We start from the raw sequence: 43,717 nt of genomic DNA on the forward strand, positions 1-43,717 counted from the left end.
GATCGCCACCTCCTTGCCGAGGGGTATTCGGCGTTTGCGGTCCGCCCGCCGGGCGAGCGGCCGGAGTATCTGGTGATCGAGTTCATCGAGCCGGCCCAGGGTAACGAAGCCGCGATGGGTCTTGATCTACTCAGCGAAAACGCGCGTCGAGACGCGCATCGAGCGTGCGCGCGCGACTGGCGCAGCGGCGGCCACGGCGCCAATAACCCTGGTTCAGGAAACCGGACGGCAGACCAGCTTTCTGTTGATCGTGCCGATTTATCGCAATGCGGCGTCGATAGCGACCACGGAAGAGGGACAGGATGCCTTCCTGGGCGTCGTTTACGCGGCCTTTCGCATGGAGGATCTGGCCCGCGGCGTTTTCGGAGACGATCCGCAGCGTTTCGACCTGTCGGTCGACGATGTCGGTCTCGTTGGCACGCGCCGCTGGCGGTGTTGCCGACGCGCAGCCCCTGCTGCGCCTGACGGTCGTCGAGAGCAAGTCCCAGCGCGTCTTACAGTCAGCGAACGAGGCTGCTCGACTTCGCCGGTCGACAGTGGCGCCTGCGCATCGATGCCAGCGACGCGCAGGCGCGTAGTCAAGCGTACCGCCACGGTGGTTCTGGCTGGCGGTACGCTGATCAGCATGCTGATGTTCGCCCTCCTGCAGTCCTTCGCCGGATCGCGCGCGCGCGCCCTCGAACTGGCCGACGGCATGACCCACGAACTGCGCGAATCGGAGGCCCGTACGCGTGCCGTGCTCGACAACACTCTCGATGCGATCATCACCATTGACGAGCAGGGGCTGATCGAAAGCTTCAATCTGGCCGCCGAGAGGCTGTTCCGCTACACCACCACGGAGGTACTCGGGCGCAATGTCAAGATGCTGATGCCCGCGCCTTACGCCGACGCCCATGACGGCTATCTCCGTGCTTATCGGCAAACCCGGGTGCGCAAGATCATTGGTATCGATCGCGAAGTCCTTGGCCAGCGTGCCGACGGCAGTTGTTTTGCGATGGAGTTGGCGGTGACCGAGGTGATCGTGAACGACCGCCGTCGTTTCATCGGGCTGGCGCGCGACATTACCGAACGCAAGAAAATGGAGCAACTCAAGACCGAGTTCGTGTCCACGGTCAGCCATGAGCTGCGCACGCCGCTGACGTCGATTCGTGGTTCGCTGGGTCTGCTCGAAGGCGGCATCGGCGGGCAACTGCCGGCGCCGGCGAAAGCGCTGATCGGTATCGCCGCCAACAACTGCGATCGCCTGGTCGACCTGATCAACGATATTCTCGATATTGAAAGAATTGCCTCGGGCAGGATGAACTTCCAGTTCGCCACGCAGCCGCTGCTGCCCTTGATCGAGCAGGCGCTGGAGGCGAACCAGGGTTTTGCCGTACAGCATGAGGTGCGCCTCGAACTCGTCGCCCGCCCGGCCCAGGGCAGGGCGCGCATCGACGCCGACCGTTTTCTGCAGGTGCTTGCCAATCTGCTGTCGAACGCCGCCAAGTTTTCGCCGCCTGGCGAGGCGGTCGAGGTCTCCTTGCTGCGCCGCGGCGATCGCCTGCGCATAGAAGTTGCCGATCATGGCCCAGGCATCCCGGAGGAGTTTCGGGCGCGGATTTTCGAGAAGTTTTCGCAGGCCGACGGGTCGACGACGCGCGCCAGGGGCGGTTCGGGTCTTGGCCTGTCGATCTCGAAGGCGCTGGTCGAGCGCATGGGCGGTGCCATCGGCTTCAGCAGCGAGCCGGGTCAGGGCGCCCGCTTCTGGTGCGAGTTGCCCGAGGTCATGGCCGAGAGCGCGTCAATGATCGTGCCGCTGGCGAGCGCCGACGCGCCACGGGTACTCGTTTGCGCAGACGATGCTGACGTCGCGCAGCTCCTGGCGACGGTGTTGAAGCGCGCCGGATACGAGGTCGATCTGGCAGCAAGTGCGGCGCAGGCCAGAGAGTATCTCGGCAGCCGGCAGTACGCGGCGATGACGCTCGATATGGGCCTGCCCGACGAGACCGGCAGTCGACCTGCTGAGCAGCCTGCGTGCCGCCAAGGGCGGTTTCGAGGTGCCGGTAGTGGTTATCTCGGGATCGCACGATCTGGCGACGCCAGCGCTCGGTGGCGCCCTGGCGGTGGTCGACTGGCTCGACAAGCCGGTCGATGTACAGCGACTCACCGCCGCGCTGAAGCGGGCGATTCACGGGCCGGCGTCGCGGTGCGCGCGCATCCTGCATGTCGAGGACGACGCCGATCTGGTGCACATCGTTGCCGCCCAGTTCGGCAGCCTGGCAGAAATCATTGCGGCGCGTACGCTGTCCACAGCCAAGGACGAGCTGGCGACGCGGACTTTCGATGTGGTCATTCTCGACCTTGGCTTGCCGGACGGCTCGGGGCTGGAACTTCTGCCAGTGATCCAGGGACTGGAGCATCCGCCACCGGTGGTCGTCTTTTCTGCCAGCGACACCGCGACCCGAGTCGATGTGCAGCAGGCAGTCGCTGCCAGCCTCGTCAAGTCGCGTACCTCCAACGAGCGGCTGTTGCAGATTGTCCGTGAGTTGACGCAGCCGACGCAAGCGGCTGAAGCAGCCGGAGCCCGGCGGCAGCTGGTGACGGCCGGCAGGGAAGAGCAGGAGATCGCATGACAATAAGGAGAACGACGATGAGCGCTAGCTTGCAACGGATTCTTTACGTCGAGGACGAAGTCGATATTCGCACGGTCGCCAAGTTGGCGCTCGAAGCCGTCGGCGGTTTCGAGGTCGAGGTCGCCGCTTCCGGCGATGAGGCGCTGCTGCGCGTGCGCGACTTCGCGCCCGATCTGCTGCTGCTCGACGTCATGATGCCGGGCATGGACGGGCCGGCGACCTTGCGCGCCTTGCGTGCGCAGTCGCAAACGGAGTTCGTGCCGGCGATCTTCATGACCGCGCGCGCGTTGCCCGGCGAGGTCGCGGCGCTCAAGGCAGAGGGCGCCTTGGGCGTGATTACCAAGCCTTTCGATCCGTTGGCGCTGGCCGATCAGCTGCGCATGTTCTGGGAGGCTCGCGATGCCTGAATTGCCCGCCGCTGCTGCCGCCCAACTGGCGGCGCAACTGGCCGAGCTGGGCGAGGAATTCCAGCGCTCGCTGCCGGCGCGAGTGGGCCAGATCGAGGCTGCAGTGATGGCTCTCGGCGCGAGCTGGGGGGAGTGTGCGGATGGGGAGGGTTGGCGGTGCGGCGAGAGTTGCGAAGCGGCGCTGCGCGAACTGTCTGCCGCCGCGCATCGCCTCGCCGGCGCCGCCGGAACTTTCGGCTATCCCGCGCTCGGCGCCACGGCTCTCCAGATGGAGGCACTGGCACGCCAGCTGCAGGCCGATCCGGCAGCACGAGTGGTGGGCAGTGCCAGTGCCAGGGAGACTTTCGCGCGGCTTCTGGCGACGCTGAAGGCGGCGGTGGACGACGGCGCCGTTGCTGATCAGCGCGGCAGTGAGCGCCGCAAGCGTCGGCGGTTTGGCGACTGCTCCGGCGCCGCGGCCGGCGCCTGTGCTGGTCGTCGGGGACGACGAATGAGCGCCAGCGCCTTGCTCGCGATGCTCGCCAAGCGCCTGGGCCGCAATCGCGTCGACTTTGGCGGCGCACTCCTCGGAGACAAGACATGAACGACAGCATGCCGGCGGGCAAACGCATCCTGGTCGTCGAGGACGATGCACTCGTTGCCCGGGCCCTGGCGCTGCGCCTGGCCGCGCTCGGTTACGCTGTCGCCGGGCCGGTGGCCTCTGGCGAAGAGGCGGTGGCTGCGGCGGCGCGTGAGCGGCCCGACCTGGTGTTGATGGACATCGTTCTACCTGGCGCCGTAGACGGCATCGACGCGGCGCGGGTGATTATCGACGAGCAACGTGTGCCACTGCTCTATCTGACCGCCTACGCCGACGAGGAGCGCTTCGCGCGTGCGCGCATCACCGCGCCGCATGCTTATCTCATCAAACCCTATAGCGACCGCGAGCTGCAATTGGCGATTGAGCTGGCGCTGCAGCGGCACCAGCACGAGGCCTTGTTGCTTCTCGAAGCCGAGCACCAGGAGCGCCGTATCGACGAATTGGCGACAACGCTGGCGGCGCTCGTCGAAGGTTCGACCGACTGCATCTCCGCCAAGGATTCCGACGGCCGCTACATCCTCTGCAACCGTGCCGTGGAAAGTTTGCTCGGCCGGCAGCGCCAGGACATTCTCGGCCATCGTGACGAGGAGTTCTTCCCGGCCGGGATGGCTGCACGCCTGCGCGCCGACGACCAACGCCTGATGTCGGCGGCGGCGACCGAGACCTGCGAGGAAGAAATCAGCGGCGCCGCAGGCGGCGAGCGCACCTATCTGACGACCAAGGGCTGTCTGCGCATTGCCGGCGAGACGGTGGGCGTCTTCGCCATTGCCCGCGACATCAGCGGACGCAAGGAAGCCGAGCGGCGTCTGCGCCGGCTGAGTGGTTTTTTCAACGCCGTTGCGCAGATCAACCAGGCGATCATGCACGCCGAATCGGCCGCGGCCTTGCTGGTCAGCGCCTGCAAAATCGTCGTCCGCCACGGCGAAGTCGACGGTGCCTGGGTCGGCCTGCTCGACGCCGACGGCTGGATCGAGGTCGTCGCCGATTCCGGCATGGCCGGCGAATACCTGCGCGGGCTGCGCATTTCGATCGACGCGCAGCGGGCGGAGGGGCACGGCCCTAACGGCGCTGCCATGCGCGATGGCCGCCCGGCGATCTGCAACGACTTCCTGAACGACCCGCGTACGGGCCCCTGGCAGGAACGTGCCAGGGCGGCGGGCATCGCCGCTGCGGCGGTGTTTCCGATCCGCCGCGCTGGCGCCGTGGTCGGCGTCTTCAGCCTCTACGCTGGCGAAGTCGCTTATTTCGACGAGGAATTGATCGAACTGCTCGGCGAGTTGGCCAGCGACATCTCCTTCGCGCTCGATAAATTCAGCGCCGATGAGCGTCGGCAGCGTGCCGAGGCCGAGTTGCACAGCGCTCTCGATCGCCTGCACGAGGTCTCGGCACGGCTGATCGGCGTGCAGGAAGAGGAGCGGCGGCGCCTGGCCCGCGATCTGCACGACGACATCGGGCAGAACCTGACGATGATAAAAATCGTGCTGCTAGGCATGCGACCCTGGCCTGCGGGCGGCGACCGCGACGAAGTTCAGGAAGCCGCCGACATCGCCGATCGCACCCTGCAGCGTGTACGCGCCCTGTCGGTCGAGCTACGCCCGCCGCAGCTCGACGACCTGGGTCTGCTGGCGGCACTGCGCGCGCATCTCGACAACACCTGCCGCCAGGCCGGAATCGAGGCCCGCTTTATTGCCGACGAAGGCATGCCGCAGCCGCCGGAGGAGATTGCCATCGCCTGCTTCCGCATCGCCCAGGAGGCGCTGAACAATGCCGTCCGCCACGCCGGCGCGAGTGCGCTGGTGCTCGAACTGCGGCTTGCAAAAGGCTCGCTGGTGCTGTCCGTGCGCGACGATGGCCGTGGCTTTGATGCCGCAGCGGCTCTTGCCGGTGCGGCGCGCGGCAAGAGCCTCGGTCTGCTCTCGATGCAGGAACGCGCGGCGCTCGTCGGCGGGCAGCTGGAGCTGCTTTCGGAGCCGGCGCGGCGCGCCGGCAGCGAGCTGCGGGTGACGCTGCCGCTGCCACTGTCCGGAGCGCGTCAATGAGTGAGTGCATCCGCGTCCTTCTCGCCGACGATCACGGCCTGGTGCGCGCCGGCATTCGTTCGCTGCTGGGCGGGGTCAACGGCGTCGAAGTCGTCGGCGAAGCCGACGACGGCGCTGGCGCCATCGCGCGCGTCGGCGAGTGCCTGCCGGATGTGCTGCTGATCGACATCGCCATGAAGGACATGAACGGGCTGCTGGCGACCGCCGAAATCCGTCGCCACTATCCGGCGGTACGGGTGATCGTGTTGTCGATGCACAGCGATGCCGAGTACGTGCTGCAGGCGCTACAGGCCGGTGCCACCGGCTACCTGATCAAGGACGCGGCGCCGATCGAACTGGAACTCGCGCTGCGCGCGGTAATGCGCGGCGAAAGCTGGCTATCGCCAAGCATTTCGCGGCAGGTGGTCGACGGCTATCTTGCCCGTCTCAACGGTGACCCTCCGGCCGCCGATGCCCTGACGCCGCGCCAACGCGAGATCCTTTGCCGTATCGCCGCCGGCAACGGGGTCAAGGAGATCGCCTTCGATCTCGGTATCAGCACCAAGACCGTCGAGTCGCACCGCGCCCAGATCATGGAGCGGCTGGGAATACACGAGGTCGCTGGCCTGACCCGCTACGCCATTCGCAACGGACTGGTTTCCGCCTCCGCTTAGGCTTGTCCGCGCCTGAGGCGATTGCCGACCGGGATTTTTCTGGTCGAGTCTGGGGGATTGCCCGATGGCGCCGGGCCGTCGCAGCCGCCAGACTGACAGCCATCTTCAATGCAGTGGATGGCTGTCATGCGTGTGATCAAGGTGTTGTTGGTCGATGATTCTCCCGACTTTCGCAAGCTGCTGGGCCGCCTGCTGCGCGGGCTGGGTTTCGAGATAGCCGCGAGCGTCGGCTCCGGGGAAGAAGCGCTGCAGCTTCTCGCCAGCGAGCACCCCGATGTCGTCATTCTCGATATCGCGATGCCAGGCTTGAGTGGCCTTGAAACCGCGCAGCGCATCCGCGCGCTATCTGCGGACGTCAAGTTGCTGATTCTTTCCCTGCACGCGACCCCGGAGTATCAGGAAGCGGCGGCGGCGATCGGCGTCGACGCCTACGTCTGCAAGTCCAATCTGGTGCCTGAATTGCCGCGCGTGCTGGCTGAGCTGAGCGCATGAAAGCCGACCTCGCGCCTGGCTCACCGGCGTGTCTCGCCCAGCCGCCGGACGCTGCTGAGGAAACGCGCAGCCTGCTTGCGCTGACGGCCGCCGAGGCGCGCTACCGTGGCGTACTCGAAGCGGCCGCCGACGCCATTTTTCTGGTCGATGCGGGCGGCAGCATCCTGCTCGCCAACAGCAGCGCCGAACGGATGTTCGGCTATCGTCCGGGTTCCCTGAGCGGACTATGCATCGACCTGCTGGTTCCCGAGGCCAAGCGTGCGGCGCATGGTGAGCACCGCGCCCGCTTTGACGCGCAGCCGCGCCACGGCAGCAGGCGCCTCACGCATCTCGCCGGACAGCGTCGCGATGGCAGCGTCTTCCCCGCCGAGATCAGCCTGAGCTACATCAACGAAGCTTCCGGAACGATCGTCACCTGCGCCGTTCGTGACGTCAGCGAACGCGACCGCCAGGCGCTGGCACTGCGGCGGCTGAATGCCTCGCTGCGTCTGATCCACGATTGCAACGCGGCGCTGGTGCGCGCCGGCAGCGAGAGCGAGATGATCGCCGGGCATCGTTGACCGCCTGCATCGACAAGGCGGCTATTCGGCGGTGTGGGTCGAGCTTGTCGATCGCGAGCATGGCGAGGCTCGCCTGGCGGTCGAAGCCGCGGCCCTGGTCGCGGCGTCTTCTCTGGACTCGCTGGATGGCGATCTCTGGCGTAGCGGCTTTCGCCGCCAGTTGACGCTGCCTGCCCTGGAGCAGGGGCAGGCGCGAAGCTGCCTGTTTGCAGCGGCCGACGGCCTTGCCGAATGGAGCGCCGACCTTGCCGCTTGCGGGCAGTGCGCGGGATGGCCCTGCCGCTGGTCGGGCGTGGCGTGCCGATCGGCATCCTCAACCTGCTGACGGCCGCTCCACAATGGCTTCGATGAAGACGCCTGCAAGGTGCTCGAAGAGCTCGCCGACGACCTTGCCTACGGGATTTTCGCGCAGCGCGCCGAAGCCGGCATGCGGCTCCTCAAGCGTGCTGTCGAAGCGTCGGCCAACGGCGTCATGATCACCGATGCGCTCCAGCACGATCACCCGATCACCTACGTCAATCCTGGCTTTGAAGCGATCACCGGTTATAGCGCCAGCGAAGTGCTCGGCAACAGCGGCCGTTTTCTGCTCGCTGGCGACCGCGATCAGTTGGCGCTCAACGAGTTGCGTCAGGCGCTGCGCGAGCGCCGCGGTACGCAGGTGACGCTGCGTTGTTTGCGCAAGGACGGGTCGCCGCTGTGGGCCGAACTGAACGTCTCGCCGGTGTGCTCGGCCGATGGCACGCTCGGCCACTTCGTCAGTGTCTTCCACGATATCAGTGAGCGTCGGCGTTACGAAGAGGAGCTCGAACACCAGGCCAACCATGACTCGCTGACCGGATTGCCCAACCGCAACCTGCTGCGCGACCGTCAGCAGCAGGCGATTGCCTATGCCGAACGGCACGATTCGAGCCTGGCTCTGCTGGCTGTCGATATCGACCAGTTCAAACGGGTCAATAACAGCCATGGGCACGGCTATGGCGACCAGTTGCTGCGTATCGTCGCCGAGCGGCTCGCCGACAGCGTGCGCGACGGTGATACGGTTGCCCGTCTGGGCGGTGACGAGTTCGTGATCATTCTCGCCGAGCCGCTCGGCGATGATGAAGTGGCGCGCGTCATCGCGCGCATCCTGGAAAAAGTGGCGCAGCCGGTCGATCTCGATGGGCATGCGCTGGCGATCAGTTGCAGCATCGGCGCCAGTCTTTTCCCGCGTGACGGTCGCGATCCGGAGACCCTGTTGAAGAACGCCGACGCGGCCATGCATCGCGCCAAGGCCAGAGGCCGCGGCTCCTTCCACTTCTACCAGGCCGAGATGAACGAGCGGGTCGCCGGGCAATTGGCCATCGAAGCGGATCTCGGGCGCGCGCTCGAGCGTGGCGAGCTCGAGCTCCACTACCAGCCGCAGCTCGATCTGCTCAGCGGCAAAATCGTCGGCGCGGAAGCGCTGTTGCGCTGGCGGCATCCCGTGCGCGGGATGATTGCCCCCAAGGATTTCATCACCCTTGCCGAAGACACAGGCCTGATCGTGCCGATTGGTCAATGGGTCATCGAAACCGCCTGCCAGCAAGTGCGCGCCTGGCGGGACGCTGGCCTGGCGACGCCACGGCTGGCGATCAATCTGTCGGCGCGACAGTTCGAGAGTGACGATCTGGCCGAACAGCTGGCCGCCGCGGTCGCCCGCGCCGGGCTGGACGGCGGGGCCCTCGAAGTCGAACTGACGGAAAGCCTCGCTCTGCAGGACATCGACCGGGTGACCGCGATCCTGAAGAAGATTCGCCAGGCCGGGGTGACGATGGCCATGGATGATTTCGGGACCGGCTTCTCGTCGCTCGCCCATCTGCTGCGCATCACCGTCGACCGGATCAAGATCGACCGCTGCTTCGTGCGTGACATTCTCAGCGACCGCACCGCGGCGGCCGTCGCGCTGGCGGTGATCGCCATGGCCAAGAGCCTGGGGGTGACGGTCATTGCCGAAGGCGTCGAGACCGAGGCGCAGCTGGAGTTCCTGCGCGACAGCGCTTGCGATGAAATGCAGGGCTTTTACTTCAGCCGACCCTTGCCTAGCCAGGAATTCGAGGTCCTGCTGCGCGAGGCGCGTGGCCTGAGCTTTGCCGGGAGCAGCGCGGCCGAAGACAAGGATGACGGCGCGCCGACGCTCCTGCTGCGGGGAGTCTGAGCGAAGCCAGCGCCAGACCCTGTTATCATGCCGCCCTTTCCACGCATTCTTGAAGAAAAGACATGAGAAAACAGACCTCGCTAGTGATCGTCGCCCTTCTGGCCGTAACACTGCTCGCCGCCTGTGGCAAGAAGGAAGCCACTCCGCAAAGCACCGCAGCAGCAGCGGCACCGGCACCGGCGGCAATGATCGTCGTCGGACTGGACGACAATTTTCCGCCGATGGGCTTTCGTGACGAAAGCAATACCCTGGTCGGTTTCGACATCGATCTGGCCAGCGAAGCCGGCAAGCGCCTGGGCGCCGAGGTGAGCTTCAAACCGATCGACTGGAATGCCAAGGAAGCCGAGTTGAGCAGCAAGCGGGTGGACGTCCTGTGGAACGGCCTGACGATCACCGACGCGCGCAAGGAAAAGATCCTGTTCACCACGCCGTATCTCGAAAACCGCCAGATCATCATTGTCACCGAAGGGTCGCCGGTGAACAGCAAAGCCGACCTGGCCGGCAAGGTGGTCGGCGTTCAGGACGGCAGCAGCGCCATCGAAGCGGTCGAGAAGGATGCTGCGACGGCCAAGTCGCTGCAGGAACTGAAGAAGTTTGGTGACAACGTGACGGCGCTGATGGATCTCAGCGTTGGCCGACTCGATGCGCTGGTGGTCGACGAGGTGGTCGGGCGCTACTACACCACCAAGAAGCCCGGTGAGTACCGCGTGCTCGAGGAGAACTTCGGGACCGAAGACTACGGCGTCGGTACTCGCAAGGACGACACCGAGCTGATGGCCAGGCTGCAGAAGGCGATGGACGAAATGAAGAATGACGGTTCCGCCGCCGCCATTTCGACGAAATGGTTCGGCAAGGACATCATCAAGAAATAGCCCGGACGGTTGGCGGGGGCGGCTTGCACGCTAGCCGCCCCACACCGGCTGTTGAGAAATAGCGCATGGATTATGTGATGCAAATAATGGGTCCCCTGCTCGAAGGCACAGGGGTCACCCTGCAGGTGTTCGTCATTACCTTCGTTCTGGCGGTACCGTTCGGCTTGTGCCTGGCGCTGCTGCGCGTTTCGCGTTTTGCTGCCGTCAGCGGCCTGGTCAACGGCTACATCTGGCTGATGCGCGGCACGCCCTTGATGCTGCAGATGCTGTTCATCTATTTCGCCCTGCCTTTCGTGCCGGTGATCGGCATTCGCCTGCCGGACTTCACGGCGGCGATCGTCGCCTTCGTTCTCAACTATGCGGCCTACTATCGCCGAGATTTTTCGCGCCGGCATCCAGTCGATCGACCGCGGTCAGTACGAGGGCGCGCGCGTGCTTGGCTTGAGCTACACGCAAACGATGCGCCGCATCGTGCTGCCGCAGGTCTTCAAGCGCATCCTGCCGCCGCTGAGCAACGAGACCATCACCCTGGTCAAGGACACTTCGCTGATTTACGTGCTGGCCATGAACGACCTGCTGCGCGCCGCGCGCGGCATCGTCCAGCGCGATTTCACAACCACGCCTTTCATCGTCGCCGCGGCTTTCTATCTGGTGATGACGCTGGTGCTGACGCTCGCTTTCCAGCATCTGGAAAAGAAGTACGCGGTGTACGATGAATAGCCCGATGATTCACGCGCTCGACGTGCACAAGCGCTTTGCTGCGGTGGAAGTACTCAAGGGCGTCTCGCTGGACGTCGGTAAGGGCGAAGTCGTGGCGATCATTGGTCCCTCCGGATCGGGCAAGAGCACTTTCCTGCGTTGCCTCAATCATCTCGAAACCATCGACCGTGGGCGCATCGACATCGAAGGCGAAACCCTCGTCGGCACGGACGAGACGGCGCTCTGCCGCTACGTCGCCGACATCGAACTGCGGCGCATCTGCCGCAAGATGGGCATGGTCTTTCAGCACTTCAACCTCTTTCCGCACTTGACCGTGCTGCAGAACCTCATCGAAGCACCGCTGACGGTCAAGGGATTGCGTCGCCAGGACGTTCTTCCCAAGGCTGACGAGCTGTTGCGTAAAGTTGGCTTGCTCGACAAGCGCGATAGCTACCCGGCGCGGCTCTCGGGTGGCCAGAAGCAGCGCGTGGCGATTGCCCGGGCGCTGGCCATGGAGCCGGACATCATGCTTTTCGACGAGCCGACCTCGGCGCTCGATCCGGAACTCACCGGCGAAGTCTTGCGCACCATCCGCGAGTTGGCCGAAGAACGGATGACGATGCTGGTGGTGACGCACGAGATGGCTTTTGCACGCGAGGTGGCCAGCCGCGTGGTGTTCATGGACGGCGGCGAAATTGTCGAAGCGCGTCCGGCGAAGGAGCTGTTTGCCGCCCCCGAACATCCGCGTACGCGGGCGTTTCTGGAGAACATGCTCTAAGACCGAGGACTGCCTGCGCCGAGCGCGCAGGGCGCAAGCACGAAAGCGCTTTGCCCGGCAGTCTTCCCCCTTCCTTGCACCTCGACCGTCAGAGAGCGCCAGCGGCCGCTCCGCGGAACGGTTGCGTGCTTTTGCCCATTCAGTAATTCAGTATTCGGAGACACGATGAATCAATCTTCCCGCGACGGTTTCACCAGCTCATTCGGCGTCCTGGTGGCGACGCTCGGCTCGGCCGTCGGACTCGGCAACATCTGGAAATTCCCTTCACTGACCGGCGCCAATGGCGGCGCCGGTTTCCTGCTCGTCTATCTGCTGGCAACCCTGCTGGTCGGTCTGCCGGTGATGATCGCCGAGACCATGCTCGGGCGTGCGGCGCGGGCCAACGCGGTGAGCGCTTTCGACCGGGTCGCGCCGCGCGGCCAGTGGTGGTGGAAGAGTATCGGCTGGATGGGCTTCGCGGCGGCAGTGCTGATTCTCGCCTTCTACTCGGAAGTGGCCGGCTGGGTCTATGCCTACGTCTTCAAAGCCATGGCCGGGCAGATCGCCACCACCGATCCGCAGCTGGCCGGCGCCATATTTGCCGAGTTGGTGGCGAATCCGCTTAGCTCGCTGTTCTGGCAGTGGGTGGTGTTGGCGGTGACCGGCAGCATCATCATGTTCGGCGTCGCCAAGGGCATTGAAGCGGTGACCCGCAAACTGATGCCGCTGCTCTTCATCCTGCTGCTGGTGCTCTGCGCGCGCAGCCTGACCCTGCCCGGAGCGAGCGCCGGCCTGAGCTTCCTGTTCAGCCCGGATCTGGCGAAAATCACCCCGGCCGTCCTGCTTACGGCGCTCGGCCTGGCCTTCTTCAAGCTCTCCATCGGCATGGGCTGCATGCTCACCTACGGCAGTTATTTCCGCGACAACCAGAACATCCCGGTGACCGCCACGCGGGTCATGTTTGCCGATTTGTCGGTATCCTTGCTGGCCGGTATGGCCATCTTTCCGGCCGTGTTTGCCTTCGGCTTTGAACCCGCGGCCGGCCCATCGCTGGTCTTCATGACCATTCCCGCCGTGTTTACGGCCATGCCCGGCGGCACGCTGTTCATGACTTTGTTCTTCATCCTGACGGCGATCGCCAGCGTTGGCGCGATGCTCTCGTTGCTCGAGGTGCCGGTGGCGATTCTCTCCGAACGCTATGGCCTGGGCCGCAAGCGCGCCTCCTTGTGCACCATCGGTGTGGTTGCCGCCCTGGGAGTGCCGGCAGCGCTGTCGGCAAGTCTGACCAGTGAGCTCAAGGTCTTCGGCATGAATCCCTTCGACCTCTTCGACTTCCTCAGTTCCAATGTGCTCCTGCCGCTCGGCGGGATTCTGATCTGTCTCTTCGTCGGCTGGGTCTATGGATTGCCGGAAATGGCCCGGCAGTTGAGCAACGCTGGAGCGCTGCGCAACAAGCGGCTGGTGAGCCTGGTTTTCTTCCTGGTTCGCTTCGTGGCGCCGCTGTCGATCGCCGCGGTGCTGCTGCATGGGCTGAAGGTGTTTTGAGGCCGGTAGCGCGCGACGGGTCGGTTTCCAGGCGGAACTGCAGCCTGGTGTAGTGGGCTGCATTCCTGATGAGATTTGCGGCAAGCATCGCCGACCTACCGTCATTGCGAGGAGGCGCAGCCGACGCGGCAATGACGGTGAGCGGGGGGCGGGTGCCGGCTGTGGCGACGAGGGCAGCGGGGTGGAAGATGCGACTGCCAGTCAGCAAAAGTCTTTCATGCTGCCTTCAGGCTCGCCGAAAGTCTCATCAACAACGCCGCACTACACTAGACTCCATTCTTTTGTGAACCGCCGTCCGCTTGCCAACCGCGCGACTTGCACGCCATGAATCTGCCGATCAAACCGCTGCGCGAGGATTCGACGTGCGTGCTCTCAACGACGCCGCATTGCTGCATCATTGCTCCGCTCGAGGGGTGGCTTGAACGCTGAGTCAGGCGCAAACTCAGCCGCGCTCGCCGCCCGAGCCGCCGCGTCGGGGCGACCGCTCTGGCTGTGGCTGGCTTCGCGCTTTGTTCTGGCCGGCGTACTGCCGCTGCTGGTGGTTGCTGCGCTGTTGCTGGCGGTGCCCCTACCACAGGCACGTGATGAGATTGACAGTCAGCAGCGAGCACTTGCCCGTGTCATCGCCAGCCAGGTGGAGGTACAGCTGCTCGGCGCCGAGCGCGAATTGTCGGCGACCGCCGCGCATCTTCGCCAGGGAGTTGGGCAGCCGCCGTCGTTCGCGTTAGACGCCCTGGACGCACACGCCGGCGTCGGTGATGTCTTCGCGGCGATTTACATCGTCGGCGCCGACGATGCCGTGTACGCCGTCGGGCTTCCCGCCGGACAGCGCGGCCAGCGGCAAGAGCCGTTGTCAATGGAGCTCTCCGACGGGGCGCTCCTGGGTCAGGCGCGTACGCGCGGCGGGCCGGTGTGGTCGGAGGTCTTCCTGTCGGAGGTCAGTGCACGCCTGGCGGTGAGCCTGGCGATTCCGGTCGGTGAAGACGTCCTGCTTGGCGAAGTATCGATCGATCGGCTCGGCGAGTTTCTTGAGCGCCTGCCAGGCGAAGCCGGGATGTCGACAATGATTCTCGACCGCCGTGGCGAGGTCATTGTCAGTTCACAAAGCCGTTCTGACGCTCGGCAACTCGAGCTCGCTCAGTTGCCGCTGCTTGGCGACGGCCTGCATGGGCGGTTCAGCAGCCGGAATTTCATCTGGGGCGGCGAGCGCTTTATTGGCACGCTGACCAGCATTCCGCAACTCGGCTGGATGGTTCTCGTCGCGCAGCCGCGAAGTGAGGCTTATGAACCTTTTCTGGCCACTTTCCGGGCTCTGGCTGCGGGCTTGTTGGCGGCACTGTTGTTGGCCATCAGCGCGACCTGGATCGTGGCGCGAGGTTTCGCCCGGCGCATCGGTGCCTACGCAGCACAAGCGCAGGCGTTTGCCGACGGCGACTACGAACGGCCCTGGCCGAATGCGCACGTCAAGGAACTGGATAGCCTGGCGGAGCATCTCGATCGCATGTCGCTGGCCATTCGCCAGCGCGAGCGCGAGCTGGCGATCAGCGAGGCCCGCTATCGCTCGCTGATCAGCAATCTGCCCCTGGTGATTTTCCAGTTCGACGCCCAGGGCGTGTTTACGCTCAGCGAAGGCAAGGGGCTGCTGAACGCCGGCTGGCAAGCTGGCAGGGCGGTCGGGCAGTCGATCTTTTCTCTTTATCGCCACGACCCCGAGGTTTGCGCGAACGCTCGCCGCGCGCTTGCCGGTGAGACCCTGCACTTCACCCTGCGCGTCCACAACACGGTTTTCGAGACCTATTTCAATCCCGTCCGGGAGGGGGACGGCGCGCTGGAAGTGATCGGAGTGGCCGTTGATATCAGCGATCGCGTACGCGCCGAGGAGCAATTGCGGCAAGCGAACATGGTGCTGGAAACCAGCCCGGCGATGCTTTTCCGCTGGCGCGCCGAAAAAGGTTGGCCGGCGGTATTTGTTTCCGACAACGTCAGCCAGCTGGGTTATTCGTCAGCGGAGTTGTTGGATGGATCGATTCGTTTCGACGCTCTGATTCACCCGGACGACCGGCAAAGGGTTGCTGCCGAGGTGCAAGCCTACACCGAACACGACGACGACCATTTTCAGCAGGAATATCGCGTCGTCTGCCGGGACGGCACGATTCTCTGGCTTGACGACAGGACTGCCGTCGAGCGCAACGCGGCCGGGCAGGTGACCGACTATCTGGGTATCGTCATCGACATCAGCGAGCGCAAACACGCGGAACAGGTGCTGCAGCGAGTCAACCGGCAGCTGGCCATGATCAGCGAGTGCAATCAGGCGCTGATTCGTGCCAGCGACGAGAGCGAATTGCTGAACACCGTCTGCGAGATCGTCGTGCAGGTCGGTGCTTACCGAATGGCCTGGGTCGGTTACGCGGAAAATGACGCCGCGCAGAGCGTGCGACCGGTGGCGCACGCTGGCCATGCATCCGGCCACCTCGAGCAGATGAATTGCTCCTGGGCCGAAAGCGAGCGCGGGCGCTGCGCCAGCGGTATCGCCATTCGTAGCGGCCACCCGTGCGTGCTGGCAAACCTCGCCAATGAGCCCGGCTTCAGACCCTGGCGCGCTGGCGCCATGGAGCGGGGTTATGTTGCCCTGTGCGCCTTGCCGCTGCGGCATGGCGAGCGGATCCTGGGCGCCTTGAGCATTTACTCGGCGGTCCTGGGGGCCTTCGACGCCGAGGAAGTGGATCTGTTGAGCGAGCTGGCGGACGATCTGAGCTTCGGCATCAGCGTCTTGCGTACGCGGATCGAGCGTCAACAGTCCGAACGGGCGCTGCGCGAGAGCGAGGCGCGCTACCGGCTTCTCTTCGACGGCAATCCGCACCCGATGTGGGTCTACGACCGGGACTCGCTTGCCTTCCTGACCGTCAATGATGCAGCACTGCGCAAGTATGGATATTCGCGCGCTGAATTCCTGAGCATGCCGGTGAGCGACATACGCCGCAGCGACGACACACCGCTTCTCCTCGAGGATGTCGTCGCGGTTGAAGAGACCGGCGACTGCCCCGGGGTCTGGCAACATGTCACCAAAGACGGAACGATCATCGACGTCGAAATCGTGGCCCACGCCATCTCCTACCAGGGGCGTGCGGCGGAACTGGTTCTGGCCGAAGACATCACCGAGCGCAGGCGCGCCGAGCAGGCGCTGCTGGAGAGCGAGTTGCAATATCGCGAACTCGTCGAAAACGCCAACAGCATCATTTTGCGCTGGAGTCGAGAGGGCAGGATCAACTTCATCAACGACTTCGGTCTGAAGTTTTTTGGCTACTCGGAAGACGAATTGCTTGGCCAGCATGTGATTGGCAGCATCGTTCCGCCCTATGAAACGAGTGGCAAGGATCTGCGCCCGCTGATGCAGGATATCTGTCGTGATCCGGAGAGCTTCGAGCGCAATATCAACGAGAACATGCGCCGCGGCGGTGAGCGCGTCTGGGTCTCGTGGACCAATCGGGCGATCAGCAACGGCCGCGGAGAGGTGGTGGAGGTCTTCAGTGTCGGCTCCGACATCACCGAGCGTCGTCAGGTCGAGGAGGAGCTACGACGCTATCGCGAACACCTCGAGGAACTGGTCGCCGAGCGCACCGACGAGTTGCGCCAGGCGATGGCGCAACTGCTGCAGGCGGAAAAGCTCGCCGCGCTCGGCAACCTGGTTGCCGGCGTGGCGCACGAACTGAACACACCGCTCGGCAACGCGCGCGTCGTCGCCAGCGTCCTCGGCGAACAGTTTCGCGAGTTCGCGGAGGCCGTTGCCAGCGGCCGCCTGAACCGTGCCCAGGTCGACACCCTGCTCAGCCGAGGTCGCGAAGCGCTTGACCTGCTCGAACGCAATACCGCCCGCGCCGCCGAACTGATCGGCCACTTCAAGCAGGTGGCTGTCGATCAGAGCAGCGCCCGCCGACGCGTGTTCAACCTGCGGCAGACCGTCGAGGAGATGCTCGTCACCCTGCGTCCCGGTTTCAAACACAGCCGGCACCACATCGAGCTGGCCATCCCCGCCGACCTGGCGATGGACAGCTACCCCGGTCCGCTCGAACAGGTCATCGCCAACCTCGTCGGCAACTCGCTGGCGCATGGCTTCGAGGGCTTCGAGGGCAGCGCCGGGGGCCGCATCGAGATCATGGCGCACACCGTTGCTCCCGATCAGGTCGTTCTGCGCTACCGCGACAATGGCAAAGGCATCCCCGCCGACACCCTCAACCGCATCTTCGAACCTTTCTTCACCACTCGCCTCGGCCAGGGCGGCAGCGGCCTCGGGCTGTACATCGTCTACAACCTGGTGACCGCAGTACTGGGCGGCAGCATCGAGGTCGATAGTCCGCCAGGGCAGGGTGCGAGTTTTACGCTGACTTTGCCGCGCTTCGCGCCGGAGCGTGTGGTGGGTGCTTGAGGGGGGGGTGTGGGGTGCGGCGTGTGGCGCTGGGCGATTGACGATCGCGGGCCGGGGGGCGTGTTTGGTTTCGGTACCTCTGTTGAGTGAGATTGTGACAATTTGCGTCACTTGAGTGACGGAATTTGGCGCCGTTGATCGGCGCTGCGTGCGGAAAGTCACGCTTTTGCGTGCTTTAAGGCCCCTGGCACGGAACTTGATACTGCTTAAATCAACGGATTGTCCGTTGCGCTCACTGGAAGGAGTCAAAAACATGAAGAAGCTGCAAAAAGGCTTTACCTTGATCGAGCTGATGATCGTCGTCGCGATCATCGGTATTCTGGCCGCCATCGCCATCCCGCAGTTCTCCGAGTACACCAAGAAGAGCGAGGATAAGGCCGCCCAATCGGATGCGCGCAATTTCTTGACTGAAGCTGTAGCCCGTTCTACTTGACTAAACTAGGAGTGACCAAATGAAAAAAGAACTAATTCTGGCCTTTGGCGGCCTGGTTCTCGGCGCTGGGGCATTTGTGCCCGCACACGCGGCCGCAGTCGCAGCCTGTACCGGCACTGCTGGCCCGGCTGTTGCGGCCTTAGCGGCGGCGACCGACGGCTCCCAGTTTCTCCGCGAAACGATGCAGTTTAAGTGCTCAAGTAACGTTTTTCTAAATGCGGACGAGGATACAGCCAAGGCTTGGGTGGCTGCTGCCTCTCGAAAAGGAAGGTACTACTGGGGTGGGAATACCGATGGTGGTTCCGCTGCCAGGCTCGGGACCGCTGAGGTTTCGTCCGGCACTGATCCGACGCCGGGCGGTCAGCTTGATGCGGCGAAAGTAGCTGGAGCGGCAGCGTCGTCCACTTGATCGATTGCGACTAAGCCTGCGTAGTTGAAAAAGGCGCGCTAATTGCGCGCTTTTACTTTTTTGAGTCTTGTCATGTGGCAATTCTTTTTTTCATCGTGGCGATGTGGCTTCCGTAATCGATCCTTTCTGGCGATTCTTGCTTTGGCTGTTGCGTTGATCGGCGTGGCATATTTGTCAGCTGCATTTTCACCTCGGCAGCCTTTGACTGTGTCGCTTGACGTCGGTCTCTCCGGCCTGAGAATTAGCTTGGTTCTTTTCGCAATTATGCTGGTTCAGGACCTGGTTGGCCGGGACATTGACCAGCGCTCGGTAGTCCTAACTTTGAGTTATCCGACGAACCGCTCAGCATATCTGATCGGGCGATATCTCGGCGTCCTGGCCCTGACCGCCGTGGCTGCTTCGATTCTGGGGATGCTGCTATGGATTGCGGTCATGATGTCCGGACTGCACTATGAACAGCAGTTCCCCGTCGAACTGGGCGCGCCCTTTTGGCTGACGGTATTAGGCGTGTGGGTTGATGTGGCTGTGGTCGCTGCTTTCACTCTGTGGATTGCGACGCTATCGACGGTGACGATGCTGCCGCTGGCACTCGGCGCCGTGTTTGCCATCGGCGGCCGAGCGCTGGGGGCTGTTTTCGACTATGTGTCAAAAGGCGCAGACGGGCAGGTCGATATTGCCGCGCGCTACGGTCCCTTACTGGATATTACCCGGTGGCTGTTGCCGGATCTTTCGCGGCTCGATTGGCGGGCATGGCCAATGTACGGGCTGGTTCCAGATATCCAGACAACGGCGATGGCGTTGTCAATGGCCTTTGCTTACGCAATACTCATGATAGGGCTGGCCATCCATGCCTTTTCTCAGCGTGAATTTTCTTGACATGATGCGCGTTCGTGTTCATTCCGGGTTGCCGCTGGTGCTACTCGGCGTTGTGGTCTACGCGCTGGTGCTTCCAGCGCTCTACGCGCGTCCGCGACAGCCCGTTTCGCCGGAAATGGAGGTGGCCATGCCGCGCTTCGTGCAGGTTTTGACGGCTGCAGGCGATCGCTTTCTCGCGGCTAATCTGGCCACGTTTCGTGCGCTGGTGGTTTCCACGGAAACCATGAGCGCAGAGAACTACCGCATTCTTGGCATTGTCGAGTCCGACGCCGCCTGGCTCAATCCCGCGCAGGAAGACAACTACTACATCGCCGCAGGCATTCTGCCTTGGGTTGGCGAAGTGGCTGCCACTCAGTACATCCTGCGGCAGGCGACAGACGCTCGTCTCTTCGATAGCCGGCCGCCATTCTTCTACGCTTTTAACGAACTACACTTCCTGAAGAACCCCGTTGAAGGGGCCAAGTGGCTGTTGACTGCCGCTCGACACACCGAGGACCAGATGGAGCAGATCCAACTGCAACAGATGGCTGCACTATGGGTGAGCAAGGGAGAGGACGTGGAGTTCGCGATTCGGCTTCATCGGGCGATGGCCAAGGAAACGCGGCATAAAGCTTTCGCACTGTTCCTCGATAAGCGAGCCGTGAGGCTCGAGAATTTGCTACTGCTTGATCGTGCGATCATTAGTTATACAGAGCTCACCGGCCAATTGCCAACCCGCCTCGAGCAACTCGTCGACAAGTCAATTCTGCCCGCTATTCCGTCTGACCCATTTTCCATCCCGTATTTCATTGACAGCAAAGGCAAGGCGCAGCCTGTTCAAGGGAGCGCGGTCGCGTCGGGGAGGGCGCCATGAGCCAAGGCATTTCAGTCCAGGCAATTCGCAAAGCCTATGCGCAAGGTTGGCGGAAGCCTTTCCGGGAAGCGTTGAAGGGGATCTCGCTGAGCATCGCGTCAGGTGAAACCTTCGGTTTCATCGGCCCCAATGGCGCAGGCAAGAGCACGCTGATAAAGATCCTGGTTGGTGCACTAAGGCCGACGGCTGGCAGTGCCAGCCTTTTCGGGCGAGATGTACGCGAGCCGGAGGCACGCCGCGGGTTGGGCTTCGTTCCCGAGAACCCCAGCCTGCAGGATTTTCTGAGTCCTTACGAGGTCCTCTTGATGGGCTTGCGCTTGCACGGGCTCCATCTTGCCAACGAACGGAAACATTGCATGCAGTGGTTGGAGCGCTTCGATCTGGAAGCGGTTGCCGACAACCGCTTGCGAGGCTTTTCCAAAGGCATGCTGCAGCGAACCGCTCTGGCGCACGCCCTGGTCATTCAACCGCGGCTGTTGATCCTGGATGAGCCGCTTTCTGGGCTCGATCCCGCGGGCAGGAAGGATGTGGTCGACATACTCGACGAGTACAGTCGGCAGGGCGGCACGCTTTTCTTCTCCTCACATGTGCTGCACGATGTCGAGCGTATCGCGGATCGCTTCGGAGTAATCCGCCAGGGTGAAGTGGTGACCGTGCAAACGCCCGGGGAGTTGCTCCACGGGGAGCAACGTGTGACCGTGCGATCAGCAGGGAGTGTTCCTGTGCTCGGATTCGTTCCGGAAACCAATGGGCGGTGGCGTGCCGAGGTTCGCCGTGACCAGTTATGGCAAGCGCTCGACGCACTCCGCGTGGCGCAGCATACGGTTCTCGAGATTCGTGCCGGCCTGACGCTTGAGGAGGCGTTCTTCCGCTATCTGGAATCCACGCCCAAGCCCGCTGCCGGTGACCGGCCAGCTGTGGCGCAGCCAAACTAGGCGCGCCAGATTTTCATTCGAGGCAAGCGGGACCGATCGCCTGCAATCACTGTGGTTTTCGGGAGGGAGTTCTCAAGAAATGCTGCAGTGGAGTGGAGCCCAGCCTTCCTACGTAGTGCGTCGCAGGCTGGCCGCCTTGCCGGTCCGCCAGAGTCCGCTGGTAGTCCGGCGGAGATCGATTGAACGTGGCGGCGCGCCAGAGTTCGTTGAAGGCCGTGTGAGCGCCAACGGCGAGAAAGAGGCAGGCCATCCACAGGCTTGACCGCGAAGAGAGGCGGCCTTTCTCAAGCAGGGCTGCTAGGCATGCGGCCAGCATGATAAGGAGCGCCGGGGCACTCAGCCGCAGGCCGAAATCGTTCGAGGGGCCGAAACGGATCAGTGGTAGTCCTAGTAGGACGAGCACTGCAACCCAGAATTCCGCTCGTGCATGCCGAAGATGCGGCGCGAGTACCAGTGCCAGAAACAGGAACTCGCAGCTGACGAAGAGCAAATAGGCCCTTAGCGACAGCGGCTGCCAGGCCACGTTAGCCATGGGCGGAGATGCCACCGTTACTAGGGCCGACGCGATCTGCCCCGCGTCGATCAGTAGAAAGAGAACGACTGGCAGAGAAAAAGCAGCTGCTGCAACGATCGTATTCCAGGGCACGCTCGGCCAGCCAAACCTCTGCAGGTAGTTGGCGGTACCGATCATGGCAAACGGAAGCAGACCGATGGCAGCGAAAGGAGTCCAGATCAGCGTCAACGGCAGGGCTGCGGTAGCGACAGGCAGAAGTTCGCTGCCCTTACGATGGCGGAAATAGAGCAGAGTGGCGATCCAGATGGGCAGGCAGTGATTTGGCGCCCACAGCAGTTGTCCGGTAAGAGAGGAGTAACTGAGGGGCACCCACCACTCAAGGCGCAAAGGGAAAATCGGCATTGATCCTGTCGTGATCACCTGCCCGAGAAAGTCCATACCCCCGAAGGAAACGACCAGCAGCAGCCCCAGCGCGAGTCGCCAGCCGGCTCTTCTGGGCAGCGGCAGCATCAGCAGGAAGATCAGCACGCCGAGAGTGGTCCAGGCGTAGACCGCGAGATCCATATGAGCAAGGCCGAAGATTTTGCCAAACAGCGCAGGCGGAAGAAAGTAGCCGATTGCCGAGCGCAGGATCAGTGGTGCGCCGTCGGCCGACAGGTAGTGCACTGGCCACTCTGCGTTTACCAGGTCACCGAGAACGGCGTCGCGAATTTTCCAGTCGGCATTGGCGTACATGAAGTGGCTGCCGCCGCCGAAAGCGGCCCAGGCGCAACTGGTCACGATGAGCAGTACCACCGCCGACCAGGCGTGTTGCGAGCGCCACACGGCGGGCCACGGGCGGAACACCCGGGCGATGAAATAGATCATCGCGCTGCACAGCAGCAGGGCGATTGGCAGGCGAAACCAGCCAAACAAGAAAATCAGGTTCGGGAAGGCCAGATAGGCCAGAGCGAGGGCGGTCAGGCCGTCGACGCCGGCAGGCGCGCCGACCAGGGCATCCGCCTGTTTGCGCTGCGTTTGCCGAGCACTTGGCGCTAGCGCTGCGTCGTTCGCCGTGCCGATTTCAAGCGGCGTCATTCATCACCGGGCGAAAAATTGACGCGCTCCTTCTCCACCACCAGGGGTCGCTTCAGGACCTGCGTGTGGATCGCCGCAATGTATTCGCCGAGGATGCCGATGAAGAAGAGTTGCACCGAAGCAAAGAAGAAGAAGCCGATGACAACTGGCGCGATGCCGACCGAGAACTGTTCCCAGCTGACCAGTTTGTAGATCAGGTAGGCGATTGCCACCAGCAGGCTGAGCGCCGAAAGTGCGAATCCGGCCATCGTGGCCAGGCGGATCGGCACTTTCGAATGACTGGTGATGCCGAGGATTGCCATGTCGTACAGCGTGTAGAAGTTGTTCTTGCTGATCCCGCGGCTTCGCCGTGGCTGCACGAACGGGACTTCTGCGTGTTCAAAGCCGATGTCGGCGATCAGCCCGCGGAAATACGGGTAGGGGTCGTCCATCTGGCGAATGATCTCGACGACCTCCCGGTCATACAGGCCGAAGCCGGTGAAGTTGGGGATCAGTCGGGTATCCGAAATGCGCCCGATGGTGGCGTAGAAAAAGCGGCGAACGAAGGTCATCGCGGTGGTGTGGGCGCTGCTCGGCTTCACCCCGGCGACGACGCGATAACCCTGCTCCCAGCGGGCGATGAATTCCGGAATCAGTTCGGGCGGTTCCTGCAGGTCCGAGGCCATGGCGATGACCGCATCGCCGCGCGCCTGCAGCAGCGCGTGGATCGGCGACCGGATGTGCCCGAAGTTGCGGGTGTTGACGATCAGCTTGACGCGCTTGTCGCCTGCGGCGATGGCCTTGATGCGGGCGACGGTGGCGTCGGTCGACGCGTTGTCGATAAAGATGTGCTCGTAGTCGTAAGCGGGGAGGCGCTCGAACTGCTCGCGGATGCGCGCGTAGAGCGCGTCGACGTTGTCCTCTTCGTTGAAGCAGCCGGTGACGACGCTGATCAGCTTCATGGCGTCAGATGCGTCGTGACAAAAGCGTGCGGGATCGCGGCGCGCGAGTCGATCCGCGTGCCGTTGAGCGCGAAGCTGATGGCGCAAAACATGAGGCTATCCGATCACAGGCCGCGTCGATAAATGAGTGCCTTGAGTTGCTCGTTCTCGGCGTAAGGGCTGTCGATCATGTCGATCATGATCGGGCCGTCAGCGGCGACGTCACAGAGCAGCAACTCGCCGCGCATCAGCTCGCGGCAGGAAATCTGGCCTTTTTGCAGCGGGATGGCCAGGTAGATGTCGGCGTCGCAGAGCGCGTGCCCCTTGCCGAGGTCGTGGCGAGCGTAGACGCCGCGCACCAGCGCATCGAGATACTGATTTTCCCGGCTCGGCGAGATGCGCTTCTGGGTGCCCGGTGCGCCGCACATTTCTGCGGCCTTTTTGTGCGCCTTGAACCACTGGTCAATCTGATGTGGCAGGCTGCAATACTCCGCGACCGGCAGGCCGTCAGCGGCGATGTCGATGTGTCGTTCAAATGTGCGCGCGCCTTTGGCGTAGGCGATGGCGATCGATGTCTGCCAGTCGCGCTGTTCGTGCGTCGAGAAACCGATGACATTGTGCGGATAGCGTCGGCGCAGGAAATCGATCTGGTTGAGCTCGATTTCGTGGTCTTCGGACGGGTAGAGCGAGACGCAGTGGTTGATGGCCAGCGGAATGCCGCGTCGATTGAAAAACTTCACCAGGTCGTCGATATCCTTCAGGGACGACCCGCCGGTGGAGACGATGACCGGCTTTTTGGTGGTCGCAATCTTCTCGATCAGGATCCAGTCGTTGATGTCCGAACTGGCGATCTTGATGAGCTCGACGCCAAGCTCGACGCAAAGCTCCACCGAGACCTCGTCGAACGGCGTGGCCATGGTGATGCAGCCCGCTTGTCGGATGGCGTTGATCAGCGTCGCGTATTCGAGCTTCGAGAGCCGGGTGTCAAGGGTGCGCTTGATGTAGCGGATGTCTGCGCGCTCACGAAAGTCGCGATGAATGAAAGCATCAACGTCGCGAAACTGCAGCTTGATCGCCGCCTTGACATTGTTGAAGCGCACGATCCGCGAGAAGTCCCGGACGATCCGCAGTCCGCGCTCCATACGTCCCTGGTGATTGTTCGCCAGTTCGAGGACGAACAGATGTTCAAAAATCTCTGCGCCGGGCGACGTTTGCGAATGGTTCATGGGCTTGGCGGTTTGGTGGTCTAGCCACCAGGGTGGCACAGGTGGATGTCGGAGTGCTGATCTTGAGTCAGGTGAATTCTATACGGATTGAACCCGCAGCGTCGCGCCTGGCCGTCTGACCGCCGGCTTTGCGGACGGATCATTGACGAGATGTCGTCCGACATCGTCTCCCTCGCCAAGCGGATCGTCGTTCGTGGTCGTTTTCCGGGCGAGCGCAAAGATCTGCCCGGTACTGTTGATGCCTGAAGCGTCGATGACGAAGCCGCTATTGCACAGCAGGGCTTGGACCGATTCGGTGGTGAAGTAGTTGAGATGCTCGCGCATGGCGACGAAGCCCAGCGGCGGGAGCCGCCCGAGCTTGATGCGGCTGGCCGTGCACAGCACATCGGCGGCAATCAGCAACGGCCGATTGCGCAGCAGCAGACGCAGGCAGGCAGCGCGCAGTTTTCTGGAACCAGGCGCTGGCCGCCAAGCCTCTGCCGGAACTTCGACGTACAGCAGACTGCCAACAGTAGTCGACGATTTCAGGCAGGCGGGTCGGCATCGTTCGGCGGCCACAGGTTGCGCGCGAGTTCCTCTCTGTCGAGGAAGGGGTACATGTCCTCCAATGGCGCCGAGACGATGCGGCCGTCGTCGAGCTGGCGCGAACTCGTGCGGGGTTCGAATGACTGCTTCTCGTCAAGCATCACCTGACACAGCTGCGGACCAGGGGCGTCGAGAATGTCCTGAAGGCGTTCGGCGAAGTCGGCAGCATCGAGGCGCGACGCCGGAATGCCGAAGGCCTTGGCAATGGCGACGAAATCGGGCAGCGCTACGCCGGACTCGGGACCGGCGCCAGCCAGGCGGCCGAAGAAGTTGCTTTGCGAGCTGCGGATCGACAGGTAGCCGCAGTTGTCGAGCACGAAGATCTTCAGTGGCAGCCGGTGCTGGGCAACGGTCTGCAACTCCTGAATGTTCATCATGATGCTGCCGTCTCCGGCCAGGCAAACGACGCGCCGCTGCTGATTACGGCCAGCGAGCGCACCGAAATACGCACCAATCGCAGCGGGCAGGTCGTAGCCCATCGACGCACTGCCCGAGTTCGAAAACATGCGCATGCCGCGCTTGATCGCTGCCGCCTGAAAGGGAACGATGGTCGCCGTGGCGTTGCCGCAGGCGACGATGTCGTCGCTTGCTAGTTGCTCGAAGAGTGTTTCGATGAAGTGGTAGGGGTTGATCGTAGCGCCGGCCGTTACGCGCTGTTCGGGGCGCACGTTCGGATAGTCGAGCAGGCGCTGTTTGCACCACGCCAGCCAGGCCTGGTGAGTCGCGGTTGGACGCCAGTCGTCCAAGGTCTTCGCGAACGCCGTGAGAAAGTGTTTGAGATCGGCAACAATTGGCAGATCGGGCTTCACGGTGGGCTTGTTCAGCTCGGCCTGGTCGATATCGACCTGAATCTTGAATGCCTGCGGCGCGAAGGCCTGCCAGTTGTAACTGACCTGCCGGACGTTGAGCCGACTCCCGAGAATCAGCAAGAGATCCGCGTTCTGGACGGTGAAGTTGCCGGCGCGCGTACCTATCGTTCCGGGCCGACCACAGAACAGCGGGTCGTCCGAAGCGATCAAGTCGTGCGTCCAGGCGGTGGTGACCGGAATTCCGAGGCGCTGAATTACGGCATCGAACTCGGCAGTGGCGTGGGCCGCGCGCACGCCACTGCCGGCGAGAATCACCGGTCGGTGGGCGCTCGCAGGCGCTCGACAATGCGCGCGATGTCCGGCATGGATGTCGTGTCGCCCGTTGCGCACGCAGGCACGAAGCGGCGAAGTTCCCGTGGGTCGACGGTCGCGCTTTGCACGTCGATGGGGATGTCCAGCCACACCGGCCCGGGTCGACCGGAAGTCGCCAACAGCACGGCCTGGTCGAGATGCCAGGCGATGTCCTCGGGTCGTTCGACAAGGGCCGCATACTTGGTAATGCCGCGGACCATGGGAACGATCTCGCACTCCTGGTCGCCCAGTTGCCGCAGCCCGGCAACCGGTGTCGTCGCCAGGCAGGTGGCGCGCTTGACCTGGCCCGAGATGACGATCATCGGCACCGAGTCGGTCCAGGCGCCGAAAACGCCGTTCAGGGCATTGATGCCGCCGGGGCCGGTGGTGACGTTCAGGATCGGCGGCCGCTCGGCGATGCGCGCGTAGGCTTCGGCAGCCATGGCGGCGGCCTGCTCGTGATGGAAGAACACTGGCGCGATGTCGGGGTGATGACACAGGGCGTCGTTGAGGAACATGGCGCCGCCGCCGGTGACCAGGAAGACGTGGCGATGGCCATGTTGGCGGCGAGGCGGCTGGCGAGGTAGCTGGCGACGGTGATCATTGCGAAGGCTGCGGCGGCGAGCCGTCCGCGAGCGCGAGGTCACGCCAGCCGATGACTCGTACCCCGCTGCGCTCATAGGAATCGCTACCGCCATAAATGAGCCATGGTGGTAGCGCTTCGCTGCCGGCAAAGCGTCCCGAAGCCTGGCCGGCGTGCAGGTAATCGCGGGTGAGCGTCTGCCCGGACTTGATCTCTACTGGCTGAATGTGCGTACCGACTTCAAAAACCAGGTCGGCTTCGAGCCCGTTGTTGTCGCGCCAGAAGTACAGGTCGGCAGGCAGGCCAAGGTTGAAGCGGCCCTTGACGAACTCGCCAACGACCCAGGTTTCGAACAAGGCGCCACGACTCGGATGCAGGGCCAGCACTTCTGGCGAGCGAATGCCGAGTAGCCAGCAGGCAAGCCCGCTGTCAAGGAAATACACCTTGGGCATCTTGACGAGCCTCTTCCCGAAGTTGCGGTGGTAGGGAGGCAGCAGGAAGATCAGGTCGCTCGATTCGAGGACCGAAAGCCAGGCACGTGCCGTGCTGTGCGAAATCCCGGCCTCGCCCGCCAGCGCACTCAGATTCAGCAATTGCCCGCTGCGGCCCGCGCACAAACGCAGGAAGCGCTGAAACGTGCCCATGTCCTGCACGTTGAGTACCTGGCGTACGTCGCGCTCTATATAGGTGGCGACGTAGCTGGAGAACCAGTCCGTTGCCATGCTCGGTTGAGTGTGGAGAAGGGGGTAGCCGCCCAGCAGCAGCATCGCGTCCACGCTCAGCTGGCGCGAAGTGGCCGGCATTTCCGCAAATGCGAGCGGCAGTAGCCGTGTCAGTCCAACGCGACCGGCCAGGGACTGGGTCACGCCAGCGAGAAGCCCGAACTGTTGCGAACCGGTGAGCACGAAGCGGCCCGGCGTGCGCTCGGCATCGACCATCCCCTGCAGGTGGGAAAACAGATCCGGCCAGCGCTGCGCCTCGTCAAACACTGCGCCCTGTGCGAAGCGGGCGAGAAAGCCGCGCGGGTCGTCCATGGCAAAAGCGCGCTCGATCGGATCTTCCAGCGATACATAAGCCTTGTCGGCGAAAACTGCGCGCGCCAGCGTCGTCTTGCCCGATTGCCGTGGCCCGGTGATGGCGATGACGGGGAAGCTTTGGCAAAGGCGATGCAGGGTTGCGGCGAGCGTGCGAGGGATCATGCAGGGTTTATACAGAATGAAGATCTAATCGTCAATTTGTATGAATTTGGCGTGCTGCTCACGGGTGTCAAGAACAAGAGAATCAGTCTTGGCCGGCCTGTCGGGTGGATTGACAGTCGTCGGAGGGCGCGAACTCGCCGCGCGAGCCAAACCGCACGGCACGGCGGATGAGAGTCAGGCGGCGTCTCGTGGTGCCAATGTCGGCGGAGCGAAACAGCGCAAGGTAGGCGATGCCCAGCCAGAATCCGACAGCGTTGAGCCAGTAGAGAGGGCGGTTGGTGATTCGCGAGCGATAAAAGATGAAAGCGTTGCGCAGGTCGAGATAGATGCGCTCTTCTTCGGTGTGCGGTGAGAAGGTCGGATGCACCCGCTCGTTAGGGGCGTGCCACGAGGTCTCTATGTCGTCAATCACCGCATCGGCGCAGAGATGAATCGTCATGCCGCGGTGTACCAGGCGGTCGGTGAAGTCGAAGTCGTCGTAATAACAGAAGTAACGCGGATCGGGCCGTTCGGACAGTTGCAGGGCTTCGCGACGGAGGAACAGGCCGCCATAGGCAGCTACGTCAATTCGCGGGCAGGCATTCTCCGGCACACGGTCGACATCGCACCCCGCTTCGCCCGCACCAAGCTGCCGTCGTAGCAAGTGCCGTTCGTTGGCGAAATGGAACCAGCCGTAGCTGTTTGGCCGACCGACAGGTACCACGCCTTCGCGGACGACGACACGTTGCCAAGGCTGCGACGGTCGGAAGGCCTGCAGCGCCAACAGGGATCCGCCGCCAAGTTTGGCGTGCGCCTGGAACAGCCGGTCCACGCAGGTCGGCTCGGGTAGGTTATCGTCATCGAGCAGCAGGAAATGGGTCGCGTCGAGCAGTAGCGCTGCCTCTATGCCGGCAAGGTAGCCGCCGGCGCTGCCGAGGTTAATGGGCAGGAGCACGGGCACGACCGTCGACCGGAGGCTGATATGTTCTGGTGCATGATTGCCGTTGAAGACCACGACAATGGATGTGACCCGCGCATCTTCCAGGCGTTGGATCACCTGATTGAGAAGAGTGTAGCGCTGACCGTAAGTGACTATCACGGCACAAAGGCGTGGCGACATCGCTTGCCTGCCTATCGGCGCAGGAGGCGTCGGATAGCCCGCCTGGCGCGTGGCATCCGGTCAAGCAGTAGATGCACGCTCCGTTTGTAGCGGTACAGGTGGTGCTTGACCAGGATCGCCAGGTCCAGAAGGAAGGACGGGTGTTTGCTGGCATTGTCATCAGGCATGGTCACGTCAAGGAAACTCGTCAGACGCGACTGGCCGGAAATCGCACGTCGAGTGGCCTCGAGAAATCCCAGGGCATGCTTTCTGTCCGGTTCCAGGTGGCAGCCTTCTGCCCACTCGTTCCAAGCGTTGATAAACACTAGGCGCTTCTCTCCCGGAAAATCGCCGGTCGTGCGGCGGATTGCCTCGCTCAACCAGTACTCATAGTTCTTGGGTGTGCCGTTCAGGACGATCAGCGCGCGATTTTCGGTACGGGCCGTGTTGTCCCACGAGGGAAAAACACAGCGAAAAACGTTGGCGGATTGATAGTTCTTGTTCAGATAGGCATCGGCAATCTCGTGGAAGAGGAATGTGTGCCCCTGGAATGGCTTGTAGAAAGCCACTCCATCATCGTGGCTTCCGACGGTGAGGTTGTGGGGCGGGAATTCTACGCCGCTATCGAATCCAAACTGCGCATAATCTGTGTTGCCATGTGTCAGCGCAGCACAAAGATGGATTTCTCCGATGCCGATGGCGTGGCAATAGTCACGCCAGATGCGCACGGTTGTTTTGGCATCTCGCAGATGCTGAGGTCGGTAGACGATCAGGATCGGGGCTCCGTCGATTCGTAGGTAGCGTGAATCCATTAGAAAGGGGCTCAGATCCCGGATGAAATTCAGGTCGTCCTCAGGCAAGTAGCGTTGCGCGATGAGAATCTCGTGTTCGGCTGCATCCCAGCGCCGTGTCCAGTTTTCATTTGCCCAGCAAAGGCAGAACGGCATGTGACTGTCTGAATCCGCGAGCATTTCATCTACCGGACGATTCAACAGTCGCTTTCCTGAAAACCAATAGTAGTGGTAACAAAAACCCCCAATGCCATATTTGCGTGCCAGCGCTATCTGCTGGTGCCGCGTTTCCTTCAGGCGCAAATCATAGTAGCCCAGGTCGGACGGTAGGTGCGGCTGGTAATGGCCGGCAAAAAGGGCAGTTGCCTTGGTGACGTTGGTCCACTCGGTGAAGCCCTTGCCCCACCATGCATCGTTTTCCGGGATCGGGTGAAACTGTGGCAGGAAGAAAGCAATTACCCGGATACTGTGCGCCGTGTCGCTACGCTCCGCGGAAATACCGCCTTGGTCAGAGATGTGCATAATAGAAAATATGGCGACCGGTGCTTGTCTATGACGAAGGTTTGTTGATTGCAGTCAAACGCGTAAGGTCCAGACCTGAGTCGATACCATCTGCTGCGACGACCTTGACCACTACCTGATAGATATTGCCATAGGGATTACGCGCAAGAATGGTTCGCAGATCGTCAGAAAGCATGTTCCACTGTGCGGCAAGTTCGGTCCGCTCTGGAGTACGAATAACGAAGCGCGCCTCGACGATCTTGAGATTGGCATCTTGGAACAAGCGCTGAATATTCTTAATCCCAAAGAAACGGATGTGGGTGCGGTCGAGCAGACCAAAGTCACGATACTCGAAATCCGCATTGAGTAGGCACGCGACAATCGCGTTGTGGCCGACGTGGGGCAGCGAGACGATCAGTTCTCCATCCCGCGCCAACAGGCTTCTTGCCGCGGCAAGGGCCTGCCACGGATCAACGAGATGTTCCAGAACGTCAGCGATGACAATTGACTCGAATGGTCCGTCGTCGGATAGTGCGTCACGCCAGTCCGCCGTGTTTAGATCAATCTTGATGACACGTTTGCAGAATTCTCCGAGTTTTTCGATCGCGCTATCGTCCAGTTCTATCGCCGTCACCTCGCACTGATTCTGCCGGCTGAGCAAGCGAGTAATGGATCCCGGCCCTGCGCCGATTTCCAGGACTTTGCGTCCTGTGCCGACCATCCGCACAACATTGGCGGCCGCTGTGTCGCTGCTCATTTCCACCGCGTACTCGTAGCGGTGCACAGACCCGTTTCTCAGAAACATCCGCAGTTGGAAAGCTAGGGCATGAATTTTTGTGAATAGTCTATTCATAGTCTTTTTTCAAGATATTTTTTTCGGGGCTCTGAGAATAGCAACGCTGGCATCTTCCATTCAGTGCCTCATGAACACGCGGGCGAGAAAGCGCAATGGTTTTGTAATGTGCCAGGACATCGAGTTTTCGATGCAAGATAAGGCTTTTTTGTATGATCTGTTTTCTGCCAACAGATCTTCGATCTCAGAGATTCTTTCGACTGCTGGCAAGCGAGGTACGCAATTTTCCAGTGCCGTTAGGAAGGTCGGTTTAGGCGCTCGGCCATCATGGCAGGCGTCCTGGAAGATGTTTTCCAGAACCGATATCTCTTCGTACAAGGAAGCCGATACTGTGGTGCCCATCAACGCGAGTAGTTCGGAAATTACTGCGCTGCAGGTCCTTTGGCCGAAGTCATGAGGGAACTTGCATTGATATAGAGTGTTGACCAGACCTCGCAATATGACCCAGGCCATAGGGATTGGCTCACGTAACTGCCACTCCTTATCAATCATTATCAACTCGCCGGTTTCGGCGGAAATCAGGTTTGCAGGAATGCAGTCAATAAAAGACCCGGGCACCTGCTGATTTGCGAGTCCGAACGTGGTCGGGGGCGGGCCCTGGAAAAGAAGGCCTAGCCATTGACGACCGAGCTCGGCCATTTCGACAAGCTTGCTTTCCCGTGCCAGTCGTTGGAGTTTGTGGAGTAGCAGGTCTCCTGCAATGTACGCTTCGTCAGGCGACGGTTGATGCAGCAAGGTGAACGGGCCGATCCGAACCTCTTCCTCCTCGTCCGCTTTCCTAGGGGAGAGCTTGCTAACGCGCAGGCCCGAGGGTTCTAGGCGGATGGTCGTCTCAGTTACCCAGGTGGGTCTCCTAGACATCGAATATATTTTTGCCAGCCAAGGCGTTGTCAGTTGTGGGGGCGCAGACGAACTTTCGGCTTCGGCAATAACGAGAAAGGAATTCGCAAGATCGCCGAGCAGACCATTGCGTGCAAGGGGGCGCCACGCAAGGTGTTCATCAAAGATGCGCAAGCGGCGGCCAGAGTAGTCCCGGTCTTGGCTCCGGGCAAGCAGGTTATGCAGGGCAAGGTCCGGAACGGCGCTGGCATCTTCTGCAATCAGGATCTCCGGAAGCTTGTAATCCGGAAACGGCAGCAGGAACCGCGTCGCAGAAAATCCTGCTTTGTTCAGCAGGCGCTGCAGTTCCGCGCGCCCGAAGGTGACAGGCGTGGCGGCACCGTACTGATCCTGAAGACCGAAAAATAGCTCGCCGACGTGGTCCTCGGTGCAGCCGTTGAAGTATTTAAGCCCAAGCTGATTTTCGATGGCCAGCAGGAGGGTTCCACCAGGGGCCAGGAATCGACGCGCGATGGCAAGACATTGCAGGGCGGGATTCTCACCGCCGATGAAAATAGGGGCGTATTCCAGGACACCAATCAGGGTGACGATGTCGAACTGCATGCACGGCTTGAACAATTGGATGCTGTCCGCCACGATGTGTACGTTCGGAAGATCTCGGCAGCGCGCTGCGGTGATGCTTGCACGTACAAGGCTGCCCTCGACAGCGGTGACCGTGGCGCCGGATTCTCCCAGGTAGCGGGTGAGGGCTCCGCACCCACAACCCAATTCCAGGACGTGTTTGTCCTTGTCGATACAAAAAGGGCGCAGCAGGTTTGCCCTGGTCGCGCTGAAGTGATACTCTGTCGGCCAATCGCAAATATGCCGTGCGAGTTCCTTGGAGCCAACGCTAAGGTCCGAACAGGAGCGAACAATATCGAGAATTGCCGACTCCGCTGCTAGGCCGTCGGAGTAGCGTATGCCGGCAAAGTTTTTGCGGCGCCACACCCCGTGATCGGGGTCTTTGAAATAGGCGGCATCCATAACCGAGCGGCGCAGGGTCACTTGGCGCTTGGTTGGTGGTGGAACGTACCTTGCCGCGGCACGTCCACGACCCAGGCCGCTCAGCCTGTACAAGCGTGTGCGCTGTCCAATAGCCGTGCTGCTTTTGGCACGGGACTAGCAACGTGTCTGTACGTACGATGTCCTGCCGGGCGTAGGCGCTCCAGTCAATCATGCCTAGCGAACCCAACATCCGCGAACAATTGGCTTGAATCACGTCAGCGGCCGCGCGCGTAACGCTGGTGTCTCTGCCGCTCACATCGGTGTCTCGCGGTCTGCCGGCAGTCCAACGCTCGGCATCTAGGTCGTACGCGCGATCACTACTCTCATCGACCGTGATCGCCTGGAGAACGTCAGATACATCGGATGGGGCTAGTAGCGAGGTTGCACTGGCGCGCTGGGGGGTACGGTGTCGCGGTGCTCGCACCTCGCCCCGTGATCTGACTGTTCGCACGCTATCTGCCAGGCGATAGCGTCGAGAGAACAAGTGCTGCTTGCACAGCGACGCGACGTTTGCTGAAGTGTGTGAAGGTAGATTCTTAATAAAAACCATGTCCGTTCGCCTTGTGATTACTCGATGATGTGCATCAGACGCAGCTCGCCGGCTTCCTCGGCAATCTGTACGCAGCGCGAGCAATCGTCGATTTCTCCCAAAAAAAGACGGTCATCCGGGACGTCCATGAAGTAGGGAACTCCTTTGACCAGATGCGAGTGGTCAACATAGTGCCCACGTTCCCATTCGTCCAGGGAAGAAAAGGAAATGAGTCGGTTGCGGGTACCGCGATAGAAATAGTTGGTCAGAAAAAATCTTTCCCGATACCTGATGATCTCATTCGGAACCATCCTGGTCGGATGCTGCTTTTGCTGTTTGCGGTCCAGCGAGCCGATGGTCGCGCCGGGCTCTCTGGAGCCATAGCTGGCCAGTGTTTCCAGAGTGCGCGCATCTAGCAAGAACACTCGCCCACCTCCTGAATCGCAAACGTAGAGCGTGCTCCCAATCAGCTTGAAGCTGCGGCAATAAGCTGCGGCAATATGCGTTTCACGAATGAGCGGGTAGCCGGGCTCGAGCGCCAGTGAAAGTACCCTGGCACCGCATTGCTGGCTGTCGGTAACCAGTAGCGTTTGGTTGTGAATCAGCAGGTCGTGCGGACGATTAAAGCGCACGGAGGTGTCCAGGGCGTTAGCATGGCTGAGCTCTGGAGAAAGGCAAACGATACGGTGATTGTCGGTGTCGGCAACGAAGTAGCTCGCTCCGGAGTATACGATACGGTGGGGATGGTGGAAACCTGCGAGCACCCGCCATTCTCCTACGTTGGAATTGGTGCTCGAATTCACGAGAATACGATTGTTCCAGCAGTCGACGATCACGTAGAGCCCGTTGACGTACCCGTACTGGGTCGGCGTGTGAAGCCGGGACGCTCGCCGTCGCAGCACCGGGAAGTCCAGGAGCCCGCTTCTTAACCGGTTGACCCAAGTCATGCGCGGGACAGACTGATTTCAGAGAAGGGGTCGAGCAGTCCGAGATTGCTTCGTTGGGAAACGATCTCGAGTGCGAAAAGGTCGTGGGCGCGGTGGTAGGCAATCATCTGGTTGTCTTCGAAACCGGTACAGTTGAGAGACAGCCAGTAGTGTCCTGCGCGCAGTGGCAGCTTCTGGACGAAGCCGACATCGACGCTCTCTCCGGCGGAGTAGAGGCCGGTTTCGATGGCGTGGAAGAAACTGTTGGTACCAGCGATCTCCATACTGTACTCGTCACGGATCGTGAACCCAAATACCGGATGAGCGACAGCAGAGTGGAAGCGCACCCTGTATGCAATAGTGAACGGCGAGTTGGCGTGCAGTGTCAAGGTTTCTCGCTGCTTCTCGTCAGTGATGCTGGCCCTGACGATTTCGCCTTTTCGATTGCCGAACTCGAAGCAATCGGGGTTCTGAGCATGTGGCGATGCGATCCGTGTCGGTCTGTCAGAGGGCAGCAATCGCGATTCCAGGGAGTTGAAAGTTATTGCTCGATAAGCGTCGATGGAGACCCTGGCGGCATCGTCGATCAACATTCTGCCCTTGTCGAGAAGGATGGCGCGTGGGCAGAGGCGCAGGACTTGTTCGACGGAATGGGTGACGAAAAGGACAGTGCAGCCATTTTCGCGCATCTCCCTGATACGGCGAAAGCACTTGATCTGGAAGGCTGCGTCGCCAACGGCCAAGGCTTCATCCACCACCAGGATGTCGGGCGACGTGGCGATGGCAACGGAAAATGCCAAACGGACAAACATTCCACTCGAGTAATGCTTTACTGGCTGATCCAGGAAGTCGCCAATGGCCGCGAAGGCCTCGATGGCGCCAAGGCGCATACGCATTTCTTCGTGGGAAAAGCCGAGAATGGCCCCCTGAAGAAAGACGTTCTCTCGCCCGGTGAACTCGGGCTGGAAACCCGAACCGAGTTCCAACAGCGCCGAAATGCGTCCGCGGGTTACGACGCTGCCATTGGTCGGTTTCAGGATGCCGCAGATAATCTGCAACAGTGTGCTCTTGCCGGATCCGTTACGGCCGATGATGCCAACGGTTTCGCCTCTATCGATCTTGAAGTCTATATCCTTCAGCGCTGTGAACTCATGCCCGCGGAAGAGTCGCCGGCCGCTGATCCTGGCGCAGAGTCCACGCAATGGGTTGGCGTAGCTGTAGTACGTCTTTTCGACCTGATGTACCTCGATCAGCGATTCACAGGACATCGGCAAATTCTTCCTGGCAGTACATGAAGAAGCGATATCCCAGAACACAGAACAGTCCACCGAGTGCCAGTGTCACCCACCAGGTGCTCCATGCAGGGGCCAAGCCGTAGAGCACGGCACGTCGTAGATCCTCAATGGCAATTGCAAACGGGTTTACTTGGTTGAGGGCATGGAGAAGCTGCGGAGCGCTGTTGGCTGGGTAGAAAACGGGCAGTGCGAACATCAACATCTGCATCAGGATCGGCATGCCGTGCGCTAGGTCGCGAACGTAGGCACCGGTGGCCGTGAGGAACCATCCAATACCCAGCATGAACAAGCCGGCGGGGAGCAGGAGTATTGGCGTCAGTAGTGCACTGAGGTGGGCATGGCCGGCGGCAAGTGCCGCCAGTTGCAAGAGTAGAAGATTTGCTGCTCCGTGAATTGCAGCAGCTAAAACCGCAACGATTGGAAGAACTTCGGTCGGAAAGATTATCTTCTTGATAAAGTTCTGATTGGCCAGCAGAAGTTTCGGGGTGGCGATCGCAACTTCCGAAAGTGGGCTGAAGATGGTCAGGCCGCAGTAGATGAACAATGCCATTTCGAGGCCACCGCTCGTCGGCTTGCCGCCGGCGCCCCAACGTCCGCCGAAGACACCGCCAAAGACCAGCGTAAACACGCCGAGGAGCAGAAGAGGATAGAGGAACGACCAGCCGATACCGAGTACCGCGCCACGATACTTGAGAATGACCTCACGGCGTACAAGTTGTCCTATGAGGTAGCGGTAAGCGACGAGCGAGCTGAGGAGGTTGTGCTTGGTCATGCGGACGGAGTGCCTCTAGCTCTTCAGCTGTGGTTGCCAGATGGCGATCGGCGCACGATGTGCGCTTGCCTCGGCCCGTGTGAACCCAAGCCGAGCAGCGTCGTCTTTGATTCCTGCCCACATTGTAAGCGCCACGGCCTGCGGCTGCGACTCGCATCGTGCAGAGGAGTCCCATGGGAAATGGCACGCCGCTTTGGGCGTATGCTGCGCGTAGCATCGTAGCGGGGTCATTCCCTTTCTTCTTTGAGCCATATGAGCGTGCGCCGCAGGGTTTGGTTGAGGTCGATCGTCGTTTCCAGGCCTAGTTCATGCCGTGCTCGCTCGGTTTGCGGTACATAGTCCTGTGCCGATCGATCGCTCAGTTCGCGGCGGATCACTACGGGGCAATTACCGCCGGAGAGGGCGGCGATCCGAGACGCCAGGTCGAAAATCGAGACTTCTTCGTCCGAGCCGACGTTGTACGGACGGCTGCTTTGCCCGTCGCACAGGATCGTGAGTAGCCAGATGACCAGATCGGCCGGGTGCATGTAGCTTCGCCGTGGCGTGCCATCTCCGTTGATAATGATTGGCCGTCCAGCGATTGAATCGCGCAGGAAATTCCCTGCAGCGAAATGGGCATCCAGTGGCAGGTGTGGACCAACAAAGCTGAAGCAGCGAGCGATCTTGATGCTGACGCCGCGCTGCTCGCCGGTAATGGCGCACAGTAGTTCAGCCATTCGCTTGCCTTCAGCGTAAGCACTGTCGGACGAATTGATGTCGGGGCCGCCCGCAAAGGATTCGGGGATTCTCGATAGCTGCTCAGGCTGGCGGCCGTAAACGGCACCGGAACTGGTCAGTAGCACGCTCGTTACAGCGCTTGACTGCGCAAATTCGAGTACCCTCTTGGTGCCGTTGACGATCGCGTCAAGCATGATGTCTGGTCGCGATGCATTGAGGGCGGCGCTGCTTTCCGTGGCCGCATGAATGATGTGATCGCAACGGGCTTGCGGGAAAGCGAAGTTCCGAACGTCGCCGCGGTGCCAATGTAGCGCTGGCTGGTTTGCCAGATGTGGTGCTTGCTGTACAAAGGCCGCTGGGTCACGACTGAGCACGGTAGTCGAAATACGGCTGCGGAGGCGTTCGTTGGCGGCGCGCACGGCTTCGAGCAACCAGATGCCGAAGAAACCGGTTCCACCGGTGATGAACAGGTGTTGCCCACGCAATTCGCGCCAGAGCCGCTCGGAACGTTCCAGGATGTGCGTGATGTCGGCAATAGGAACCGGGCGCAACACGTTTCAGAAGTCCGCACCAAAAAACTCTTCAATTCGCTGTGCCGTGCACTCGAGCATCTCCTCGCTAAGCCCCGGCCACAACCCGATCCAGAACGTGTCGTTCATCACCCGATCTGTGTTGTCTAGCGATCCGGCAACGCGGAAGCTGCGTCCGGCCATGTACGGCTGGCGCGTCACGTTGCCGGCAAAGAGCAGGCGTGTGCCGATGCGCTGTTCGTCCAGGTACCTGAGCAGGTCGACGCGGTCGCAGGCGGCTTCCGGCTTGAGTGTCAGTGGAAAACCGAACCACGAGGGATCGCTGCCCGGCGTTGCTTCCGGCAGGAGCAGAAAATCGGCAAGGGGCGCCAGTCGCTGCGTCAGCCAAGCGAAATTCCTTTTCCGTGCGGCGATGAATCCGGGCAGACGGTCGAATTGCGCCAGCGCGCAGGCTGCCTGCACGTCGGTGATTTTCAGGTTGTAACCGAGCTGCGAGTAGGTGTATTTGTGGTCGTAGCCGAAGGGCAGGTCGCCGTGCTGCTGCTCGAAGCGTTTGCCGCAGGTGTTGTCGCAGCCGGTTGCGCAATAGCAGTCGCGGCCCCAGTCACGCAGCGATTCGAGGATCCGCTTCAGCTGCGGGTTGCGCGTGAAGACGGCGCCGCCTTCGCCCATGGTGATGTGGTGCGCGGGGTAGAAGCTGAGCGTGCCGACGTCGCCGAAGCTGCCGACCGGGCGACCGTCGTAGGTCGAGCCGAGCGCGTCGCAGCAATCTTCGATCAGCCACAGCCCGTGTTTCTTGGCGATGCGGGAGACTTCAGCCAGGTCGAAGGGGTTGCCGAGTGTGTGCGCGAGCACGATCGCTCGCGTCAGGCTGGAGATCGCGGCTTCGATCTGCGCAGTGTCGATGTTGTACGTGGGTAGCGCGATATCGACGAAAACGGGAACGCAGCCATTCTGCAGGATCGGATTGATCGTCGTTGGAAAGCCAGCGGCGACGGTGATCACTTCGTCGCCTGCTTTAATGGCGCGCTCGCCCAGGCTCGGCGACGTCAGCGCGCTGAAGGCCAGCAGGTTGGCCGACGAGCCCGAATTGGTGGTGAGCAGGTGTTCGACGTTCAGGAACTTCCCCAGCCGTTGCTCGAACTCGGCGTTGAAGCGGCCGCTGGTCAGCCAGCCGTCGAGCACGGCATCGACCATGTTTCGTAGCTCGCCGGCGCCGATCACCTTGCCGGCCGCCGGGATGGCGGTGCTGCCGGGCTGGAAAGCCGCCGTCGCGCACGTCTCCTGCGCATGGCGTTCGACCAGGTCGAGAATCTCGTTTCTCAGTGGCGTGTTGGTCATGTGACGACGGTGCTCTCTGCAGCCTGGCAATAACTGTTGATCTGTTGCTTGGAAACGGCGGCCATGTCTTCACCGCGGGAATGCGCGCGGTGCCAGTCAACAGTCATGCGCAGTGCGCGGTCGAGTGACCAGCGCGGCCGCCAGCGCAGCGCCGAGATTGCTTTCGACGCGTCGAGACGAAGGCCGTGCGCTTCGTGCGGATGAGTGCTGGGATCGCCGCTCCATGCGGCACCGTCACCCCATATATCGATCAGTTTCTCGAGGACCTGCGCAACGCTGTGGGTGTTGCCACCGGACGGACCGAAGTTCCACGCCCCGGCGGCGCCGGGTCCCTGCTCGTACAGTTGCACGGCGAGCAGCAGATAGCCGGCCAGCGGGTCTAGGGCGTGTTGCCACGGGCGGATCGCCGCCGGATGACGCACCTGCAGTGGGCGCTGCTCGGCGAAGGCGCGCATGGCATCGGGAATCAGGCGGTTCGCCGACCAGTCGCCACCCCCAATGGCGTTACCCGCCCGCGCCGTGGCTACCGCCGTACCGTGGCGCGCGTAATCGGCCGGGTTAAAGAAGGACGAGCGATACGCGGCGCTGACCAATTCGGCGCAGGCCTTGCTGCTGCTGTAGGGGTCGACGCCGCCGAGCGCGTCGCCTTCCCGGTAGCAATGCGACGATTCAGCGTTCTCGTAGCACTTGTCACTGGTGACGACGACGACTGCCCGTACTCCCGGGCTGTGCCGGACGGCGTCGAGAAGATTGACGGTGCCCATCACATTGGTCGCGTAGGTGTCGACGGGCTGTGCGTACGAGGGAAGGATTTCGGCTTGCGCAGCGAGATGGAAGACTACTTCCGGCTGGTGTGTGGTCAGCGCTGAGCGCAGCCGGTCCGCATCCCTGACATCGGCGAGAATTGACACCATCTGTTGCTCGACACGCGCGAGCTCGAAGAGGTTGGGTTGCGTCGCCGGCGGCAGCGCATAACCGATCACCCTGGCGCCCATCTTCTGCAACCACAGGCACAGCCAGCTACCCTTGAAGCCGGTATGTCCGGTCAGCAGAACTCGCCGGCCCTGCCAGAACTCGGCCTGAATCACCAGTTTTTCCACGGCGCAGTGCCCCCGGCCCAGAGCTCTTCGAGGTGCTTCTTGTCGCGCAGGGTGTCCATTCCCTGCCAGAAGCCGTCATGCCGCCAGGCGGCAAGCTGGCCGCTCTGCGCCAGGTGGCCGATCGGTCCAGCTTCCCAGCTGCACGCATCGCCGTCGATCAGTTCCAGTACGCTGGGGTCGAGAACGAAGAAGCCGCCATTGATTCGTCCGCCATCGCCTGCCGGTTTCTCGCAGAAGGCGGTGACACGATCAGCCGCCAGTTCGAGGGCGCCAAAACGTCCCGGCGGCGTGACGGCGGTGACCGTCGCGCACACGCCGCGCTGACGATGGAAGGCGATCGTGGCGCTGATGTCTACGTTCGCGACGCCGTCACCGTAGGTGAAGCAGAACGGTTCGTGCTGGTCGAGATGTGCGCGCACGCGGCGCAGTCGTCCCCCGGTCTGCGTTGCATCACCGGTGTCGACCAGCGTCACTCGCCAGGGCTCGGCGTGTCGCTCGTGAACTTCCATCGCGTTGGTCGCCATGTCGAAGGTCACGTCCGAGGTGTGTAGGAAGTAGTTGGCGAAGTACTCCTTGATCATGTAGCCCTTGTACCCCAGGCAGATGACGAAGTCGTTGATGCCGTGGCCGGCATAGATCTTCATGATGTGCCAGAGGATCGGTTTGCCACCGATTTCGAGCATGGGTTTTGGTCGCACGATTGTTTCTTCGGCCAATCGCGAACCCGTCCCGCCGGCAAGGATGACCGCCTTCATGGCTGGTTTGAGCGCCTCGGAAGCGCCGTAGGCGCAGCGCCAGGGGCGCTGATTGGTGTCATAAGTGGGGTCTGCACTCTATTCAACAGGCTGCGGAGAGTAGCGCGATCCCCGGCAGGATGCCAATTGATTTGGCCTGTGCCTGCCGGGATCCGAAGCGATATGGCATTGGCCGCGCGTTCGGGCCGTCGACGGCGCCGGTGGCTTTTTCGACGTCCTCCATGAACTTCGACAGTCACGTCCCTTGCAGGACGACTTCGTTTCGCCGCCTTCGACCAGATCACCTGCCGCTGCTGTGTGGTCATCTGCGGACTTGACGTCCAGAGGCTTATCAGTTCTGTGTCGGGGTGAACACGGAGGCGATGTCCGGCGCGGTAATGGCGGCATCGAACCAGGTTTCGATCTGTTCGAGTTTGGCTGCGGCAATCCGCTCGACAATGTCCATCGGGATCGCGCCAAAGCGCCGGGAAAGCAGGTGTTGCAGGGCGCGAGCCTCGCCTTCGAGCTTGCCTTCCAGTTTGCCTTCGAGCTTTCCTTCGAGCTTTCCCTCGAGTTTCCCTTCGATCTTGCCAATCTGCAGGCCTTCGGCCACCGCCTTGGCTTTCCATTGATCAATATTCGTTTCCAGCATTTCGGTTCCTTTCAGCATGTCATCGAGTTCCGGCAGTGGCAGTCCGGGCATTTTACGACTGAGACGGTACTGCATCCACTGCATCACCGCGCGGTCTATGGTCTGCTTGAATGGCGATTGGGCGACGGCCTGGCCAAGATAGCGGATCGCCCGTTTGGCGTCGTCCGTGTCGTGAGTGTGCTCCATCCGGAATATTGCCGCCATGACCCGTTGCAAGCCTTCCAGATACTCCGCACTGAAGCGGCCTTCATCCAGCAACCAGAATTTCAGTTTTGGCTGAAACTCGGTCAGCACCGCCGGGTGCGGCTGGATCAGGTCGAAGATCTCGGGGCTGTGCTTCCAGCGCGTGTCGCCGTTGTAGATCACGATCGGCAGGACCGGCGGCAGGCCGTCTCCCGGATCGATGGTCTTGCTGCGCACCAGATGGTCGTAGAGCGCCGCCACGTACTGCATCATCCGCACCGGCATGCCCTTGTCGATCGACGCCTGGAACTCGAGCAGCAGGTACAGGTAGATGCGTTGGCCTTTTAGTTCGATCGACCAGACGACGTCGTCTTCGCGCTTTTTCATCGCCGGGGTGATGAAGTTGCCGGCCTCCGGGCGGAGGGTGCCGTAGTCCAGCAGTTCGCTTAGGCCGGGAGGGGCAAATACCTCCAGCAGCTCGCGCACCAGGTCGGCGTGCGAGAACAGGTATTTGTAGCCCGCGTCGTGAAGGTGAACCATGGCGTCGATTGTAGCGCCTGAGCAAGGGCGAGCAAAGGGAAGGCGTGCCTTGCAAACCTACTTCCCCTCCGCTGTGGTCGGCGGCAAGCTGCCGCAGTTGCAGGCGAGTGCGGTGTCGCCAGGTGGGTCGAAGGCGGCTTCGGCTGCGGTCACTCGCCTGCAACCGGATCGCCTGCCGCTGTGTAGTCCAGTGCGGACTCGACGTCCAGAGGCTTATCAGTTCCGTGTCGGGGTGAACACGGAGGCGATGTCCGGCGCGGTAATGGCGGCATCGAACCAGGTTTCGATCTGTTCGATGTCCGCCGCGGCTATTCGCTCGACAATATCCATCGGGATCGCGCCAAAGCGCCGGGAAAGCAGGTGTTGCAGGGCGCGAGCCTCGCCTTCGAGCTTCCCTTCGAGTTTACCTTCGAGCTTGCCTTCGAGCTTGCCTTCGAGCTTTCCAATCTGCAGGCCTTCGGCCACCGCCTTGGCTTTCCATTGATCAATATTCGTTTCCAGCATTTCGGTTCCTTTCAGCATGTCATCGAGTTCCGGCAGTGGCAGCCCGGGCATCTTGCGACTGAGGCGGTACTGCATCCACTGCATCACCGCGCGGTCTATCGTCTGCTTGAATGGCGATTGGGCGACGGCCTGGCCAAGATAGCGGATCGCCCGTTTGGCGTCGTCCGTGTCGTGAGTGTGCTCCATCCGGAATATCAGACCTCCC

37 protein-coding genes and 3 pseudogenes are annotated in these 43,717 nt (G+C 61.8%); 20 read left to right on the forward strand and 20 right to left on the reverse strand.

The genetic code is table 11. The annotated features are described in order from the left end of the window. Positions 1-121 precede the first annotated feature (121 nt). The 20 genes and pseudogenes from V5B40_RS24015 to V5B40_RS24105 form a co-directional block, all read left to right on the forward strand. A pseudogene (locus V5B40_RS24015) lies at positions 122-1,984 on the forward strand (ATP-binding protein); the annotation flags it as partial. Between the two features lie 241 nt (positions 1,985-2,225). Next, positions 2,226-2,612 (forward strand): response regulator, encoded by a 387-nt coding sequence (locus V5B40_RS25360; RefSeq protein ID WP_434735910.1) that lies wholly within the window; start codon positions 2,226-2,228, stop codon positions 2,610-2,612. Between the two features lie 17 nt (positions 2,613-2,629). Beyond that, positions 2,630-3,019: a response regulator gene (locus V5B40_RS24020; RefSeq protein ID WP_332356911.1), complete on the forward strand. Its 390-nt coding sequence runs from the start codon at positions 2,630-2,632 to the stop codon at positions 3,017-3,019. Beyond that, entirely contained in the window at positions 3,012-3,602 is a 591-nt protein-coding gene (locus V5B40_RS24025; RefSeq protein WP_332356912.1) for an Hpt domain-containing protein, read from the forward strand. The genes V5B40_RS24020 and V5B40_RS24025 overlap by 8 nt, the downstream gene beginning before the upstream one ends. Further along, positions 3,599-5,638 (forward strand): GAF domain-containing protein, encoded by a 2,040-nt coding sequence (locus V5B40_RS24030; RefSeq protein ID WP_332356913.1) that lies wholly within the window; start codon positions 3,599-3,601, stop codon positions 5,636-5,638. The genes V5B40_RS24025 and V5B40_RS24030 overlap by 4 nt, the downstream gene beginning before the upstream one ends. Continuing rightward, on the forward strand, positions 5,635-6,291 hold the full coding sequence (locus tag V5B40_RS24035; protein ID WP_332356914.1) for a response regulator transcription factor: 657 nt from the start codon (positions 5,635-5,637) through the stop codon (positions 6,289-6,291). Before V5B40_RS24030 ends, V5B40_RS24035 begins: the two co-directional genes overlap by 4 nt. A 126-nt stretch (positions 6,292-6,417) precedes the next feature. Beyond that, positions 6,418-6,783: a response regulator transcription factor gene (locus V5B40_RS24040; protein WP_332356915.1), complete on the forward strand. Its 366-nt coding sequence runs from the start codon at positions 6,418-6,420 to the stop codon at positions 6,781-6,783. Next, positions 6,780-7,343, forward strand: a complete 564-nt coding sequence (locus V5B40_RS24045; protein ID WP_332356916.1) for a PAS domain S-box protein — start codon at positions 6,780-6,782, stop codon at positions 7,341-7,343. The genes V5B40_RS24040 and V5B40_RS24045 overlap by 4 nt, the downstream gene beginning before the upstream one ends. 31 nt (positions 7,344-7,374) lie before the next feature. Then, positions 7,375-7,668 (forward strand): hypothetical protein, encoded by a 294-nt coding sequence (locus V5B40_RS24050; protein ID WP_332356917.1) that lies wholly within the window; start codon positions 7,375-7,377, stop codon positions 7,666-7,668. A gap of 39 nt (positions 7,669-7,707) precedes the next feature. Further along, positions 7,708-9,516 carry a putative bifunctional diguanylate cyclase/phosphodiesterase gene (locus tag V5B40_RS24055; RefSeq protein WP_332356918.1) on the forward strand — a complete coding sequence of 603 codons (1,809 nt, stop codon included), beginning with the start codon at positions 7,708-7,710 and terminating at the stop codon, positions 9,514-9,516. Positions 9,517-9,578: 62 nt separating this feature from the next. Further along, positions 9,579-10,388 carry an amino acid ABC transporter substrate-binding protein gene (locus V5B40_RS24060; protein ID WP_332356919.1) on the forward strand — a complete coding sequence of 270 codons (810 nt, stop codon included), beginning with the start codon at positions 9,579-9,581 and terminating at the stop codon, positions 10,386-10,388. Positions 10,389-10,453: 65 nt separating this feature from the next. Further along, a pseudogene (locus V5B40_RS24065) lies at positions 10,454-11,108 on the forward strand (amino acid ABC transporter permease). After that, a complete protein-coding gene (locus tag V5B40_RS24070) occupies positions 11,101-11,865 on the forward strand; it encodes an amino acid ABC transporter ATP-binding protein (RefSeq protein ID WP_423753312.1) in 765 nt (254 codons plus the stop codon). Before V5B40_RS24065 ends, V5B40_RS24070 begins: the two are co-directional and overlap by 8 nt. A gap of 165 nt (positions 11,866-12,030) precedes the next feature. Then, positions 12,031-13,389: a sodium-dependent transporter gene (locus V5B40_RS24075; protein ID WP_169065741.1), complete on the forward strand. Its 1,359-nt coding sequence runs from the start codon at positions 12,031-12,033 to the stop codon at positions 13,387-13,389. Between the two features lie 418 nt (positions 13,390-13,807). After that, positions 13,808-17,812, forward strand: coding sequence for a PAS domain S-box protein (locus tag V5B40_RS24080; RefSeq protein ID WP_332356920.1), 4,005 nt, complete (start codon positions 13,808-13,810; stop codon positions 17,810-17,812). Positions 17,813-18,065: 253 nt separating this feature from the next. Then, a complete protein-coding gene (locus V5B40_RS24085; protein WP_332356921.1) occupies positions 18,066-18,245 on the forward strand; it encodes a prepilin-type N-terminal cleavage/methylation domain-containing protein in 180 nt (59 codons plus the stop codon). A gap of 19 nt (positions 18,246-18,264) precedes the next feature. After that, positions 18,265-18,654, forward strand: a complete 390-nt coding sequence (locus tag V5B40_RS24090) for a hypothetical protein (protein WP_332356922.1) — start codon at positions 18,265-18,267, stop codon at positions 18,652-18,654. A gap of 72 nt (positions 18,655-18,726) precedes the next feature. Further along, a complete protein-coding gene (locus tag V5B40_RS24095) occupies positions 18,727-19,530 on the forward strand; it encodes an ABC-2 transporter permease (RefSeq protein WP_332356923.1) in 804 nt (267 codons plus the stop codon). After that, entirely contained in the window at positions 19,502-20,383 is an 882-nt protein-coding gene (locus V5B40_RS24100; RefSeq protein WP_332356924.1) for a hypothetical protein, read from the forward strand. The genes V5B40_RS24095 and V5B40_RS24100 overlap by 29 nt, the downstream gene beginning before the upstream one ends. Then, the gene (locus V5B40_RS24105) at positions 20,380-21,318 is read left to right on the forward strand and encodes an ABC transporter ATP-binding protein (protein WP_332356925.1); all 939 of its coding nucleotides are present in this window, start codon (positions 20,380-20,382) and stop codon (positions 21,316-21,318) included. Before V5B40_RS24100 ends, V5B40_RS24105 begins: the two co-directional genes overlap by 4 nt. Before the next feature lie 46 nt (positions 21,319-21,364). Here V5B40_RS24105 and V5B40_RS24110 read toward each other — a convergent pair whose 3' ends face one another. The 20 genes and pseudogenes from V5B40_RS24110 to V5B40_RS24205 all read right to left on the reverse strand — a co-directional run. Further along, on the reverse strand, positions 21,365-22,699 hold the full coding sequence (locus V5B40_RS24110; protein ID WP_332356926.1) for a hypothetical protein: 1,335 nt from the start codon (positions 22,697-22,699) through the stop codon (positions 21,365-21,367). Between the two features lie 206 nt (positions 22,700-22,905). Beyond that, positions 22,906-23,850, reverse strand: a complete 945-nt coding sequence (locus V5B40_RS24115) for a glycosyltransferase family 2 protein (protein WP_332356927.1) — start codon at positions 23,848-23,850, stop codon at positions 22,906-22,908. 104 nt (positions 23,851-23,954) lie between these two features. Next, positions 23,955-25,055 carry an N-acetylneuraminate synthase family protein gene (locus tag V5B40_RS24120; protein ID WP_332356928.1) on the reverse strand — a complete coding sequence of 367 codons (1,101 nt, stop codon included), beginning with the start codon at positions 25,053-25,055 and terminating at the stop codon, positions 23,955-23,957. A 78-nt stretch (positions 25,056-25,133) separates the two neighbouring features. After that, entirely contained in the window at positions 25,134-25,457 is a 324-nt protein-coding gene (locus V5B40_RS24125) for a hypothetical protein (RefSeq protein ID WP_332356929.1), read from the reverse strand. Between the two features lie 122 nt (positions 25,458-25,579). Beyond that, positions 25,580-26,764 (reverse strand): thiamine pyrophosphate-binding protein, encoded by a 1,185-nt coding sequence (locus V5B40_RS24130; protein WP_332356930.1) that lies wholly within the window; start codon positions 26,762-26,764, stop codon positions 25,580-25,582. After that, positions 26,761-27,318 carry a thiamine pyrophosphate-binding protein gene (locus V5B40_RS24135; protein ID WP_332356931.1) on the reverse strand — a complete coding sequence of 186 codons (558 nt, stop codon included), beginning with the start codon at positions 27,316-27,318 and terminating at the stop codon, positions 26,761-26,763. Before V5B40_RS24135 ends, V5B40_RS24130 begins: the two co-directional genes overlap by 4 nt. Before the next feature lie 82 nt (positions 27,319-27,400). Then, the gene (locus tag V5B40_RS24140) at positions 27,401-28,582 is read right to left on the reverse strand and encodes an ATP-binding protein (RefSeq protein ID WP_332356932.1); all 1,182 of its coding nucleotides are present in this window, start codon (positions 28,580-28,582) and stop codon (positions 27,401-27,403) included. Positions 28,583-28,664: 82 nt separating this feature from the next. Further along, positions 28,665-29,618: a glycosyltransferase family 2 protein gene (locus V5B40_RS24145; protein WP_332356933.1), complete on the reverse strand. Its 954-nt coding sequence runs from the start codon at positions 29,616-29,618 to the stop codon at positions 28,665-28,667. Between the two features lie 74 nt (positions 29,619-29,692). After that, positions 29,693-30,973, reverse strand: a complete 1,281-nt coding sequence (locus tag V5B40_RS24150; RefSeq protein WP_332356934.1) for a glycosyltransferase WbsX family protein — start codon at positions 30,971-30,973, stop codon at positions 29,693-29,695. Positions 30,974-31,001: 28 nt separating this feature from the next. Then, on the reverse strand, positions 31,002-31,736 hold the full coding sequence (locus tag V5B40_RS24155) for a class I SAM-dependent methyltransferase (RefSeq protein ID WP_332356935.1): 735 nt from the start codon (positions 31,734-31,736) through the stop codon (positions 31,002-31,004). Between the two features lie 129 nt (positions 31,737-31,865). Next, positions 31,866-33,689 carry a class I SAM-dependent methyltransferase gene (locus tag V5B40_RS24160; protein WP_332356936.1) on the reverse strand — a complete coding sequence of 608 codons (1,824 nt, stop codon included), beginning with the start codon at positions 33,687-33,689 and terminating at the stop codon, positions 31,866-31,868. A gap of 567 nt (positions 33,690-34,256) precedes the next feature. Beyond that, positions 34,257-35,165: a hypothetical protein gene (locus tag V5B40_RS24165; RefSeq protein ID WP_332356937.1), complete on the reverse strand. Its 909-nt coding sequence runs from the start codon at positions 35,163-35,165 to the stop codon at positions 34,257-34,259. After that, complete coding sequence (locus tag V5B40_RS24170) at positions 35,162-36,412, reverse strand: ABC transporter ATP-binding protein (RefSeq protein ID WP_332356938.1); 1,251 nt, start codon at positions 36,410-36,412, stop codon at positions 35,162-35,164. The genes V5B40_RS24165 and V5B40_RS24170 overlap by 4 nt, the downstream gene beginning before the upstream one ends. Next, positions 36,402-37,211 (reverse strand): ABC transporter permease, encoded by an 810-nt coding sequence (locus V5B40_RS24175; protein WP_332356939.1) that lies wholly within the window; start codon positions 37,209-37,211, stop codon positions 36,402-36,404. Before V5B40_RS24175 ends, V5B40_RS24170 begins: the two co-directional genes overlap by 11 nt. Positions 37,212-37,438: 227 nt before the next feature. Next, positions 37,439-38,479, reverse strand: coding sequence for an NAD-dependent epimerase/dehydratase family protein (locus V5B40_RS24180; RefSeq protein WP_332356940.1), 1,041 nt, complete (start codon positions 38,477-38,479; stop codon positions 37,439-37,441). Between the two features lie 6 nt (positions 38,480-38,485). Further along, positions 38,486-39,799, reverse strand: a complete 1,314-nt coding sequence (rfbH, locus tag V5B40_RS24185) for a lipopolysaccharide biosynthesis protein RfbH (protein ID WP_332356941.1) — start codon at positions 39,797-39,799, stop codon at positions 38,486-38,488. Next, positions 39,796-40,899, reverse strand: a complete 1,104-nt coding sequence (gene rfbG / locus V5B40_RS24190; protein ID WP_332356942.1) for a CDP-glucose 4,6-dehydratase — start codon at positions 40,897-40,899, stop codon at positions 39,796-39,798. Before rfbG ends, rfbH begins: the two co-directional genes overlap by 4 nt. Further along, on the reverse strand, positions 40,884-41,654 hold the full coding sequence (gene rfbF / locus V5B40_RS24195; RefSeq protein WP_332356943.1) for a glucose-1-phosphate cytidylyltransferase: 771 nt from the start codon (positions 41,652-41,654) through the stop codon (positions 40,884-40,886). The genes rfbG and rfbF overlap by 16 nt, the downstream gene beginning before the upstream one ends. A gap of 331 nt (positions 41,655-41,985) precedes the next feature. Further along, a complete protein-coding gene (locus V5B40_RS24200) occupies positions 41,986-43,008 on the reverse strand; it encodes an Rpn family recombination-promoting nuclease/putative transposase (protein ID WP_332356944.1) in 1,023 nt (340 codons plus the stop codon). 216 nt (positions 43,009-43,224) lie between these two features. Continuing rightward, a pseudogene (locus tag V5B40_RS24205) lies at positions 43,225-43,717 on the reverse strand (DUF4351 domain-containing protein); the annotation flags it as partial.

The organism is Candidatus Accumulibacter meliphilus (genome assembly GCF_036625345.1).
In the GTDB taxonomy this organism is placed as follows: Bacteria; Pseudomonadota; Gammaproteobacteria; order Burkholderiales; family Rhodocyclaceae; genus Accumulibacter; species Accumulibacter meliphilus.

Excerpts from the sequence above, each read along its gene's own strand:
- V5B40_RS24020 (WP_332356911.1), top strand. The coding sequence starts at position 2,630 with ATGAGCGCTAGCTTGCAACGGATTCTTTACGTCGAGGACGAAGTCGAT.
- V5B40_RS24025 (WP_332356912.1), top strand. The coding sequence starts at position 3,012 with ATGCCTGAATTGCCCGCCGCTGCTGCCGCCCAACTGGCGGCGCAACTG.
- V5B40_RS24030 (WP_332356913.1), top strand. The coding sequence starts at position 3,599 with ATGAACGACAGCATGCCGGCGGGCAAACGCATCCTGGTCGTCGAGGAC.
- V5B40_RS24035 (WP_332356914.1), top strand. The coding sequence starts at position 5,635 with ATGAGTGAGTGCATCCGCGTCCTTCTCGCCGACGATCACGGCCTGGTG.
- V5B40_RS24040 (WP_332356915.1), top strand. The coding sequence starts at position 6,418 with ATGCGTGTGATCAAGGTGTTGTTGGTCGATGATTCTCCCGACTTTCGC.
- V5B40_RS24045 (WP_332356916.1), top strand. The coding sequence starts at position 6,780 with ATGAAAGCCGACCTCGCGCCTGGCTCACCGGCGTGTCTCGCCCAGCCG.
- V5B40_RS24060 (WP_332356919.1), top strand. The coding sequence starts at position 9,579 with ATGAGAAAACAGACCTCGCTAGTGATCGTCGCCCTTCTGGCCGTAACA.
- V5B40_RS24070 (WP_423753312.1), top strand. The coding sequence starts at position 11,101 with ATGAATAGCCCGATGATTCACGCGCTCGACGTGCACAAGCGCTTTGCT.
- V5B40_RS24075 (WP_169065741.1), top strand. The coding sequence starts at position 12,031 with ATGAATCAATCTTCCCGCGACGGTTTCACCAGCTCATTCGGCGTCCTG.
- V5B40_RS24085 (WP_332356921.1), top strand. The coding sequence starts at position 18,066 with ATGAAGAAGCTGCAAAAAGGCTTTACCTTGATCGAGCTGATGATCGTC.
- V5B40_RS24090 (WP_332356922.1), top strand. The coding sequence starts at position 18,265 with ATGAAAAAAGAACTAATTCTGGCCTTTGGCGGCCTGGTTCTCGGCGCT.
- V5B40_RS24095 (WP_332356923.1), top strand. The coding sequence starts at position 18,727 with ATGTGGCAATTCTTTTTTTCATCGTGGCGATGTGGCTTCCGTAATCGA.
- V5B40_RS24100 (WP_332356924.1), top strand. The coding sequence starts at position 19,502 with ATGCCTTTTCTCAGCGTGAATTTTCTTGACATGATGCGCGTTCGTGTT.
- V5B40_RS24105 (WP_332356925.1), top strand. The coding sequence starts at position 20,380 with ATGAGCCAAGGCATTTCAGTCCAGGCAATTCGCAAAGCCTATGCGCAA.
- V5B40_RS24110 (WP_332356926.1), bottom strand. The coding sequence starts at position 22,699 with ATGATCTATTTCATCGCCCGGGTGTTCCGCCCGTGGCCCGCCGTGTGG.
- V5B40_RS24115 (WP_332356927.1), bottom strand. The coding sequence starts at position 23,850 with ATGAAGCTGATCAGCGTCGTCACCGGCTGCTTCAACGAAGAGGACAAC.
- V5B40_RS24120 (WP_332356928.1), bottom strand. The coding sequence starts at position 25,055 with ATGAACCATTCGCAAACGTCGCCCGGCGCAGAGATTTTTGAACATCTG.
- V5B40_RS24135 (WP_332356931.1), bottom strand. The coding sequence starts at position 27,318 with ATGTTCCTCAACGACGCCCTGTGTCATCACCCCGACATCGCGCCAGTG.
- V5B40_RS24140 (WP_332356932.1), bottom strand. The coding sequence starts at position 28,582 with ATGATCCCTCGCACGCTCGCCGCAACCCTGCATCGCCTTTGCCAAAGC.
- V5B40_RS24150 (WP_332356934.1), bottom strand. The coding sequence starts at position 30,973 with ATGCACATCTCTGACCAAGGCGGTATTTCCGCGGAGCGTAGCGACACG.
- V5B40_RS24165 (WP_332356937.1), bottom strand. The coding sequence starts at position 35,165 with ATGACTTGGGTCAACCGGTTAAGAAGCGGGCTCCTGGACTTCCCGGTG.
- V5B40_RS24170 (WP_332356938.1), bottom strand. The coding sequence starts at position 36,412 with ATGTCCTGTGAATCGCTGATCGAGGTACATCAGGTCGAAAAGACGTAC.
- V5B40_RS24175 (WP_332356939.1), bottom strand. The coding sequence starts at position 37,211 with ATGACCAAGCACAACCTCCTCAGCTCGCTCGTCGCTTACCGCTACCTC.
- rfbH (WP_332356941.1), bottom strand. The coding sequence starts at position 39,799 with ATGACCAACACGCCACTGAGAAACGAGATTCTCGACCTGGTCGAACGC.
- rfbF (WP_332356943.1), bottom strand. The coding sequence starts at position 41,654 with ATGAAGGCGGTCATCCTTGCCGGCGGGACGGGTTCGCGATTGGCCGAA.
- V5B40_RS24200 (WP_332356944.1), bottom strand. The coding sequence starts at position 43,008 with ATGGTTCACCTTCACGACGCGGGCTACAAATACCTGTTCTCGCACGCC.